Genomic DNA, 56,863 nt, shown 5'->3' with positions numbered 1-56,863 from the left:
TCGCCGCGATCCAGGCGTATTGTCTCGCACTGGATGCTCACGGGGACCATGGCATGCTCCGCAAGAAGTCTGGTGATATAGGTTTTGGAATGCGTATAGCGCAGCGATGGCTGGAGGACCGGCTCCTCGATACTTTCGTGGTTCTCGACCGAAAACACGAACAGCCCATCAGGCCTAAGGGTCCTTGCGATATTGGCAAAGGCGCGGTCGAGGCCGCCGACATAGACGAAGACATCTGCAGCGATGACGAGATCAGCGCTGCTCGGCTGCGCATCCAGTTCGTTGACATCACCTTTTGCCAGGCTGTCATAAAGGTTTTTTTCCGCGGCTTTCTGCAACATGGCTTCAGAGAGGTCCATGCCTGCAAGGTAATCCGCTGCAGCGCGGATATAGGGGCCCATTAGCCCCGTGCCGCAGCCAAGGTCCAGCACCGACTGAAACCGCTTTTCGGGGGCAAGCGCTGTGATGGCGTTCGCGAGCAATTCGGGCACGCGATAGCTCAGGCGGTCCAGAAGCGCGGCTTCGAAGGTTGGGGCATAGGCATCAAACAGGGTTTCGACATAGGCCGTCGGCGGCATCTCCGGAGCTGCTGTATGGCCGGTTGCCGCCAATTTCAAACTAGCGCCGAATCGATCGTCCGGGTCGAGCTGCAGCACGCGGCGCCAGGTCTTGGCCGCTGCGTCGCCCTGACCGGCCGCTGCCTCCATTTCACCCAGGCGAAACAAACCCGCCGTCCAATCAGGTACGATCTCCAGTGCCTGCCGCATCAGATCGGCGGCAGCTGCGTGATCGCCTGTTTCGAACAGCATGTCCGCATAGGAGGCACGGCGATCAGCAATCAGATCACCGGAAGAAAGGAATGAAGGCGTCATCAGTTCGTGATCTGGACGCGGATGGAGATGATATCGACAGATTTCCCGGCTTGGGAGACATCCGAATTAATCTTGATCACACCGCCCGCGTTCGGCTTCTTGTCCGCAGGAAACTGCTTCTGCACCAGGAATTCGGCATTGGCGTCGGAAACGTCGAAGCGCGTGCGTCCGCAATCGCCAAGACTGCCAAAGTCACAGCTGACCGCAATCTGCGTGCTGGTGCCATCCTCGCTCTTGGCAATGATGTCGAAGACCGCGTGTTTGCCTACCAGTTGATCGAGAACGCCCTCCCCCACGGCAAAGCTGATGTCGTCGGCCTCACCGGGCGATTTGATGCGCAGGAACTTCTCCGGTTGATCGCCATCGACGCTGGCCGTCGCTCGACCGGAGACAGAGACACCAGTGGAGTCGGAGGGATCGAAAATCGTGATCCAGGTGCCTTCGGACGATATCTGCCCTTCCTTCATCGGTTCATTGCTGTCGCTGGTTGCTGGATTGCCTGTACTGGGCGGGATACTGGACGGCTTCGAATTGATGATACCCGAGGCGACGAGCCACAGCAGACCGAGCGCAACCGCAAGCAAGGCAAAAAGAATGAGCAGCTTGCTCAAGCCACCCGCTTTCTTGTGTTCGGCTTTGCGGGTCAGTCGTGGCCGCAGTCGGTCCGGGCGATAATTGTCGGCAGCCACAGGTCCGTCCGATGCGGATTCGGGTACTCCGAGATCCGGTTCCGGCACAACACCGAGTGAGGGCTCAATCCTGGACGCCGGCTGGATTGTTTGAACAGTATCGCCTGAAAGAACTGGCTCGCGCCTTTCCTCGACCGGAGCAGGCGCTGGAGGAGGAATCAATGAACCTTCTGTCTGAATTTCCTTTTCGATCCGGGTAATCGATGCTTTCAGCCGCTCACGGCGATCTTCACGCTGATCATCATCCAGCGCGCCGTTGGCCGCCAATGAACGCTCGTGCGCACCCCAGGCGGATTCGTAGATTTTCTGACGAATGGCAGGGTTATTGGCATCCGATTTCGACAACGCGTTCCGGATCGCTTGCTCGATCGCTTCCAACTCGACGATATTCCCTTCAAAGCAGCTCTTATGAACGGGGTAGCCATAGCCTATTTGACTGCTTATTCAAGACTCTCGCGGCGCAATGATGGCAGTTTCGTCGATAAGAACCCGACCGAGCCATATTGTGCAATTCAGCGCCCGGCGCCATATCCGGGCGCTGAAAATCCTGTTGCTTAAATGAACCGGCTGAGAAAAGCGCGGGTGCGTGGGTGCTGCGGGTTGCCGAGCACATCATCTGGCCGCCCCTGTTCGACGATAATTCCGCCGTCCATGAATACCACCCGGTCGGCTGCTTCCCGCGCGAATCCGATCTCGTGCGTAACGACAATCATCGTCAGGCCCCGATCGGCCAGATCGCGCATTGTTGCCAGCACTTCACCCACCAGTTCCGGATCAAGTGCCGACGTCGGCTCGTCGAAGAGCATAAGCTTCGGCTTAATGGCAAGCGCTCGGGCGATTGCCACACGCTGCTGCTGGCCGCCTGATAATTGGCGGGGATAGGCATCCGCCTTGTGCGTCAGCCCGACGCGAGCGAGCAATTCCATCGCCAGTTCGGTCGCTTCCTTGCGATTTTGCTTGTGCACACCGATGGGTGCCTCGACGATATTCTGCAAAGCCGTCATATGCGGATAGAGATTGAATTGCTGGAACACCATCCCGATCTGCCGCCGTTGCACGGCGATGGCCCGGGACGGCAGTTTGTTGAGCCTGCCATTGTGCAGGGAATAGCCAATCTGTTCACCTGCAACAACGATCGATCCGCGATCAATGGCTTCGAGATGATTGATGCAGCGCAGGAACGTCGATTTGCCTGAACCAGAAGGTCCAAGCACCACGACAACTTCACCCGGCGAAACATCGAGATCGATGCCCTTGAGCACCTCCACCTCGCCAAAGGCCTTGTGCACATTGCGCGCCTGAACGAGTGGCTCGGCAGCTTCGATTGTATCCATGGACAAAGCGGCGGTCATTTGCTGCCCTCCGGGGCCATGGCGGATATCTCCGCGACGGCCACCTTTTCCTGTTTTTTCGCTGCCGTCGAGCCGATTTCACCGCGGCCGTAATAGCGCTCAATGAAGCCCTGACCGACATTGAGGATCGAGGTGATGAAAAGATACCAGATGACCGCAACCATCAACATGGGAATGACCTCGAAGGTACGGTTATAGACTGCCTGGACCGAATAAAGCAGATCGGCCATGGCAATGACGCTGACGAGCGATGTTGCCTTGATCATGCTGATCAGCTGGTTCCCGGTTGGCGGAACAATGGAACGCATGGCTTGCGGAATGATGATGCGCCAAAGCGCGCGGGCACGCGTCATGCCAAAGGCCTCAGTGGTTTCGATCTGGCCCTTGTCGACGGAAAGCAGTCCGCCGCGGATGATCTCGGCCATGTATGCGGCCTCGTTGAGTGCCAGGCCGGCGATCGCCGCTGTCATGGGTGTGATGAGATCATTGGTGTTCCAGCTGGCAAGTGTTGGCCCGAAGGGTATTGCGAGCGAGATTTCCGGAAAGAGGGTGGAAAGATTATACCAGAAAATGAGCTGTACGAGCAGCGGCGTGCCTCGGAAGAACCATATATAAAGGCCGGCCAGCGAACTGGCGAGCCGGTCATTCGACATGCGGGCGATGGCGAGAAGTAATCCGATCGCCACGCCGATAGTCATGGCAACGACGGTCAAGCCAAGCGTGACGTAGAGACCGCGCAGGATCGTTTCTTCGGTGAACCATTGCGCTACTGTTGGCCAGCCGAAATTCTCATTGTGGGCAACGATCCAGAGAAAGTTCGCGGCAACAAGAAGCGTTATGCCCCACAAGAGCCATCGATCCGTTCGAAAGGGCTTGTGCGCGTTCGCCACATCGCGGAACGCCGCCTCTGCATCGCCCTTGGGGGGCGATGCCACTGTCCGGTTGTTACTGATCATTTGGCACTCTGACCCGCAAGATTGATGCCGGGTTCCTTGATCATATTCTTCTCAAGCCCCCACTTTTTCATGATGATGGCATAGGTACCATTGTCCATGAGAACTTTCAGACCATCGCGCAATACTTCGCCCAGCGGCGAACCTTTGGGAACGACGGCACCCTGGTAGAGATTGTCGAAGCCGTTCTTCTCGCCGGTAGCCGCTAGCTCAAGCTGGCCATTGGTCTGCTGGACGAAATAGGTCAAGGGGGCCTGCGAGGAGAAGAAGGCGTCGGAACGCTTGGAACGGACCGCCAGAATGGAGCTTGGCTGGTCAGTGAACGACTGAACTTCGATGGCGGGTTTTCCATCCTTGACGCACTTTTCCGCCTGCGCCTTGATGACCTTCTCGGCCGATCCAGCCGCCATCACAGCAATGCGATTTCCACAGGCGGCGTCGAGCGAGGTAATACCCTTGGGATTGCCCTTGTGCACGGCAAACACCACGTATTCCTGCACATAGTCGACGAAATCATTGGCTTCTTCCCGGCTGGCAAAATCACCCACGGGACCAAACGCAAATTGGTAGCGGCCGGAATTGATGCCGCTGAGCAGCGCCGACAGACCACTTACCGTGGCATGCTTGATCTCGACGCCAAGAAGTTCGCCGAGTGCATTTGTCAGATCGGCACTCGCGCCGGTCATCTCCGTCGTGCCTGTGACGATCTCATAGGGTGGGAATGAGCCGTTGTTGACCGAGATCATGCTGCCGGCCTTGCGGATCTCCTCGGGCAGTTTCGCCTTGAGCGCTTCATTGATTGTCTGTTTTGGAACTGCTGTTTCCTCGGCCATGGCTGGTCCCGCCAGGACGGAAGTTGCGAGCAGCGCGACCGGTGCCAGTTTCAGAAGTTTCATGTTCATTCCCCTTTTCTTGATTCAATATGGTTGGGTTGGTCAGGCGAGTTCGGGTCGTGCGAAACGCCGGTTTGCCAGGACCGGCAGCACGGATCGGGCATGGCTGATGCGTTTGGGCTCTATCACGGCAAAGATCAACGCCGGCGCTTCACCGGCACGAACCACAGCAACGCCAAGCGGATCGACGACCATGCTGGCACCGATATTGCGTTCGCCGCATTCTCCGACAGCAACGATATAGCAGGTGTTCTCCAGCGCTCTCGCTGTGACAAGCACCTCCCAGTGCGCCTCCTTGCCTGGCCCCTTGACCCATGCAGCGGGCAGGATCAGCACATCAGCACCATCAACAGCGTGGCGGCGTGCAAGTTCCGGAAAGCGCAAATCGTAACAGGTCATCAACCCGAGCTTCAGGCCTGCCACTTCGATCAGTTCGGGAATGGTGGTTCCAGGCTGCACATTCGTCGACTCCTTGGCAGCAAAGGCATCGTAAAGGTGCAATTTCAGATACTGCGAGATGACCTCTCCGCCACGAATCGTGACGAGATTGTTGAAGACGCGCTGGCCGCCGGTCGGGACGTGAACGCACATCATGATGGTCAGATTGCTCTTGCGGCTTTCAGCCAGCAGCTGTGCCATGAATGGCCCGTCAAGTGGCTGCGCGGTCTTCAGCACGATGTCCGGATCAGTGATATCGCGCGCAAGAATACCCTCGGGCAAGACAAGCAGATCGGCGCCGCCTTCGTGTGCCTGCTTGATCAGCTTTACACAGATATCGGCATTTTCCTGCCAGTTCTTGCTAACCGCGAATTGCCCAAGAGCGACCTTCATGCCGGAACTCCCACGCGACCGGATTTGGAGGATGCTCCCATTTCATGGGGGAAGAGATCGGTTGGAGTAAGCAACATCGGTGTCAGTCCTTGCAGATGCAGTTGTTCGGCAAAATCGGCGATCATGTGTTCATTGGCGGCAAAACCGCTCTCGTTCCAGACCGCGGGAAGATCACGCGCGACACGGCCGAGCTCCTCGATGATCCACGGCGTTGTGTCGGCATATTTGCGGCGCTTGTTGAGCCAGACGCGCTGCGATTCATCGAGAAGATCGCTCAGTTCTTGGGCAAGCCATGGATGCTCGGCGGCAAACGAAGCCTTGAGGCCAAGCAGATGCATGCCCGGCACGTACCCCACGTCGCGGAAGTAGGCGAGTTCTTCAGCGCGGAAATCGGGCAGCACATGGCGGAATTTCGAATTGGCGCCGAAAAAGCTATCGGGCATGAACGGCGTGAATACAGCGTCGAGCTCGCCGGTTTCCAACAGCTCCATCATCGGCCGCTCGCCGGGCGCGGCCTCAATGCGTCCGGGCCGGCCAAATCCATCAAGCCGGTCGACAATTGGATGCGCCTCGGTCAACCTGCCCGCAAACCAGAACGCATCTTCAATACCCACACCTGCATGAGCAAGCGCAGTCCGCGTCCAAGTATTGCCGGAGTCGCGCCATCCCGTCACGCCGATTTTCTTGCCTGCCAATTGTTCGAGCCGAGTAATCGGGCTGTCCTTGGCGGTGACGATGCAGCGATGCCGAAACCCCCGCATGACGAAATTGGGGATGCCAAGCACATCCGCGTCGCCCTTTGCCCGGCCTCCGGCATAGCGGCTGAAGGAAATTTCCGCAGCATCATATTGCGGATCGGTGCCCAAATTTGAAACGAGTGTGCCAACCCGGTCTATCTTCAGATCCAACCTCTCGGAAGTGACATCGCCAAGCGCCAGCGGCGTCAAATAATCCCAATCGCGGACGGCCAATCGAACAGTGATGCGCAAGATTTTTCCTCGCTGGTATGCATTTTCCAATTGGAAGCTAAATGTTCATTCTTGACTGATCAATTGATATTACGTTACTGAACATTTAAAAATGAGGTCGAATGATGAATGAGATTGCTTCGGTTCAATGGTTTGCAGAGAAACTAAGCGACCGGACGATGCGCGGCATCGCCATCGAGACATGCGCGCTCATCCGTGCCGGCGCCATTCCTGTCGGCACGAAATTGCCGGCGATCCGCGACCTGGCCTTCACGCTCGGTATCAGCCCCGCTACCGTCTCGGAAGCATGGAGTGAGTTGCGGCGGCAGAAGATCATCACCGGCCGTGGACGCAACGGGACATGGGTGAGCGGCGACCGGATCGCGCCGCGCCCGGCCCGGCTCGCGAGTGCTGGCGACTATGGCGATGAGGTTCTCGACCTGTCCATGGCCGTTCCAGATGTGGATCTGCTGCCACCGCTTGGCGAGGCGCTAAGGCATGGCGCTTCAGCAGAAAATCTCAACAGCTACCGGCGCGTCCGGATCCTGCCGGATTTGCAAGCGACGGTCGAGCCGCGGTGGCCGTACAAGCCCGAAGCCTTTCTCGCCACCAATGGCGGATACAATGCGGTCTATGCGCTGCTGCATGCGCTCATCATGCCGGGATCCTTCATTGCCATCGAAGATCCGACTGCCATGCGGTTGCTCGATATCCTTGAAGACCTTGGCGTGCATATTCTTCCCGTTCAATGCGATGCCGACGGGCCCCTACCGGAGTCACTCGCAGCCGCGTTGCAAAAGAAGCCAGCCGCATTCCTGTTTCAACCGCGCACCCATTGCGTCACGGGAGGCAGTGTGAGCAACGCTCGCTTCAGCGAACTTGCCGCTATCCTGAAAGACAGCGATGCACTCATCATAGAGGACGATGGCGTGGGCGATGTTTCCGCCCTGGCGCCGGCGTCGCTTGGCAACTACTTCCCTGATCGGGTTATCCACATCGTTTCCTATTCCAAGAGCCTTGGTCCTGACTTGAGGCTCGCCGTATTGTCCAGCTCGGCACGTATCGTCGAACAGATTCAGTCCTACCGCAGCTTTAGTGCAGGTTGGACGAGCCGCGCCTTGCAGTCCGCAGTCGCCTGGCTGCTCAACGATGAAGAAACGACGAAGAGCATGGTACGCGCTCGAACCATCTATAAGGAGCGGCGGGACGGGCTGATGCGGGCACTCGGCGAACGGAACGTCCAACTTTCAGGCGGGGACGGCCTCGTACTGTGGGTCCCGGTCGAATCGGAACAGTTCGCGCTGGTGACACTTGCGGCGCGCCGCATTGCCGTGCTCGCCGGAGAGAAATGTTCGGTCCGGCCCATTAATCACATTCGTGTCGCCACCAGCATATTGCGCGACAGGGAAGTGGAAGTGGCGGATGCAATTGCGCTCGCTGTCCGCAATCCCGATCACCGGTTTTGAATTGAAAGTTGTAGCCTGCGATCTTGGATATTGTGAGCCAAACAGGGAACAATTCTCGAACGCATTCTTTCAAAAATGGAACACGTTTCCGCGAAACTCGTACAGGAAATGACCGAAATGGTACCGTTTTTTCCATTGGCGGTTGCGCATTATCATCAGGAGTAGATCAGCTTTAGCTTGCTCAATGCCAGAGGTCTGCTAAAAGGAGTTACGTTTACGCAAACGTCAAAATCGATCGCATTGGGAGATGCACATGGCCTTGCCGGACATTTTGAAAACCAAGCTGCGCATTCCGGTTGTCGGAGCACCGCTGTTCATCGTTTCGCATCCGCCACTGGTGCTCGCCCAGTGCAAGGCCGGTGTGGTCGGATCATTTCCGGCGTTGAATGCCCGCCCCGAGGCGCAGCTGGACGAGTGGCTGGCTGAGATCACCGAAGAATTGCGCAACCACGACGAGAAAAATCCCGGTCGTCCGGCTGCCCCCTTCGCTGTCAACCAGATCGTGCATCGCTCCAACAAGCGGCTCGAACATGACCTGATGATGTGCGTTAAGTACAAGGTTCCTATCGTTATCTCGTCTTTGGGCGCGGTTCCCGAGGTCAACGAGGCGATCCATTCCTATGGAGGCATCGTCCTTCATGACATCATCAACAACCGCCACGCGAATTCCGCGATCCGCAAAGGCGCGGATGGGTTGATAGCGGTTGCGGCAGGCGCCGGTGGTCATGCCGGACCGCTTTCGCCGTTCGCCCTTGTCCAGGAAATCCGCGAATGGTTCGATGGCCCGCTGCTGCTCTCCGGAGCGATCGCCACCGGCCGCGCTATCTTGGGGGCACAAGCCATGGGCGCGGACCTCGCCTATATCGGCTCGCCTTTCATCGCAACCAACGAGGCGCGCGCCGTCGATGGCTATAAGCAGATGATCGTCGGTTCCACTTCGTCGGACATCGTCTACTCTAACTACTTCACCGGAATCCATGGCAACTACCTGAAACCATCCATCACCAATGCAGGTATGGATCCGGATCACTTGCCGGAAGCCGATCCATCGAAGATGGATTTTGAGGCCGCGACAACGGGCGCCAAGGCCTGGAAAGACATTTGGGGATGTGGTCAGGGCATTGCAGCAATTAAGGAAGTTCTTCCTGCCGGCGATCTGGTTGCACGGCTTGAACAGGAATATCACGCGGCGAAAGCGGCTCTCTGCGCCGCTTAAATTCGCGATTGCTTAAATTCGCGAATGCAGATCGCCGCCAACTGATTTCACATCGGTCGGTTGGCGATCTCCGCCACCGCACGTTTCGCCATCACTTTTACAAGGTTGGCACGATATTCAGCGGTTGCGTGCAGATCGGATAATAGTCCATCCGGATTGACCGAGAGCGTATCCAGTGCCGAGGGGCCGAAACTGCTGGCCAAAGCCGTCTCAGCATCCTTGAGCCGGTAGACGCCGTTTTCGCCAGCGCCGGTGACCGCCACCCGGACCCGATCGCCCGATCTGGCGACAAAAACGCCTGCCATGGCATAAAGCGATGCAGGGTTCGGGAATTTCTTGTAAGCGGCTTTGTCCGGGGTGGTGAATTCCACTGCCGTGATGATCTCGTCCGGTTCGAGCGCCGTCTCAAACAGGCCGGTAAAGAACGCCGATGCAGGGACAGACCGCTGATTGGTGATGATGGTAGCGTCAAGCGCCAACATGGCAGACGGATAGTCGGCAGCTGGATCATTGTTGGCGATCGAGCCGCCGATCGTGCCCATGTTCCGTACCTGCGGGTCGCCAATGTGGCTGGCAAGATTGGTGATTGCCGGGCAGATCTTTGCGAGTTCCTCATTGACCGAAACATCATAGTGTGTCGTGACCGCCCCGATTCGTACCTTGCGGCCGTCGATCTTGATGCCTTTCAGCGCTTCAATCCGTCTCAGATCGATAAGATCACTGGGCGAGGCCAGGCGCTGCTTCATGGTCGGGATCAGGGTCATGCCACCGGCCAGATACTTGCCGTCCTCCGCCTCGCCCATCAGCCTTGCGGCTCCTTCGACGGAGGTGGCGCGATGATACTGTGTCTCATACATGGCGCTTCCCCTTACTTTACAGCCTGGATGGCGGCCCACACGATTTGCGGTGTCGCCGGCATGGTCAGATCGTTGTTGTGGATCGCATCGGTGATTGCATTGATCACCGCGGGCGGCGAGCCAATCGCTCCGGCCTCGCCACAGCCCTTGATGCCAAGCGGATTGGACGGGCATACGGTTTCCGTCGTCATGACATTGAAGGACGGCAGGTTCTGTGCCCGCGGCATCGTGTAGTCCATATAGCTTGCCGTTAGCAGTTGGCCGCTATCGTCGTAATGGGTGCCTTCGAGCAGGGCCTGGCCAATACCCTGTGCAAGGCCGCCATGCACCTGACCTTCAACGATCATCGGATTGATGATCTTGCCGAAATCATCGGCGGCGACAAACTGGACGATTTCCGTTGTCCCCGTGTCGGGATCTATCTCCACCTCGCAAATGTGGCAACCACCTGGGAAGGTGAAATTGGAGGGATCATAAAAAGCCCCCTCTTTCAGCCCCGGCTCCATCCCGGAGGGGAGGTTATGGGCGGTGTAGGCAGCGAGTGCCACCTGGAACCAAGGCAGCGATTTGTCCGTGCCCGCTACTTTGACGTCGCCATTCTTGATCTCGATGTCGGCCTCGTCCGCCTCAAGAAGGTGGGCGGCGATCTTCTTCGCTTTTGCTTCCACCTTGTCCAGAGCCTTGACGATGGCGGACATGCCCACGGCGCCTGAGCGTGAACCATACGTGCCCATTCCCATCTGCACCTTATCGGTATCACCATGGACGATCGAAACGCTGTCGATCGGAACGCCAAACCGTTCGGCTGCCAACTGGGCAAAGGTCGTCTCATGGCCTTGTCCGTGCGAGTGGGAGCCAGTGAGAATTTCTATCGTGCCGACCGCATTGACCCGAACTTCGGCGCTTTCCCACAATCCGACGCCCGCGCCCAGCGAACCAACCGCCGCCGAGGGGGCAATACCGCAGGCCTCGATGTAGCAGCTCATGCCGATACCGCGCAGCTTGCCTCGCTTGGCGGCTTCATCGCGGCGCTTTTCGAACCCCGCATAGTCCGCAGCCTTTGTCGCGGCGTCCAGCGTTGCATCGAAGTCGCCCGCATCATAGGTCATGATAACGGGTGTCTGGTGCGGGAACGATCGTATGAAATTCTTTCGGCGAAGCTCTGCTGGCGAAACCTTCAGTTCACGTGCCGCCGTCTCCATTATGCGCTCTACCACGAAGCTGGCTTCTGGGCGTCCCGCTCCACGATACGCGTCGACAGGTGCGGTATTCGTGTAGACTGCCTTCACATTGGCGTGGATTGCCGGAATGTCATACTGACCGGAAAGTAGCGTTGCATAGAGGTAGGTCGGCACCGAACTCGAGAACAGTGACATGTAGGCGCCAAAATTGGCCACGGTCTGCACTTTGAGACCAACTATTCTGTTGTCCTTATCAAAGGCAATTTCCGCATGCGTGGCATGGTCGCGGCCATGCGCATCGGCCAGGAAGCTTTCACTGCGATCCGCCGCCCATTTGACCGGCACACCCGTCTTCTTCGATGCCCAGAGGCAGATGACCTCTTCAGGATAGATGAAAATCTTCGACCCAAAGCCGCCACCCACGTCCGGAGCTATGACGCGCAGCTTGTTTTCGGGCGCCACATTGTAGAATGCACTCATCACCAGACGCGCAACGTGCGGATTCTGTGACGTTGTCCAGCAGGTAAAATGGTCCTCCGCGGCATCATAAACACCAAGCGTGGCACGCGGCTCCATGGCATTCGGAACAAGCCGGTTGTTGACGATGTCAAGTTTGGTGACATGAGCTGCCTTGGCGAAGGCATCACTCGTTGCCTTTTCGTCACCAAGGTCCCAGTCGAAAATCAGATTTCCAGAGGCTTCCGGATGGAGTTGCGGCGCGCCTTGCTTCATGGCCGCGACTGCGTTCACCACGACAGGCAGCTCTTCATACGTTACCTCCACGGCCTCGGCAGCATCGCGCGCCTGCCCCTTCGTATCGGCAACCACAATAACCACCGCGTCGCCGACGTAACGCACTGCGTCTGTGGCAAGCGGCGACCAGGCGCCCATCTTCATGGGACTGCCATCCTTCGAATGAACCATCCAGCCGCAGATCAGATTGCCGATGCCGTCGGCCTTCAGCTCTTTCCCCGTCAGAACGCCGATGACGCCCGGCATCTTCTTGGCGGCCTCAGCATCGATACTCGTTACCTTCGCGTGCGCATGCGGGCTGCGGACAAACGCCGCGTGCTTCATACCAGGCACGACCATATCGTCAGTGTAGCGGCCCTTGCCCGTGATAAACCTTTTATCTTCCTTGCGGAGGACACGTGCTCCTATACCTTCAACACCCATGGTGACTTCTCCCTGTCACAGGCGCTTTGCCTAGCTAAGTGGCCTCTCAGGCAATCGCGGCTGCAAGACTGAAAACAGATGTTCAGGCGGCCTTGACAGCGGCCTTGCTCATTTTGTCCGACGCATCAAGTACGGCTTTGACGATGTTGTGATAGCCGGTGCAGCGGCAGATGTTGCCCTCGAGCTCGGCCCGCACGGTTGCTTCATCAAGCCCATTGGGATGTCGCCTGATCATGTCGGCCGAGCTCATGATCATGCCGGGCGTACAGAATCCGCATTGAAGCGCATGATTTTCGCGGAAAGCGACCTGAAGAGGATGCAGTTCGCCGTTGGCGCTAAGCCCTTCGATTGTCATTACCGTCGAGCCGGAGGCCTGGGCAGCCAACATTGTACAGGATTTGACCGCCCTGCCATCGACATGGACCACGCAGGCACCACATTGTGACGTGTCACACCCGACATGGGTGCCCGTCAATCCAAGATTTTCACGCAGGAAATGCACAAGCAATGTGCGATCTTCGGCTTCGCCAGTGACGGCACGCCCATTCACGAACAGTTCCACTTTGGCCATAGGTTCCTCCCAGAACGTTGACGCATGCGTCTCTTCCGGACTTCATGTGGTGAGGTGAAGATTAACCGCTCCTGCGCACTTGTCTATCGCCAAATAGAAAAATTCTAGTTTGTGGAGCCAGCAAGCGTGCTAGTCCATGTGATCGCCAGAAATCGACCTTGCGGGCAAGAAAATGCAATGAAACACAAGGCTTGCAATCAGGGCACAATAAAGGTATCAGGCGCGTCATCCGTCGGCGCATTCTCATGGCCGATACAAGGATTGGGAAGCTCCTTTCCCTGCCGCTTTAGCTCAGTCGGTAGAGCACATCATTCGTAATGATGGGGTCGCGTGTTCGAGTCACGCAAGCGGCACCAGCCTCCCCCCATCGCCATTGACTATGCTAATCTTTTAGCGTTTTTAAGGGGTTAGCAGGGCCGCACTGCCACACAGGAGCGCCCCACAATGGTAATGCGAATGTCACGACCGATCAAGCGAGCAGGGACCAGCAACGATCAATTCAGGAAGAGAGTACCCGTACCACTCCTTCCCGTTCTCAAGGGTCGAACGTTCTCCGTTGACCTGCCGGTATCCACTGCACCTGACAGCGACACGTTCGAAGTCTCGACCGTTGTCTCAGGCTGGATTGCATTCTCCCTTCGGACTTCCGATAAGAGCCTCTCAAAGCTCCCGCCAGTTGCTCGGAAGCACGCCGCAGTGCCTCTTCGGCGTGCACTTGATCGTCTATGTCGTGGCAAAGGCCGAACCATTGGACGATGCGTCCGTCCTGATCGCGCAGCGGCTCGGCGCGACCCGACATCCAGCGATACACGCCATCTGCACGGCGCAGGCGATACTTCATGGAGAAGCGCTCGCCCGTGATCAGGCAACGGCCGAGAACGTTTCCCACCTCATCGGCATCGTCCGGATGAAAGATCGGGTCGGTCAGATCCAGCTGTCGCTTGTCCGACAGATCCACGCCGAGAAAGTCCGCCATGCGCTTGTTGGCGAGGGTGGTCTCCCCGTCGGGGGTCAGGCGCCAGAGATTGCTCGGAACCATGTCCACGAGCAGCGATAGCTCCTGCTCCCGATCGCGTAGCGCCTGTTGTGCGCGCATCTCATCGTCGATGTCGAGAGACACGCCGTACCATTGGACAATCGCGCCGTCTTGATCACGCCGGGGTTCCACCCTGCACTCCGCCCACCGATAGGTGTCATCTTTCTCAAGCCACCGAAACCGAATGACAGCGCCGCTGCCAGACTCGAAACAGTTCAGCAAAGTTCGCTGCACTTCGGGAGCATCTTCGGGATAAATCAGCTCTTGCAGCAATGTTTCGATCCGCGGCTCCTCGATAGCGTCGAAGTCGGCGATAACTTCGCGGAAATGGTCTTGGTATCGCTTGTTGAAGTAGACCGGCCCGTCCATAGAGGTTACGCTCCAGATGCGGACCGGCACGGCATCGATCATCTGCTGGAGCTGCTGCTGGCTCCGTCGCAACGCTTCTTCGGCGTGCATCTGGTCGTCGATGTCTTGGCAGAGGCCGTACCAATGAACGATACGGCCTGCGTGATCGCGCATCGGCTCCGCCCGGCTCGACATCCAGCGATAGATGCCGTCGGCACGGCGCAGACGATACCTCATGGTGAATCGTTCGCCGGTGACGAGGCAGCGATGGAGCGTGTCCCTGAACTCCGCTGCGTCGTCCGGATGGATGGTTTCAATGACCGCCTCCAACCGGCTCATGCCCGGCTTGTCTGTATCTGGTACGTCCAGGCCGAGAAAATCGACCATGCGCTTGTTGAAGAAAGTTGGCTCCCCGTCGGGAGTCAGGCGCCACAGGTGGCTCGGAACCATGTCGATGAGCTGCGAGAGCTCATGCTCCCGGTCGCGCAGCGCCTCCTCGACCGGCATTTGATCTTCGATTTCTATCGGCATAATCGGCTGCTCCTGCCCGACAAAGCAAACACTGGAATCGTCTAGGCTTGTTACACCACGCGTGATCGATGTCTGGGCTGGCGAAATCATACCACAGCTTAATCCAGCCATGCCTCTGCCGCACCTCATGGAAATCCATGATTGTACTTAAACGACAACGAATTCTACGCTCGTGGACATCCACGACACAGGCGCGCCGTCCCTAAACTTCGGGATGGGTCGACTAAACCCGGCGACTAGAGCGTTAGACCCCGTGCACGATAGAATGATATTGTCTCTCCAGTCATTGTCGAAAACGATCGAACAGATCCGAAATATTCACGATAATGAGGAGGCGAGAATGACTCAGCGTGTCAACTATGCAGAACAGTCGCCAGAGCTGCTGTTACAGTAGTTCATCATCATGGTCGTCAATTCCTGGAACCGTCTCAACACCAAGTTCGGACTTAATAAGGCTGAACTCAGCTAAGGCGACAAGACACGACACGACCTCGTCTCGTTCAGCCCCAAACGTCTTTCGCGGCTGATTTCGGTTTGGTCTGGTCGAAAAACTCAAATCATTTGGTCCCAAAGGCCAACAACGAGGAGATAGGTTATGAAAATTGTCATTATAGGTGGAACCGGGCTCATCGGTTCCAAGACCGCCGTGCGTCTGCGCAATAAAGGCCACGAGGTGCTTGCCGTGTCGCCAAACACCGGCGTCAACACCATCACCGGCGAAGGTCTGGCGGAAGCGCTGGTCGGTGCCGAGGTTGTGATTGACCTTGCAAACGCGCCTTCGTGGGAAGACAAGGCTGTGCTCGAATTCTTCGAAACATCGGGCCGCAATCTGCTCGCCGCCGAAGCAAAGGCTGGGGTAAAACACCACATTGCCCTATCCATCGTGGGAACTGAGCGACTGCCGGAAAATGGCTACTTCAGGGCTAAACTTGCCCAGGAGAGGCTCATCAAGGAAGCGTCCATTCCATACACGATCGTCCATTCCACCCAGTTCATGGAATTCCTGAAGGGCATTGCCGATGAAGCGACCGTCGGCACCGTCGCTCGCCTTTCTCCTGCAGCTTTCCAGCCCATCGCATCGGATGACGTTGCCGATGCGATGGCGGATGTCGCCCTCGGGGAGCCGCTCAACGGCACGATCGAGATTGCGGGTCCAGAGCGCGCTCCCATGAACGAAATCATTGCCCGGTATCTGAAAGCCGCCAACGACCTGCGGAGGGTCGAAGCGGACGTCCATGCGCGTTATTTCGGATCTGAGCTCAACGATCAGTCGATCGTGCCCGGCGAAAGTGCGCGGCTCGGCAAAATCAGCTTCGAGGATTGGTTCCGTCAGTCCCAGCAGTCGAAATAAGCCAATTATCGGACAAAACCTTGGGCGATTGTCTAAAGCCCAAGGTTTCGAACGCACATAAGTCAACAACCAAAGGATTACGACAATGAAGTCAGCTTTATTAACGCTGTTTGTTTCGGCTTCAGCTTGCGTGCTCGGCACCTTGCCAGCCGTTGCCGCTGAAGATGGTGCAAAAGTCACACCCCTCATGCAAATGGACCTGCCGAATTATCCCGGCAAGGAGGGCCTGATGATATCGGTGGTGTATGAGGGCGGAGGCTCTTCACCAATTCACAAGCACGACGCAAATGCATTCGTCTATGTCCTCGAGGGCTCGATCGTGATGCAGGTCAAGGGAGAAAAGGAAGTCACCTTGTCACCGGGAGAGACCTTCTACGAGAGTCCTTCCGACATTCACCTGGTCAGCCGCAACGCGAGCACGACTGAACCCGCGAAATTCATCGTCGTTTTGCTCAAGACCAAGGACGCTCCGGTTGTCATGCCGGTGGAATGATACTTTGCACATAGGCGAAGGTGCGGCGGTTTCATGGGGTGAATCACTGTTGATCGTCGATTTCGTGTCGGCGTGACTAGAGAACAGTTTCGAGAGGGAGCAAGTTGATGAAAGTCACGGTTATGGGAGCGACCGGGCGAATCGGGACGCACCTCGTAGAGAAACTTCGACAGATGGATATCGAGGTGGTCGCCGCGTCCACTTCTCTCGGAGTTAACAGTCTGACGCGGGAAGGCCTAAGAGGAGCCATAGCGGGTGCCGTCGTTGTGATTGACGTCACCAACGCCGCGTCGTTTGGTGACGACTCGGCCCTGGATTTTTTCAGGGCCTCCACCCGCAATCTGTTGGCCGCTTCAGCAGATGAAGGCGTCAGGCACTACATCGCCCTTTCCGTGGTAGGGACACCTCGCCTTGTTGAGAGCGATTATTTCCGCGCGAAGATGGTGCAGGAAAATCTCATCCGGGCGGCGAGAAGGCCCTACACCATTCTCCATTCCACGCAATTCTTCGAGTTTATCAGCGGCGTGGTCGAGATGGGAGCAGAGGGAGATGCCTTTCGGCTCCCGTCGGCATCGATAAGGCCAATAGCTGCCGATGACGTCGCCGAAATGCTAACCGAATTGGCGATGGGGGCGGCAAGGAACGATACCGTAGAGATCGGCGGACACGAGCAATTCGGTCTCGATGAAATTGCTCGTATCCACCTCGCAGCAAACGAAGACACGCGCCAGGTCATTACCGACAACAGCGCGCGCTACTACGGCGTCGAACTGAACGACGACACCTTGCTTCCGCTCAAGGGAGCGCGTGTGAGTTCGCTGCGCTACATCGACTGGCTGTATCGCTCTATGGCCAATTAGGCGTCAACACCCGGTAGCTGCCTGTCGGACAAACAATTAATAGGAAAAACCGAGCGATTTGGAGATCGTTCCAAGAGCTCGCTGCCGCGTTGCACGCAATGTTTCTCTCGGGCCAATCTCAATCGAGGTCACCGAGCCTTGGAGGTCAAGATACTCAAGGCGCGCGCCCTATCGAACAAAGGTCTTGTAGACCTTTGATAATTCATAACACAAACGTGTAAGAGAGGTGTTATGAAAAAAACCGCGACTGGTCCCGATGGCGTATCCGAGGAAGCGGCCGACAGCAGCAATGCCGGGCGAGTTAGTCTGTATGGAGCTACGGTCGAGTACGGCATCCACTGCATGCTCTGGCTAATCGCGCCGCGTGAAAAGCCAGTGAGCAGTCGGGACCTTGCCGAACTGCAGGGTGTGCCATCAACATGATGGCAAGGGTCATGCCGAGGCTTGAAAAGGCGGGACTCGTCGTGTCGACGAGCGGCATCAGCGGTGGCTACAGGCTTGCGAAAGCCCCGCAAGACATCACAGTGCTTGACGTTATCGATGCGATTGATGGCCGCAAGAGCGTGTTTGATTGCAAGGATGTCCGCAAGAATTGCGCTTTGTTCGGTGGCAATGCCCCCGCCTGGATCACAAATGGAGTGTGCGGCGTCCATGCCGTCATGCTGCGTGCCGAGAAAAGCATGCGCAACGAGATGAGCCGCACCACCCTCCAAGACTTGGCGATCGGTTTCAGCACTCTCGCCCCTGCGGATTTTGGAGATAATGTCGGTCGGTGGCTGGATGACCGGGCAACCAACCGGGAACTTGCCCGCATTTCAGCAGTCAAAGACAGCTCGAGGAACCGTAGGCGCGGATCGGACGACTGATGGGGCGGCAAGTTGAAGCCGTGTAACGCATTGGATGGATGAAATGAACATTTCGACGGGAACTGTTGTGACTGCCAAAGAAACACTTTTCGAGCAAAATCCGATCGTGTTGGTCGTCGACGACGACGAATCGCTGAGGCTCTCCATTTGTGAGCTGTTGGAATCTGTTGGTATTCAAGCCGCCGGGTTCGCCACGACCCAAGCACTCATGGATGCCGAGGTACTGGACAGGCCGGGCTGTATGATACTTGATGTTCGCATGCCGGGCGTGAGCGGTCTCGAATTTCAATCTCGCTTGGCTGCGAGCGGCATTTCCGCGTCCATTATTTTCCTCACCGGCTACGGCGACATACCAATGACGGTGCACGCGATGAAGGCCGGCGCGATCGAGTTCCTCACCAAGCCCGTTCGCGATCAGACGCTGCTCGACGCTGTCAGCAAAGCGATAGAAATTGATAAGGAAAAGCGAGCCGAACAACTTACAACCGACGCCAACGTTGCACTCTATGCCACCCTCACACCTCGCGAGCGCCAAGTCATGGAGGCGGTCGTGCGCGGCGCCTTAAGCAAACAGATAGCGTTCGAACTGAACATATCGGAAATCACCGTCAAACTCCATCGAAGCAGTGTGATGAAAAAGATGAAACCCCCCTTCCTCACGCACCTCGTTCGAGCCTGGCAGTCGATACCTGCGGACATACGTGATGGTTACCCGGTCTAGACTTTCGTATGGCTTTGATGAAAGCCCGACTCGGCAGATATTGAAACCGTGTGACGACAGTGCGTTGTGCGAAAGTTTTTATCTTGGCCCTTGTTCCCACGATTGCAGTCGTCGACGACGACAAGAGTATCCGCGACGCCTTGGCAGAACTGCTCGAGGTGTTCGACTTCAAGTGCCGAGTGTTCGAGCGCCCAGAATCATTTCTCGCAGCACACGCCCAAGGTCGGTTCGATTGCCTGATCACCGACCTCAATATGAAAAGCATAACTGGGCTCCAGCTGCAACAGACGCTGGCCGCTCTCGATCCCGGGTTACCCATGATCTTTATTTCGGCACAGTCAGACTCCGAAGCAAGATCGAAGGCACTTCGTTCGGGGGCGGTCGCCTTTCTCAGCAAGCCGATCGACGACGATGTTCTCTACAGGCACATCATTTCCGCCCTCAATCGGTGTTGAAAACAGCCCGACCGACGATTGATCCAGGTTTCGCACTGTTGCCACACTTCATGGATTCGAAACGCAATTGACCATCGCTTCTGAACGGAGGTCGCAGGTGGAACTAGCAGATTACGAGACCAACAGTGTGATTCGCTACAATCTCGAAGGTACGATTCAATACTGCAATGCCGCGACCGAAACCCACTACGGATGGAAGACGGCGGCTATGCCGGGCCGGCATTTCCGCGACCTCATGCTGGAACATTCCGAAGGCTCAATACTTTGGGCAAATCTCTTCAGGATTGGGCACTGGGATGGACCCGTGCGGCGGCGTTCGCATTCCGGAGATGAGATCATCGCCAACATTCGCTTGGTAGTCAGACATGACAGCCTCGGCAATCCCTTCGACGTCGTGGAGTATTCCGCATCATCCATCAACTTGCAGGTCAACTCCATTGCCTCCCCGCCCCTAAACGCTGCTCTGGGGGGCCCCGTTGCCTGCTGGCAGTTCAATCTCAAACGTGCCCGACCCTTGCTGGGGTCCCTCGATGCAGAGGCGGGCAGCGATGCCAACGTTCGCGAATGGCACCCCGATCGATTGGACACACTGCTTACTGCTGTTCAGATTACAGACGTCAGCGACGAGGCGATACGCTTGTTCGGCCTGCCGACCGATCGGGAAAGGGTGGTAGATCGACCCGTTGCCAGCCTTTGGCCAGAGCAGAGCCGCGCCGCGCTCGGCGATTTGCTTACCGCCATAGCTGCGAAAGACGATACAGAGCCCGAAACTCGAGAAATACCAGTGGTCGGCCGGTTGCAACATGTGGTCCTGACGGGCTGGAGGGCTGCTGACCCACGATGCCCTGACACAGTCTTCGTCCGTGTCAGCGCCATATTGAATGCTCCGAACGCCGTCATCGAGCTCGAAGCCAGCCAGCATCGTTATCGGAATCTGATTTCCTGTTTGCCGGTCGCTGTCTGGCAGATCGATGAGATCAGCTGACGTCTCGTATCGTCGAGAGCGCTCAGCGAGCCAGCGATATAATTGGCCGGATCCAGGATATGGCCGGCAAGCGCGCTCCGGCCTACGCTTTGCTCGGTTTGAACGACATCGTCCGTGAATGCCTGGTTTTTCTTCGCCACGAAAGCGAAGACAAAAATGTTGTGTTCAAGACCAGGCTGGAACCGAACCTACCATTCATCCGGGGTGATCAAATTCAGTTGCAGCAGATTATTGTCAACCTGATCGTCAATAGCATCCAGGCAATGAAGGCGGCACCTCAAACGCAGCATGAGATCTATCTCGAAACCAGTCTGGATGCGAACGATCATGTTGCCTTCTCGATCAGGGATACGGGCACTGGCATCCCAATCGAATACATGGAGCAGCTCTTCGACGGATTCTTCACGACGAAGGACGGTGGGCTGGGCATAGGATTGGCAATCTGCCAATCAATCGTCAAAGCTCATGGAGGGACGATTGCCGCCGCCAATCACGCAGACGGCGGCGCCCTGTTTCACTTCTCGATCCCGACGGAAAGCGCTGCTACAGCCGCGAACGATTCGGCATCGTCCAGGTATCTGGCATCGGGGATCACACTTGATACCACGCGGCAGACGTCACTCTCAACTTCTGATGAATGCTAGAAGATCGGCGTTGATGACGTCGGCATGGGTCGTGCACATGCCATGTGGATACGTCTCATAGACCTTCAGTGTCCCATTCTTCAAAAGCTTCACCGACAGGAGCGCGGAGTCCGCGATAGGAACAATCTGGTCGTCATCGCCGTGCATCACAAGCGTTGGGATGTCGATTGCTTTTAGGTCTTCGGTGAAATCCGTTTCCGAAAAGGCCTTGATGCAATCGTAATGCGCTTTTGCACCTCCCATCATGCCCTGCCTCCACCAATTCGTGCGGATTGGATCGGATACGGTCATTCCTTCGCGGTTGAAACCGTAGAACGGGATGGGGAAATTCCAATAAAACGCCGAGCGGTTGGCAGCGAGTTCAACACGCAAACCATCCAAGACCTCGATCGGCAAGCCGCCGGGGTTTGCGGCGGTTTTCACCATGATCGGCGGAACGGCACCTATCAGGACCAGTTTGGCCACGCGATCCTTGCCATGGCGTGCGACGTAGCGGGCCGCTTCGCCGCCGCCTGTCGAATGTCCGACATGAATGGCATCGCGCAGGTCGAGGAACGCTGCCAGTTCGGCAAAATCGGCGGCATAGGTGTCCATGTCGTTGCCGGTCGCTGTTTGGGTCGAACGTCCGTGTCCGCGGCGGTCATGGGCGATGACGCGGTAGCCCTTGTCCAGGAAGAAGAGCATCTGCGTATCCCAATCGTCGCCGGAGAGCGGCCAGCCGTGATGAAAGACGATCGGCTGCCCCGTTCCCCAGTCCTTGTAGTAGATGTCTGTACCGTCCTTGGTTTTGAGTACGCCCATGTCGTGAGTCCTTTCGCTTTGATTACTGGAATCGGTTGATGAAACGCGTTGGGCGCCGGACGCCATTGACGGCATCGCAGCGAAGACCGTCGCGCTAACCCCAAGCAGAAGCAAATCACGACGAGACGTGTCGATCGTTTCAAACGGTGTACGCTCATTCATGCGGCAATCTCCTTGAGGTACGGAGCCGGACAGGTGGGATGCTCGCCTGCCAATTCGTTGGCTGCTGGAAGAAACCGGAAAACTCCCCCATTCATCATCTCTGTCGCGTCCGGTTGACACGGCTCGCACATGAAATTTAGTGGCTATGCGAGGCCCAGACATCCCATCCATTGGTTTGGACGGCTCATACGGAAGGTCACAGCACGCAAGGCGAAATGGAGGTTCGTTAGTAGCTTGGTAGGGGCAGCGCCGCAAAGCCCTTGTCGGCCGGCAAGACGAGCCCCATTTAATGGCTGCAAGTGCGATTGCGTCTGATCAATCAGGCTGAGGTTAATGCTACCTGGCCAATTGTATCCCAACGTATCTCAACGTCCGCTTCCTGCGACAGGACGCAAGTACGCATGGAAGACGACACACGAGAGACACACGTACAACGTCTTTGCGGCCAGCAACGGGCCAGTGAACACGACTGGTCGTGAAAATCAGGAGGCGTAAATGGACAGCACACTGACGGAACGCTCGCGCTCGTACAGCGACTTTTCCAGCATCCTCGACTACTCGGCCTACGATCCCCTCCCAGACGACTGGCTGATAGGTATTACAGACGTGGTGGACTCGGGATCAGCGATCAGGCGGGGCGCTTATGAGGATGTCAACTTTGCCGGCGTATCGGTCATAGCCGCCGTCGGTAACTCATGGGGCACCTACGACTTCCCCTTCACCTTTGGCGGGGATGGGGCAGCATTTGCGTTGCCAGCCGGCGGCTTGGAACATGCGACCTCCGCGTTGAGGCAAGTAGCGGCTTTGGCAAAAACGGACTTCGGTTTGACGCTCCGAGCGGGCTTGCTTCCGGTGAGTGAGATTCGCGCCAACGGCCACGATGTGCGAGTTGCAAGAGACGCGGCCTCCAGCCGTGCAAGCTTTTCGATGTTTGCAGGTGGCGGACTGAGGTGGGCAGAACGCGAACTGAAGAAAGGCCGATATTCGGTCGAGCTCGCAAAGACATCCTCGAAGCCCGACCTGAAAGGCCTTTCCTGTGACTGGCTTCCCATTCCTAACCAGCACGGCATGATCTTGTCGCTACTGGTCGAACCACGCGAAACCACAAGCAGCGGGACTTTCGCAGCTCTGGCAAGGCGTGTCCTTGCCGTTTTCGACGCCAGTGATCGCCAGGGTCACCCCTTGCCGGAGAGACCGCCCACACCGCGAAAACCGGAGACGTGCGTCGATCCTGAGAGCTGGTTAGAAATCGCGTCGCATTCCGATTTCAAAAAGTACGATGATGTCCTGCGTCTGACGTTGGACTGTTCAGAGGAGCATGCAGACAAAGCGGAAGCCATTCTGCAGGAGGCCGCCGTGCGTGGAGATATCTTCTACGGCATGCATCGCCAGTCTCATGCCGTCATGACATGTCTGGTCCCGGCAGCGAGCCCGCAATCTCATTTGCATTTTTTGGACGGGCGAGACGGTGGATACTCAAAGGCGGCGGAAATGTTGAACCGGATGCGCGTAAACCCCAGCCTCGCGTAAAAAAGGCCGATGAAAACATCGGCCCTTCACTTATTTCTCGGCGGCATTGGCAATCAGGCAGACTTTGCCCGGACGGGAAGCTTCCAGTTCGGACGAACGAAGTGGCAGGTATAGCCGTCCGGAATACGCTCCAGATAATCCTGATGCTCGGGCTCTGCTTCCCAGAAATCGGAGGCAGCCGCGACTTCAGTCACAACCTTGCCCGGCCACAATCCTGACGCATCGACATCGGCGATCGTGTCTAGCGCGATCCGCCTCTGGTCCTCGCTCGTATAGAAGATGGCTGAGCGATAGCTCATGCCTACGTCATTGCCCTGACGGTTGCGCGTGCTCGGATCGTGGATCTGAAAAAAGAACTCAAGTAACTCCCGGTAGCTGATCCGGGCGGGATCAAAGATAATCTCGATGGCCTCTGCATGGGTTCCGTGGTTGCGATAGGTCGCATTTGGCACATCGCCGCCTGTGTATCCGACGCGTGTCGAAACCACGCCATCGTAGCGGCGAATGAGGTCTTGCATGCCCCAAAAACAACCACCGGCAAGGACTGCTCGTTCTTCGGTCATTTGATGTTCTCCACCTGGTTCAGATAGGCACCGTATCCCTCGGCCTCCATGTTGTCTCGATGAACAAATCGAAGCGAAGCAGAATTGATGCAATAGCGCAGTCCGCCGCGCTCGGCGGGTCCGTCGGGAAAGACGTGCCCAAGATGACTGTCACCACCCGCAGAGCGCACCTCCGTGCTGATCGTGCCGTGCCTTGCATCAAGCAATTCCTTGACGTTCGCATGCTCGATCGGCTTGGTGAAACTCGGCCAGCCTGAGCCAGAGTCGAATTTGTCGGAGGAGGCAAACAGCGGCTCCCCGGAGACCACATCGACGTAGATCCCTGGCTCCTTGTTGTTGAGATATTCGCCTGTCCCCGGGTATTCGGTGCCACTTTCCTGCGTCACACGATATTGCTCGGGCGACAGGCTCGAAATTGCTTCCATCTTTTTTTGATATTTCGACATTTTTCTTCTTCCTCATTTCGTTCGGCGCTTGAACAGTTTCAAGCCCTACGGAGCTGTGGTGGATACATGATTGGCGGAATGGACGTTCACGGCCGCCAATTCCAGCGAGCTCGGCGAAGACATACTTGCGATCATTGCCACGACCGCAGATGGTTCGCGCGGGTCGCTGTCGTAGACGCATGGTGATGCAACGACCGCAATGCCGATCAGGGACATGATGACAAATCGCATGGTCAACCTCTCTTCTACTTGATAGTTGACCTGTCCGGCAGACAGGCCCGCCACCGCCCTGAAAACTGGATCAAACCAGGTTGATCACGACATCGATGTTGCCGCGTGTTGCCTTTGAGTACGGGCACGTCCGGTGTGCTGCGTCCGTCAGGGCACGGGCGACATCGTGCTCCAGGCCAGGAAGGCTCACATTGAGCCGGGCCTGGAGGCGGTAGGCGCCGTCTTCCGCCACTAGATCCACTTCGGCATCAATGGCCGCGTCTTCGGGCAGTGTTATCTTCATCTGCCGCGCGGCAATTCCCATCGCGCCCTCGAAACACGCTGACCAGCCTGCCGCAAACAGCTGCTCGGGGTTCGTGCCGCTGCCCGCGGTGCCAGGCGACGAAAGCTTGACATCGAGGCGGCCATCAGAGCTGCGGGACGAGCCGTCCCGCCCGCCAGTGGTGTGAGTCTTGCCGGTGTACAGTACTTTTGCAACTTGGGTCATGGTGTGTTTCCTTTGAAGCGGTTGAGTGGCTGGGTTCGGCCAATGACTGCATAAGGCACTTGAGACGTATCCCGCATGTGTCGGGATTGAACAGAAATGTAACGAATTGTGGGGCGGCGGCTGACCGGTACATTGCGATACAATTGGCGGCGATCGGCAGTCGTTTCCATTGAGTATTGCTGGTCGCGATTGCCTTTTCACCCAAAGGTGAAAGCAAATGCTTCGACGCCCGGGTCAAGAAACCGAACTTCGAAGGTACGTTCTTTTACGTCACCCGCCTGACGCACCATCTGATAGAGGCGCGTCTGGGTGACGGTTCCGTTGCCGTCGGCATCGATATCGCTACCATGGCTTTCGGCTGGTGCCCTGCCATCGACCGTTACCTGGAACCGCACGGGCTTGCCATCAGCACTAGGTCCGAGCACGAGGTGCAGATCGCGTGCCCTAAATCTGTAGGTGATAGCGCCACCCGACCGATTGAGCGTTGCCTGTTCGGGTCCGATCGTCCAGTTGCCGGAGAGGCCCCATTCATTGAGCCCCGGCTCCGCTGCCGTATAGTTCAGGGGGGCATCACTTTTCACAGCCTCTGGGGATGCAAAGTTCGATGCCCGCTGATAGCCGATATAAGTCTCGGACGATCCGATATTGCCAAGATCGGGTGCCGCCTGCGCACCGGAGAGGTCCGGCGTTATGGCCTTGTTCTCCGCCTTCAGGCTTCCGGCTTCCGCCAGCAGATCCTGGATGACTTTTTCGGACTTGTCATGGTCCCCCTCACCGAAATGCTGGTATCTGATCTGACCTTTTGCATCGATGAAGTAGTGGGCTGGCCAGTAACTGTTCCGGAATGCACGCCATATTTTGAAGTTGTTGTCGATCGCCACCGGATAGGTGATCTGGAAGTCGCTGATCGCCTTCTTGACGTTGTCGATCTTCTTTTCGAAAGCAAATTCCGGGGCATGGACACCGATCACGACCAGGCCCTGATCCTTGTACTTTTCCGACCAAGCCCGAACATAAGGGACAGTGCGAATGCAATTGATGCAGGAATAAGTCCAGAAATCGATCAACACGACCTTGCCGCGCAACTGCTCGTTGGTCAGGGGCGGAGAGTTGAGCCACTCGACCGCTCCATCAAGCGACGGGAACTTGCCCTCAACCGGCAGATCGCTTCGCGAGGCCATACCGCTGCTTCCAGCCAGCACCATGCTGCTGTCTCTGCTCATGTCAGGCGCAGCCGTCGGCTTGACCGCATTTAGTAGCGCCTGCTCGATCCTGTTCGTACCAGAACTGGAGAGGCGTGTGAGAATGCCCGTATCGGCACCCAAGCCGATAGCCGCAACACCGCAAAGTACGGCAATACCGAGAGCGCGACGCACCCACTCACCAGCGCCAAGAGAGCCCTTCATGACCGCAAAGGCCTGCCCGCCGATAAGAAGAGCCAGTGCAAGCGATGTCGCGGCACCAGCCGAATAGGCCAAGAGAAGCAACGTGGTCTGAACGTTCGCCCCCTGAAGAGCGGCTCCTGTTAACACCAATCCGAGTATCGGTCCGGCACAGGGTGCCCAGAGCAGACCGGTTGCGATGCCGAGAATGATCGCACCGCCCGCCGTCGGAAACGAGGTCGGTCCGCCGGTTGAATTCAATAACCTGTTTGCGAAAGCAACGACTGGCCGCGTCAGGACTGTTGCCAGCTGGGGCGAAACAAGTGTCACACCGAAAACAGCGAGCAATATGATCGCGGTATATCGGCCGTATTCATTGGCATGAACCGCCCAACTGCCCCCCACAGCGGCAAGCGTAGCAACGCCTGCAAAGGTGAGCGCCATACCGGCGAGCATCGGCAGCATGCTGCTGACGAAAGGTCGCCCGGCACGGGCGAAGACGAAGGGAAGAACCGGCAGGATGCATGGACTGAGGATCGTCAACACACCTGCGAGATAGGAAATAACCAAGAGAGCCATCATCGTTTCCTTTGCAATGATCATCAGCGCGCCACGGCGCAGGGGCTGGAGATCAGCATCAGACGGCGCCGACGTATCCCGCATGTGTCGGAATTGGACCCGATGTGTAACGAAGTGTGAGAGGCGTAGCGGTCGTTACAGTGCGACACAAGGCGGGCGCTAATTTAACGTATCGCCACGTTCTTAATCAGCCGATGGAGATTTCAGCCGAGAGCCCACCGCCCTCGCGGTTGGACAATTTGAGCGAGGCACCTATCGCGAGCGTCAACTGTTGTGCGATTGCCAATCCCAATCCCGTACCGCCAGTGCCGCGGTTTCGGGACTGTTCGAGCCGGAAGAATGGTTGGAGCACTGCTTCAAGCTGCTCTTCCGGAATGCCGGGACCGCGATCCAGCACGCTTATGACAACGGCGCCCTTGGCATCCTTTTCCAAATGAACGTCGGCGCTTCCGCCGAATTTGAGGGCGTTGTCGATGAGATTGGTGAAAATGCGGCGCAGCGCGTGCGGCCGTGTCTCGATCACGGCTTTGATGTCGCCTGTTATGGTTACGGCCTTGCCTGTATCCTGGTAATCATAGACGAGGCTTTCCATGAACGACCCGATGTCGACCCGGGTGGATTTCTCTGCATTTCCATGGGCGCTGCGAGCATAGGCGATGCCCTCATGGACGAGACGCTCGATTTCGGTCAGATCCTGCAGCAGTTTGTCCTTCTCGACCGAATCTTCTGCAAATTCGGCGCGAAGCTTCATGCGCGTAATGGGCGTTTGAAGGTCATGCGAGATTGCTGCAAGTATCTGCACCCTTTCTTCGAGATAATGAGCGATGCGATCCCGCATCGCGTTGAATGCCGTTGCAGCATAGGCAACTTCGCTCGGTCCGGTTTCGCTCAGGCGAGGGGCGTTCTTGTTCGGGTCAAGGGCATCAGCGGCATGGGCGAGGTCCTCGAGGGGACGGATTGCCTGACGGACAGCAAACCAGCTGCAAAGAACGAGCAGAATGAGCTGCGCGACAAGAACATAGGGCAACCACTGTGCGACGGGCATGATTGGACGAGGACTCACGTCGATCGTCAGCGGATTGCCGTCGCTCAATGTCAGATGGGCCTGAAGTCGCTCGCCATCACTCGGTATGGCATCGAATGTCAAAGGAAAACGCGGATCGATGGCTTGTCTTATCTTCGCCGCGATTTCGGCACCGCGCTCGCTCGTGTCGGGAACGCCGGGCAGTCCTGGTCCCAATACAAATCGGTACGCCCCGCGGTCGAGCCGCGCCAGCCAATCCGCCCGTTCATCGGCCGGAAGGCGATCCAGAATAGCGATCGAGGTCGCCACTTCATTTTCGAGCGTATTATACATCACGCCCTTGGCCGCCGTGTAGCGTTCAAAAAACAGCAGACTGAGGGAAAGCCCCTGGGCAATAACCAAGCCAGTCAAGAGGATGAGGAACAACCTCGCCCCCATGGTGCGCGGCCAGGGTCCAGAACGCCGCATGATTGCCATGGTGGTCACTGGCGAACCTCGGAAATCTCGACAGGCACAGCGAAGACATAACCTTCACTACGAACAGTCTTGATGTAGGCGGGCTCGCGGGCATCGTCGGACAGGCGCTGGCGCAGGCGGCTGACGAGAAGATCGATGGACCGGTCGAACAATTCCGCTTCGCGTCCTTGCGTGAGATTCAACAGTTGATCCCGGTTGAGGACACGTTGCGGATGGTCGACGAAGACGCGAAGCAATCGATATTCGGCTCCGCTGAGCGCAACCACTGTGCCGTTCCGGTCAATCAGATGACGGCCGGTCGTGTCGAGTTGCCAATCGCCAAATGTCAGCAATTGCCCGACCTCCGTAATCTGCAGATTGGGTGGCAGCATGCGCGTTCGGCGTAGTACCGCCTTGATGCGCGCCAGCAGTTCGCGCGCTGCGAAGGGTTTTGCAAGATAATCATCTGCCCCCATCTCCAAACCAACAATGCGATCTGTTTCATCGTTGCGCGCCGTCAGCATGAGGACAGGAGTTGCTTTATGCTTCCCCGCCCGCAACTCGCGACACAGGACCAGACCATCATCGCCCGGCATCATCAGATCGAGCACGATGAGATCGACAGAGTTAGCCTCGAGAAATGCCCGCATGTGCCGTCCGTCCGCCGCGACATCAACGCGCAGACCGTTTTTCTTGAGGTAGCTTGCAACCAGCTCCCGAATTTCGCGATCATCGTCAACGATCAGGATGTGGTCAATGTGATCCATCGTAGGGCACCCCTCAATTTTTAAAAACAGCTCGTTTTACTTATCACAATAATCAATATTGCACAATCTAACGCCGAATGCCTCGTGTCTCCCCTTTAATAGCCGTCGACGTCGATGACAGCCTGCGCAAATGCCTGCGGAGCCTCCTGAGGCAGATTGTGGCCGATGCCTCCTTCGATCATCCGGTGACTATATTTGCCCGAGAACTTCTTGGCGTACGACGCGGGATCCGGATGCGGGGCGCCATTGGCATCACTTTCAAGGGTGATCGTCGGCACGGAGATGACCGGGCCCTTGGCAAGCTGCTTTTCCAGATCGTCATATTGCGGCTCGCCATCTGCCAGGCTCAGCCGCCACCGGTAATTATGGATCACGATCGCGACATGGTCCGGGTTATTGAAGGCCTCGGCAGATCGGTCAAACGTCGCATCGTCAAAGTTCCACTTCGGCGACGCGAGTTGCCAGATGAGCTTTGCAAATTCGTTCCGATTGCTTTCGTACCCCTGCCGGCCACGTTCTGTGGCAAAGTAGAACTGGTACCACCAAGCAAGTTCCGCCTTGGGTGGCAGTGGTTTCTTGTTGGTCTCCTGGCTACCGATCAGATAACCACTCACCGAGACCATGGCCTTGCAGCGCTCGGGCCAGAGCGCCGCCATGATGTTCGCTGTGCGTGCTCCCCAGTCGAAGCCGGCGACGATCGCGGTGCGGATCTTGAGCGCATCCATTAATGCGATGATATCGGTAGCAATCACGGATTGCTGGCCATTCCGGACCGTATCGCTTGAGAGGAACCGAGTGGTGCCGTAGCCGCGCAGGTACGGCGTGATGACGCGATAACCTGCGGATGCGAGCAGCGGAACAACGTCGACGAAGCTGTATATATCGTAGGGCCAACCGTGCAGGAGGATGACTGCAGGGCCATCGGCAGGTCCGGCTTCGGCATATCCAATGTTGAGAACGCCTGCATCGATCTGCGTCAGCGGTCCCATGGATGTGTTCGTACCTGGCTTGATCGCGGGCAGGACAGCTGTCTTGCCAGCCTGTGCGTTTGCAGTACCGATTATTCCGAACTCACCCGCAGCGAGGGTCATGGCTGCGAACCCAAGGAAACGGCGACGGCGATGATTAATTTCTCCGGACATTTTGATCTCTCTCCAACGGATATGGACCCAGCGCAAAGTGATATTCCTCGTGTATCCGCCATGTGTCGCCGACTCCTCAAATTTGCATGCAGAGGTAGCATTCGTCGCTCCAGATACATTTGCTTACAATCCTATCAGAGACCGGGCACCTGCACCGGGCGTTTTCTCTTGCGGTCCCGTTTGAATTGACTACTATGTTGTCAGTGACAACATAGAGGAACGGACTATGGGTGCGGCAGAGGAATTTCGCAGTTTCAATCGTTTTTTCACGAAGGAAATCGGGCTCCTCGACAAGCATCTCCTCGCCAGCGACTACACGCTGGCAGAGGGACGCGTGTTGTATGAACTTGCAAAGAACAGCGAGCAGACAGCAGCCGAAATCGGACGAAGTCTGGGAATGGACAAGGCCCATCTCAGTCGCATTCTGGCGCGGTTTGCCAAGCGCAATCTCGTGCGCGGTCGCACCAGCCCCGATCATGGAAAGCAACGCCTCATGTCCCTGACGGATGCCGGGCGTCAAGCTTTCGCCTTTCTAGATCAGGGCTCGCAGTCGCAAATTGAAGGACTGCTGGCACCCATGGATAATGACACGCGCCAGCAACTGGTCTCATCCATGCGCAAGATCCAGGCGATCCTCGACCGCGGGAAACACGATCGCGATGGAGTCGCATATCGCGACCTTCGACCCGGAGACCTCGGTTGGATCGCCCACCGGCAAGCTGTGCTCTATCATGAGGAGTATGGCTGGGACTGGACCTATGAGGGGCTCGCCTGTGAGATCCTTGGAAAATTTGCCGCCAATTTCAATCCTGAGCGTGAGGCGGGTTGGATCGCCGAACGCGGTGGTGTCGTCGTCGGTTCCATTTTCCTCATGCAGAGCGAAGATCCTGACGTCGCAAAATTGCGACTACTCTATGTCGAGCCAAGCGCGCGGGGGCTCGGCATCGGCCGTGCATTGGTTGCGAAATGTGTCGATCGCGCCCGAGAACTAGGTTACCGGCAGATCAAACTCTGGACGAACGATGTCCTGATCTCGGCCCGGCGTATTTATCAGGCGATGGGCTTTCAGCTCGTCGACGAGGAAAACCATCATTCCTTCGGGTATGATTTGGTGGGGCAGACCTGGGTGCTTGATCTTCAGGCACAGTAGCGATCACCATATCTTGATTGCACGCCACACTTTTTGCCGAATGAGGCAAGCTGACGCCTTTTTCTTGTCAAGCATGACTGCTATGTGTATGCATGTCATAAGCATCCTTACGAATTTTAACTCTCCTCATCATGAACAATGCACCGACCCTTGGCTTCCTGCTGCATGACGTTGCCCGGCTGCTGCGCAAGCGATTCGAGCAACGGGCCAAATGCCTTGGACTGACCAGGTCACAATGGCAGACGCTGGCATACCTCGCCAACAACGAGGGTATACACCAGGCAGGTCTCGCGGAGATCCTCGAGATCGAGCCAATCACGCTGGTGCGTATTCTCGACAAGCTGGAGGAACGCGGCCTGGTCGAGCGCCGCCGCCGCCCCACGGACCGCCGCATCTGGCTCTTGTTCCTGCGCGAGGAGACGCGGCCGCTGCTCGCATCGATGCGTGTCATTGGAGACGCGACGCGCGCTGACGCTCTTGCCGGCGTCCCGCCGGAAGACCGCGAACACCTAATACGTACCCTTACCCTCATGAAGACCAATTTGATCGACGCATGCCAGACGCCGGTCGAGGACAAAGAGAAAAATCATGGCTGACGGTTCATCTTCCTTACGTATCCCCGCCAATCCAGACGCGGCCAACGACTTGGTCATGGAAAAGCGCGATACCACAATCGAAGCAGCTCCCACGGAACCTGCACCCAGGGAATCCACTCCGACGCCTTCCGTTTCTCCGGCACGACCGCGTCGCAGCTTTAAACGGCCCCTGCTCTTTGCATTGCTGCCCGTGGTCCTGATCGGGGGCGGATATGCCTATGCGACCGGCGGTCAGGTCATGTCCACGGACAACGCCTATGTTCAGGCGGACATCGTCGGCGTTTCAACGGACGCATCCGGTATCGTCCAGTCGATCGAGGTGCACGACAACGAACAGGTCAAGCAGGGTCAGATGCTGTTCCGGCTTGATCCCGCTGTCTACAGCATCGCCCTTTCCGGAGCGAAAGCGCAACTCGGCGTCGTTCGCAACCAGATCCTCAATCTCGAGGCAAGTTACAAACAGTCTCTCGCCGAGATCACGCAGGCCAAAGCGGACATTCCCTTCTTCGAGAAGACGCTCCAGCGCCAACAGGACCTGACTGCCAGTGCAGCTGCCTCCAAGGCAACATATGATCAGGCCAAGCATGACCTCGACGCAGCCCAGCAAAAGGTGGACGTTGCCAAGGCTGAAGCCGCCGCAACACGTGCGCAACTCGGCAATGATCCGGACCAGCCTGTCGAACAGAACCCCTCCTATCTGCAGGCGCAGTCGGCCGTAGACAATGCCCAGCGCAACCTTGATCGCACCATTGTGCGGGCGCCGTTCGACGGTATCGTCACCAATGTGAGCTCGCTCCAGGTCGGCGCCTATCTTCAAGCTTCCCAATCGGGCTTCAGCCTTGTGTCCACGACCCACATGTGGATCGCCGCTAGCCCGAAAGAAACAGAACTCACATATGTTCGCGAGGGTCAGCCGGTAACCATCAGCGTCGACACCTATCCGGGCGCCGAATGGAAAGGCACGGTATCCAGCATCAGTCCGGCCTCCGGCTCCAGCTTCTCACTGCTTCCCGCGCAGAACACCACGGGCAACTGGGTCAAAGTAGTCCAGCGCATTCCCATGCTCGTCAGCATTGACGATATGGCGGGCAAACCTCCCCTGCGTGTCGGCATGAGCGTGACTGTCGGCGTTGATACCGGCCATGCCCGAGGCCTGCCGAATTTTGCCGATGACATCCTGGGGCTTTTCGGTCGCAAGGATCATGTCTGATACAATCGCAGTTCCAAGCTCCGCGTCGGCTGTCGCCAATCGCGGAGCAATAACGGCCTGTGTCATCCTTGCGGTGATCATGCAGGCGCTTGATACGACGATCGCCAATGTGGCGCTGCCCTATATCCAGGGCAGTGTCTCGGCGAGCGCCGACCAGATCAACTGGGTGCTGACCTCCTACATTGTCGCCGCGGCGATCATGACGCCGCCGTCTGGCTTCCTCGCCGCTCGGTTCGGCCGCAAAAATGTCCTCCTGACCGCCATTGTCGGTTTCGTCGTTGCGTCGGTTCTATGTGGCCTTGCCCAGTCGCTGCCGCAGATCGTCGTCTTCCGCCTGCTGCAGGGCTTGTTCGGCGCTTCGCTCGTTCCCCTTTCGCAGGGCATCCTGCTCGATATCTATGCGGTTGAAGAGCGCGGCAAGGCGATGGCGCTTTTCGGCGTCTCGGTCATGGTCGGACCGGTCCTGGGGCCGGTCATCGGCGGCTGGCTTACCGACAATATCAGCTGGCGCTGGGTGTTCTATATCAACGTGCCAATCGGCATGCTGGCGTTTTTCGGCATTGTGGCCTTTGTCTCCGAAACGACGCGTCAGGCGAGCGCCAGGCTCGATTGGTTCGGCTTCGGCACTTTGAGCCTCGCCATCGCAGCGCTGCAGCTTTTTCTCGACCGCGGCGAGCAACTCGACTGGTTTTCGTCAGCCGAGATACAGATCGAGGCGTTGATCTGTGCCAGTGCGTTCTACCTGTTCCTGGTCCATACGTTCACGGCGAACAATTCCTTCGTCAATCCGCGGCTCTTTCTGGACCGCAACTTCTCCGTCAGCATGTTCTTCATCTTCGTCATCGGGGTGACCTATCTGGCTTCGCTTGCCCTGATGACACCCTATCTGCAAACGCTGATGGATTATCCGGTGATGACAGCCGGCATCGTCATGGGACCGCGCGGCGTTGGCACGATGGTCTGCATGTTCATCGTCGGACGCATGATCGGCAAGGTCGATACGCGCCTGCTGCTGGTCCTCGGTTTCAGCCTGACCGCCTGGGCCATGTACGACATGACTGGCTGGACGCCTGATGTTTCGCAGTGGACGATTGTCTCGGTTGGCTTTGTCCAGGGCGCAGGCCTCGGCTTCCTGTTCGTGCCGCTGACGACCATCGCCTTCGCCACCCTCCCGGCCCATATGCGCGGTGAGGGCACCGGCCTATATAATCTTTCGCGCAATATCGGTTCGAGCGTCGGCATTGCCGTTGTCACCGCTTTGATCACCGAGAATGTCCAGAGCAATCACGCGTCGATCGCGGCCTACGTGACGCCCTTCAATCACGCATTCGACAATCCTGTGATTGTGCAACACCTCGATCCGCTCAAGGCTGCAGGTCGAGCAGCCCTGGACGGCATGATCACGACACAGGCAACGATCATTGCCTATATGGACGATTTCAAGCTGTTGATGATCATGTCGATCGTGTCCATCCCGCTGGTCATGCTTCTGCGCAAGCCTGCTTCGAGCGCCGCGCCTGCCGAGCACAATGCCGTTATGGAGTGACGGCTTACTGCGCGGGTTTAAGGTCGCTGAGCAACGTCGGGATCAGCTCAGAGACGGTCGGGTGAATGGGCACGGCCCATTGGAGTGTCGGGTAGGGCACATCGGCATTCATGATATCGAGAATGCCGTGGATCGCCTCATCGCCGCCGGTCCCCAGTATGGCAGCTCCAAGAATCTTGCGGGTGTCAGCATCCGCGACAACCTTCATGAAGCCCTGTGTCTCATCCTTTTCCACGGCACGACCTACGCGGGTCATCGGTCGCTTGGAAACCAAAAGCGTCTGGCCTGCCTTGCGCGCGTCCGTCTCGGTCATTCCAACGCGTCCGAGTGGCGGGTCGATAAAGAGGGCATAGCCAGGGATGCGGTCACTGACCTTGCGGCTTTCGCCATCTAGAAGGTTCGCAGCGACGATCTCGAAGTCATTGTAGGACGTGTGGGTGAAGGCGCCGCGCCCGTTGCAGTCTCCAAGCGCCCAGACTCCTTCGACGTTCGTCGAGAGTTCGTCGTCCACCTTGATATAGCCGCGCTCGTCGGTATCGATACCCGCCTTGTCGAGGCCGAGATCATCGGTGTTGGGCCGCCTGCCGATCGCAAGAAGCACATGCGAACCAATGGCCTTGCGATCACCCGAACTGCAATCCAGGCCGACTTCCGTGCCCTCGGTGTGTGGCTTGAAGGAAATGCATTCCGCATTAAGGCGGCATGCGATCCCCTCACCTTCCAGGATTTCCTTGACCGCCTCGGAAACGTCCGGGTCTTCACGGGCTATCAAACGCGGCCCCTTTTCGACGATGGTCACCTCTGCGCCAAAACGCCTGTACATCTGTCCAAACTCGAGACCGATGTAACTGCCGCCGATGACCACCAGATGCTTCGGCAGCGTATCGAGGTCAAGAATGGAGGTATTGGTCAAATAGTCGATCTGATCGATACCGGGCATATCCGGGACGTTGGCTCGCCCTCCAGCATTGATGAAGATGCGCGGTGCGGTGAAGACCTCACCGTCTATTTCAATTTCATGGGCTCCTATGAAACGGGCATGCCCCTGGATAACGGTACAGCCGTTCATGCCTCGCAGCCATTTCTCGATGCCGGTGCGCGAATTATAGGAGACTGTGGCCGCCCTCTCCCTTACGCGTTTCATGTCGACAGTGATGGGCGCGGCGATCGTGACACCGTAATTGGCGCAGCGCCGTGCGAGATGCGCCGCGTAAGCGCTTGCCACCAGCGTCTTTGTCGGCATGCAACCGGTATTGACACAGGTGCCGCCGAACAGCTTGCGCTCCACCATCAGCACTTTCATACCGGCATCTGTCAGACGCTCTGCGAGTGATGGACCAGCCTGTCCTGCTCCGATGATGATCGCGTCGAAGGCCTTGCTCATGGTGTCCTCCCCTGGTTGCGGGCAACCAGAATAGAGGAGTACCGCGGCTGCGTCACGCACACCCGCTCAGCAAGGAGTTGGTAATCAATCGAAATAATCAGTGAATGATCAGTTCAGGCAGCGTTCAGGTCGCGGCGAATATCCTCACACCACATTTCAAAAGAGGTATGAGTCATGCTTGTGCAGCGTCTTGGCATTGTGTTTTTCATCTTCCTCGCCTTCGCGTTGTCCTTCGGCAACTATGTGAACCATGCGAAGTCGGGACGGTTTGCCAATGCTGATTTTCAGGGTGATTTGATGCACCGCGGCAATTGAAAGCCTGGCGCCTCAGCTGCCCTTTTTCTTACGCCCTTCCGCCTGGTCCAGCCGATCGAGCAGATCGAGAAATCGTTTTGGAATGCCCTTCCCGGCAGGAACTGGATTTGCAGTCTTCATCGCATATTGAAATTCCGGTCGCAGGACCTGATCGCGGACGACGCTCGCCATAGGGTGGCGTGAAGCCACGTATTTTGCTGCCATGGTCCTTCCAATCGCATTTGAGCGAGGTACGAAGCTCGCCTGATTTCGCGTCGGGCACCTCCCGGATCAGCCCGCTTACCGCTCAAACAGGGCGAAAAGAGCTTTTGTTTCAAATTCTATGGGGCTATGGTCAACAAATACTAAAGATCACGACGTGGCCCGCGACTGAACCGCATTTGCGCATCAGCGATGCTTCCCTATTTCTACTTGCCGGTTCGGAACCCCAGGCTATGCGCGGCGTTCTCCTCTAAAGTTCAGAAGGATATGCCAATGTTGATCCGCGTCGGTTACGAGATTGCAATCAGGTGCAATGAGCCAACACCCACGACCACTTATCTCAATCTCGAATCGGCACGGATATCCGATATACAGTGCGAAAGAGGCCCAACTGCCACGCCAGACGTTCGGATAGAGACATTTCGCGATCTGTTCGGCAATAATTGCCTGCGCCTCGTCGCGCCGGCCGGCAACCTGTCATTGACGTACGATGCTGTTGTCAAGGACAGTGGCCTGCCCGACCCGGTCGACCAGGATGCAAAGGAGATCGGCGTCGACAAATTACCGGTCGAATGTCTGACCTATCTGTCCGCCAGCCGCTATTGCGAGACTGATGAATTGAGCAATCTGGCGTGGGACCTGTTTGGCCAGGTCCAACCCGGTTGGGGCCGCGTCCAGGCGATCTGCGATTACGTCAATCAACGCCTCACATTCAGCTACGGCTTTGCCAGGGCAACCCGCACCGCGGCCCAGGCGCATGAGGAACGCGCCGGCGTGTGCCGGGACTTTGCGCATCTTGCGGTTGCATTCTGCCGGTGCATGAACATCCCTGCGCGTTACGTAAATGGCTATCTCGGAGACATCGGCGTGCCGGCAGATCCTGCTCCTATGGATTTCAACGCCTGGTTTGAGGTATTCCTCGGTGGCAAATGGCATACTTTCGATGCCCGGCACAATCAGCGGCGCATCGGGAGAATAGTTGTGGCTCGCGGCCGGGATGCCGCCGATATTCCGTTGATTCACACGTTCGGGCCGCATGAACTGACGAATTTCAAGGTCTGGACATTCGAGGAGCAAGATCCGTCTTTCGCCCGCCAGCGTTTCGAGAAAGTATCGCTGATCACCCCATGGTTCAGCCCGCGCTGGTCACGACTGTCCCGGCACATCCGGGAGAGAAACGAGCCGGAATCGACCTTGTGATGACGCGAAAAACATAACTTGTTTGCTGTCGAACATGCTGACTGAAAGCTGGCTTATCCGGGGCAATTGTCCGTTTGCCATATTTGAAACGCGGCGCCTCGCTGCTGCGCTGCGGTAAGCCGTTTCAAAACCGCAATAATCCGTTTCAAATTGCCATGCCACAATTGAGGGACTATTTTTTTCCGGTCGCCGGAGTTTGCCTCATTCAAGAAAGGAACAGTTCCATGCCTTTCGATAATCCTCCTAATCCGATGTATTCCCAGGATGACTGGACTGTGATGCAGGCCGCCTATGACAAGGCCGCAGCAACACTCCTGGTGCAATCGAGTTCGGAAGACGAAGCGAAAATCATCTCCGAAACCGTCATGATGGCGTTCAACCGAGGCAACAGGGATGTCAATTCGCTTGCGGCACTTGCGGTGATCACAGCGATCAATTCCCATCCGGCCGTGACCGGACAGGAAAAACGCTACGCGTAACGCGCATTGCCTCTACAGCTTTGACTTTCATCGGCCTTTCCGGCAAACCAGCTGCAGAAACTGTTGCTGCAGCTGAGGCCCGAGAATGAAATTCGCCACTTTCGCAACCCTGTTGAGCACCCTCTTGCTGACCGCCTGTGGGTCAACCTACGGCACCTGGTCGCCGCGCAGGACAGAGATTACGAATCCGAGCCCTGCAAGCTGCCAGAGCGGTTATGGGGTTTGCCCCGGCCAGTACGGCCGCGGCGGGCAGATGCGCCACTCGTCCTAGGGCGAGTGGCGATTCAGGCGGAAAAGCTCTGCCGGAACAGCCTGTTCAGATCATCAACGACATTTCTGGCTTCGTGTCTTTCGAGAAATCCTGCATTCAGGCGGTCTGAAGCGGCCTGCTGAAAGGCCATGTAGCCGTTGTGGCGCGGACGGACCCAAGCACCTTCCAGAGTCGTACGCGTGGCGAAATAGAAGTCCGCCGTACCGGCATTGACCATTTCATCGTCCCAGGCAACCGCATGCCCGGGTTGACCGCCAGCCGAGGCATAGGGTCCCCGCTGCACTTCTCCGCTGGCAATCCAGTAGGCGAAATCTATTGCCGCCTCGCGGTTGGCAGAGAACGCGGAAACCGCTATGCCCGTGCCCCCGAGCGCCGAGCCAACCGGACCGTTGCCGCCCGCAGCGGGAATATCGGCAAAGGCTATAACATTGGGCCTGAAACCCCGTATCGCGTAATTGACATAGCCATAGATCAAGGGCGAATACGCGATCGCAGAATTGGCCGCAGCCATTTGTTCCAGCACCGCAATCGGATCCATCCCAAAACATGCCGGGTCGATCAGCGAAACGATCTCCCGCATTATCCTGAATGTTCTTGCGCCGTGCTCCGGACAAATGAGGTCGCCGAGTTTGGCGGCAGCGCAGGGCGAACCCAGATTGGCGCTGAGGGTATAGAAGGTCATGAGCGAATGCGGCGGCCGGAGTGGCAGGAGCAATTTGCCCTCCCGTGCCAGCACCAGAACATCGTCCCACGCGGCAGGTGATTGATCGAGCAGGTCCGGTCGCCATGCCGCGACCTGAGCCGCCGTGTCAATCGGGAACGCCCACTGCCGGCCCTGCCAACGGTAGCTCGTATAGGATTGGCCAACGCTGCCCTTCACAAGCGCGTCCCGCTCGATCTGCCTGCCAGCGACATCGAGTGCTGCAAGGCAATTCTCCGCGGTGATCTGACCAACATGCGGGTGATCGATGACGATCAGATCGTATTCCCGCGCCAGGTCCTCCACGGGAAAGGTTTCAAAATCCTGGAGCGAGCGTTTCTCCCATTCGATGCTGACGCCCGTCTGCTCCTTCCAGAGTTTCGAGCAGGCAACCATCGGGTCATAGCCGCGCGGATGGCTCCACGTCATGCCCTTCAGCTTGACTTCACTCACAGGCCAAACTCCTTGCGGATTGCCTTGCTGTGTTCGCCGATGCGCGGCGCGGCGCGGTCGAACTTTGCCCGCTTGCCATTGACGCGAATGGGTGAGCGGGTGGTCAGGATAGAGACGCCGTCTTCGCGGTTCACTGTCTGCAGCATATCGAGAACCTTGAAGCCGTCGCTCTGCAGGAGTTCCTCCCAGTTCAGTACCTTGGCGCACCAGATATCGGCGGGCTCGAGTATGGAAAGCCAATGATCCGTTGTTTCAGTTGCGAGTTTGGCCGCTATGATGCGCTTGATCGCATCGCGTGCCGTAAACCATGTGGCCGGCATATCGCGATACGGTGCAAGTTCATCCAACTCGAGAAGATCAGCCAACTTCGGCAGTGGCGTCATCGCTAGTGCGAGATAGCTGTCTTTCGTCTGGTAGACACCATAGGGCGCGGACAGATAGGCGTGAGCGCTGCGGAAATCCGAGCGCTTCGGCAGGCGCCCGCCATCGTTCAAATGGGTGGTCAAGACCTCAAACTGGAAGTCGATGAGCGATTCCATGAGGCTGGTCTCGATATGGCTACCCTCGCCGCTAATACCGCGCCGCACGAGCGCCGCCAGAATCCCTTGCACCGTCGCAGCTCCTGCAAGCATATCGCCGACGGCCAGACCGAAGGGAACGGGCCCCTGGCTCTCGTCTCCGTTGAGCCACATCAGGCCCGACCGCGATTGTGCCAGAAGGTCTTGACCTGGACGCGTCACCCATGGCCCCTCTTCGCCATAACCACTGATGCTGGCATAGACGAGGCGTGGATTGATCGCCTTCACCGCCTCGTAGTCGAGGCCCAGCCGATTGATGACTCCGGGGCGGAAATTCTGGATCAGCACGTCGGCCCGGGTAAGCAATCCCTTCAGCGTCGCAAGGTCGGCCGCGTCCTTCAGATCAATGGCGAGGCTTTCTTTGGCTCGATTAATGGCGTGGAAAATCGTCGAATCCCCACCGATTTCGGTGTCGCTGAGATAGAGACGCCTTGAGAGATCGCCGCCATCGGGACGTTCGACCTTGATCACGCGGGCGCCAAGATCCATCAGCCGCAGCGATGCATAGGGTCCTGACAGGAATTGGCTCATATCAACGACGAGCAGGCCCGTCAGCGGTAAATCGATCGCGGCAGTCATTATTTTTCGGTCTTTCCAATGAAATCGTCGGGGTTCTGGTACTTCACGGTCTGCAGATGTTCGCAGTAGAGAACGAGTTCTCCCTCATTCTTGAACACTTCGTAGCTGGCGCGGATCAGGCCCAATTCCTTGTAGCGCGGGCGTTTTTCGAGGTTCGTTCGGATCGTGTAGATTGTATCGTTGAGAAATACCGGCTTGATGAAACGCAACTTGTCATAGCCGTAGGAAAAGGCATTGACGCAATTGGTGGCGACAAGGCCAAGCCCAGCTGAAAATACGAACGCACCGGCGACGAGCCGCTTGCCAAAGACGCCCTCGCTTTCGGCAAACATCTGGTCCTGTACGTATGGGTGGATGTCGGTGACGAGCGTGTTGAAGAGATGGCTGTCGCTTTCCGCGATCGTCCGGCGCAGCGATCGGATTTTCTGGCCGGCCGGCCAATCCTCGTAGAACCAGTTTTCGGCATTCCAAACAGGCAGCGCGGCATGATCCGCCGGCATGTTCCTGGGTCGAGTGGAAGAGACGCCAACTGTGGGCGCGAAATCGCTCATCGCATCATACCTCGATGAACGTGCATTGCAGATCGCATAACGCTCCTCCTACATCTTCTCTTGTGAATATTATTTTCACATATGGGTATAAATGACAAGTCCGTGCAAACAAGCAGCAAAGAAAAGCCCGGACCAATTCACTGATCCGGGCACCACATCGCAGGCGTTACTCAGGCGATAAATCTCAAGACAAGGGTTTAACCCGTCACTGCGCCCTCGCTTGCCGATTTTGCCAGCTTGGCAAACTTCGCCAGCACCCCGCGCGTGTATCGCGGCGCCGGCTGCTGCCAATTCTTGCGCCGCTTTTCCAGCTCTGCCTCGTCCACATCAAGCTGCAGCAATTGCTGGTGCGCGTCGATGGTGATCATGTCGCCTTCCCGGACCAGGGCGATGGTGCCGCCTTCAAAGGCTTCCGGCGTGACGTGGCCAACGACCATGCCCCAGGTCCCACCCGAGAAGCGCCCATCTGTGATCAGGCCGACACTCTCGCCAAGCCCGCGGCCAATAATAGCGGACGTCGGCGCTAGCATCTCCGGCATGCCGGGCCCGCCTTTCGGGCCAAGATAGCGCAGGACCAACACGTCGCCCGGCCTTATCTTGTCAGAGAGGATTGCATCCATGGCCGACTGCTCGTCGTCAAAAACACGCGCAGGTCCCTTGATGACCGGATTCTTGAGGCCCGTGATCTTTGCAACCGCCCCACCCGTAGCGAGGTTGCCTTTGAGGATCGCCAGATGGCCTTCCTTGTAGAGCGCCTTGTCGATAGGCCGGATGATGTTCTGGTCCGCCGGCGGTGAATCGGGGATATGCGCCAGCTCATCGGCAAGCGTGCGCCCGGTAATCGTCAGGCAATCGCCATGCAGAAGGCCCGCATTCAACAGGATCTTCAGTACCTGCGGTATACCCCCGACCTTATGCAGGTCCACAGCCATATACTGCCCCGACGGACGCAGGTTGCAGAGCACCGGAACCTTCCGGCGCACCCGTTCGAAATCGTCCAGTGTCCATTCCACCTCCGCAGCATGGGCGATGGCCAGGAAATGCAGTACCCCATTGGTAGAGCCGCCGGTCGCCATGATCAGCGCCACGGCATTCTCGATCGATTTGCGGGTGATGATGTCGCGCGGCCGGATATTCCTGCGCACGGCCTCAACCAGCACGCGTGCCGATTCAGCGGTGCTGTCGACTTTTTCCGCATCGGGATTGGCCATGGTTGACGAAGACATCAGCGACATGCCTAGCGCTTCGAAGGCCGAACTCATCGTGTTGGCGGTATACATACCGCCGCAAGAGCCGGTCGAGGGACAGGCGTGGCGTTCGATGCCCTCAAAATCCTCCTCGCTCATCTTCCCTGCCATGAAAGAGCCGACAGCTTCGAAAGAGGACACGATAGAAAGGTCCTTGCCCTTCCACTTGCCAGGCTTGATGGTGCCGCCATAGACATAGATGGCAGGGACATTGGTGCGGGCAATGGCTATCATGCCGCCGGGCATGTTCTTGTCGCAGCCCCCGATCACGAGAACCCCGTCCATCCACTGGCCATTGACGCAGGTCTCGATGCAGTCGGCAATGACCTCACGCGATATCAGCGAATACTTCATCCCTTCCGTGCCCATCGCCATGCCATCGGAAATGGTTGGGGTGCCGAAGATTTGCGGATTGCCGCCAGCCGCCTTGACCGCAGCGACAGCCGCATCGGCCAATGGCTGGAGGCCAGCATTGCAGGGCGTGATTGTCGAGTGCCCATTGGCGATGCCGATCATCGGCTTGTCGAAATCCCCTTTCTCATAACCAAGTGCATAGTACATGGCCCGATTGGGCGAACGTGCGACGCCTTCGGTGATGTGTTTTGATCGCTCGTTGGCTGGCATGATGCGGCTCCCACTCTCAATCCTCTACCAATCTAGAGCGTTTCGATATGAGAACGAAGTGAATCTTCAGCCAATTGCCTTGATCAGATCCTTGTCGGGAAAGCAGGTTGGCGCCATGCCTTGTTTGGCCTGCCAGTCGCCTATGGATCGGCGTGTCTTGAAGCCAGGGAATCCATCCGCGCCGCCCGCATCGTAGCCCTTCTTTTCCAGCGTCTTTTGCAGACCGGCGATGTCGGAGCGATAGAGGCCGCCTACATCACCCCAGCCTGCCGAGAATTCTGCCGCGCCATGTGCGATACGATCCCCGGCATGGCCGATAAACAGCGCATAGAGATCGCTCATATTGTATTCCTTGAGCACGTAGAAATTCTTGGTGACGATGAAAGCTGGACCATGCCGGCCCGCCGGCATCAACAGAAAGCCCTCGCGTTTGGTTTCGCCGGACGGAAATGGCTTGCCGTTAACACGGGCAATGCCGAGCTTGGCCCATGCCGCGAAAGGCTTGCCTTGATCCGGTCCTTCGAGCGCACAACTGACGCTCTCTGGCACATTGACCTCATAGCCCCAGTCGCGGCCACGCTGCCAGCCATACTGCGCAAGATAATGTGCAATCGAACCAAGCGTATCCGGCACCGAGTTCCAGATGTCACGCTTCCCGTCACCGTCAAAATCGACAGCATGTTCAAGATAGGAGGTCGGCATGAATTGCGGCTGGCCGAGTGCCCCCGCCCATGAGCTTTTCATGCTGCCTGCGCCAATGTAGCCCTTCTCGATGATCTCCAGCGCTGCGACAAGCTCGCCGCGGAACATGTCCTTGCGCGTCGCCATGAACGCCTTGGTGCCAAGCACCGTAAAGGCGTTGTAGGGAATCTTGACGCTGCCAAACCCGCTCTCGCGGCCCCAGATCGCAAGGGCGATCTCTCCGGGCACGCCATACTTGCTTTCAACCGCCTTCAGGATCCGCCCATATTGGCCGGCGCGCGCAGTCCCCCCGGACGTGACGGCGTTAACAGTCTTGGTGTTGAAATATTTACCGGGGGAGCCGAACTCGGATTGGGCCTGCTTTTGCGGCGTCTTCGGCTCTTCTCCCGGCATGACGAGGTCCGGCAGATCGAAGTTGAGCGTGACACCGGCAAAAGCCTGGTCGAAAGTTGCTTTGGAAATGCCCTTCGCCTTGGCCTCGGGCCAAAGATCATTGGCAAGCCAAATTTGAAACTGTGCTTCAATTTCGGATTTTGAAGCCGCGAAGCCCTGGTTCGAACAGAAAGCAAAGGCCATTGCAATCCCTGCAGCGAGGCCAAGTCTCCAATTGCTCTTGCTCAAGCCCTGTTCTCCCTAAAATGACGTGCGGGCACGCAATGCCGCTGCCAATGTTCCTTCGTCGAGATAATCCAGTTCGCCGCCCACCGGCACGCCGTGAGCCAATCGGGTAATGCGTACATCGAGGCCCGCAAGCTGATCGGTGATGTAATGCGCGGTAGTCTGGCCCTCGACCGTCGCGTTTACGGCAAGGATGACTTCTTTGATGTCTCCCTCCGTCACCCGGCTAACGAGCGTCGCTATGTTGAGATCATCGGGTCCAATGCCATCGAGCGGAGACAGGCGTCCACCCAGCACATGGTAACGCACATTCATGGAACCAGCGCGCTCCAATGCCCAGAGATCCGAGACATCTTCCACGACGATCAGCGTCGCACGCTCACGACGCGAATCCGTGCAGATCATGCAGGGGTCGGAGGTGTCGACATTGCCACAGGTCGAGCAGACGCGCACCTTGTCGGCCGCTTCCTGCATGGCCGAGCCAAGCGGGATCAGCAGGGCCTCTTTCTTCTTGATGAGATGCAGCGCGGCCCGGCGCGCCGAGCGCGGCCCGAGCCCCGGCACTTTGGCCAGGAGCTGGATCAGACGCTCAATTTCGGGACCGGCGATTCGTTTCGACATAGCGACGGTTTAGATCAATTTGCAACTTTAGGGAATCAAAGAGCGCGCTGCGGACGACAACCGCCGCAAATGGCTCGCTCGAAAAGTACAACCCTGCATGCGTTGCGGCACATCAATGGTCAGGCAATGATCAAACCGTGCGTGAGTACGGTTCGAGGTAAAGCAGCAGCATCGTACCAGCCGATGCATCGGGAAGATGGGCTACCCGACTGCGGTAACAGGCCTTGCCATCGAACTTGGAGATGAAGTTATGCGGATTTTTCCGTTTAGCATCACTCTCATCGTAAAAAGAACCCGGACCAGCTGGACACTGACATTCCGGTTCATTTTACAAAATTAGAAAGGGGGACGGGCGAGAGCTCGTTCCCCACTCCAAGAGCAATATAGTCAATATCAATGCTCTTTCCAACAAACTTGTGGTTGTTTGCTGACCGTTAGAACGGCAGCTTGAAACCTGGCGGTATCGGCAGACCGGCAGTCAGGGCCTGCGTCTTTTCCGCCATAATCGCCTCGACCTTCGCCTTGGCTTCGTTATGGGCAGCGATGATCAAGTCTTCGATGACCTCGATGTCGTCTTCCTTGAACAGCGACGGATCGATGGTCAGCCCGGTCAGGGCACCCTTGCCGGACAGCTTGACGGTGACGAGGCCGCCGCCCGCATGTCCCTCGGCTTCGAGTGCAGCGATCTCTTCCTGCATGGCCGCCATCTTGGCCTGCATTTCCTTCGCCTGTTTCATCATGCCCATAATGTCACGCATGGGGAGCTCCTGTTCGTCAGTCGTCTTCTTCGGCCGGTGCCAGTGTATCATCACCGGGCATCGAACCACTTGTCATTTCGCCATCGGCCTGTCCGGCAGGCGTCGAGATGCGCACATTGATGATCTTGGCGCCGGGGAATTTCGCCAGGATCGCCGCGACATCAGGATCAGCGCGCGCATCACTCAACAAAGAGTCGCGTTTCGCCGTTTCGGTTTCGCTGATCGTTGCTGCGCCCTGCTCGCGCGACAGCGATACCATCCAGCGGATACCGGTCCAGTCGCTCAGCTTCTGCGACAGGTCGGTCAGAAGCGTCTTCGGCGCATTGTCGGTCAGGTTGATCTCAAGCCGGCCAGGCTTGAGGCTGACAAGCCGCACGCAGTTCTTGACCATGATCTTGAACTGCATGTTGCGCTGCTTGTCTGCGAGCGCGATAATATCATCGATGCTGTTAACCGGCACCGTTGGCGCCGTTTCCTCAACGACCGATTGCGGTGGAACGATCGGCTCAGGCCTTGCCGCAGGTTCGACGAGACGCATTGTGGCGCCGCCATTGGAATTGACCGAACCACGTGACGAAGCGACCACATCCGCTGGTGCAGGACGCGCCATGGTTGCACCACCATTGCCCGGACGGGGGCTGTCGGCGCGCGGCGTTTGAGTGGAGAGCGTTCCGCCTTCCTCAAGCGATTTCAAAGCCTCATCGAGTGTGGGAAGGTCAGCGGCGTGAGCCAGGCGGATCAGCAGCATTTCTGCTGACTGCACCGGACGGCTCGAACTGTCGACCTCGGCAATGCCCTTCAGCAGCATTTGCCAGGTACGGGACAGAACGCGGATGGATAGCTTCTCGGCAAAATCCCGGCCGCGTGTCCTCTCGTCTTCCGACAGCGAAATGTCATCGGCCACATCCGGAGTGAAACGGATACGCGTCACCAGGTGATTGAAATCGGCAAGGTCGGTAAGCACAACGCTCGGATCGGCGCCGACATCATACTGCGCACGAAACTCGCGCAATGCCGAAGCAACATCGCCGGCCATCAGCATCTCGAACAGGTCGATGATGCGGGCACGATCGGCAAGGCCCAGCATGGAACGGACAGCCTCCGCCTCGACAGCGCCCGCACCATGGGCGATTGCCTGATCGAATATGGACAAGGAGTCACGCACGGATCCCTCGCCCGCGCGGGCAATCATCGCAAGCGACGCATCATCCACGGCAATCGCTTCGAGATCGGCGATCTTCTTGAGATGACGGGTAAGCACGCTGGTGTCGATGCGGCGCAAGTCGAAGCGCTGGCAGCGCGACAGCACCGTGATCGGAACCTTGCGGATTTCCGTCGTTGCGAAGATGAATTTCACATGGGGTGGTGGTTCTTCCAGTGTTTTCAACAGACCGTTGAAGGCCTGGTTGGAGAGCATGTGCACTTCGTCGATGATATAGACCTTGTAGCGTGCCGACACCGGGCGGTAGCGCACCTGCTCGATGATCTCACGAATATCATCGATACCCGTATGCGAGGCGGCATCCATCTCGATCACGTCGACATGGCGGCCTTCCATGATCGCCTGGCAATGTTCGCCCGGCACTGTCAGATCGATGGTCGGCTTTTCGATATCAGCGGTCTTGTAGTTGAGCGCTCGCGCCAGAATTCGGGCCGTCGTGGTCTTGCCGACACCGCGCACCCCGGTCAGCATCCACGCCTGGGCGATGCGTCCGGTCTCGAACGCATTGGTCAACGTGCGGACCATCGGCTCCTGACCGATCAGGTCGTCAAAATTCTGCGGGCGATATTTGCGGGCGAGCACGCGATAGGCGCTGTCTGGCGTTTTCGTGTCCATCGCGTTCAATTCCGCTCCTGCATTGACTTCTCGCGTGCGGTGCAAGTTTGGACCGCCGTGCACCGCAGCGTCAATGCCGCTTGATGGCTTTGACACAGGCAAGGTTGCAAGAAGAAAGGGTGGGAGGCTGGCACGGCGACCCGTGCCTGGCTCGTTGGGGCTGCTTCCTTCCGGACCTGACCCGGTTGGCGAGTGGCTCGTCCACCACCAACCTCCCGAGGCTCATATCGTCAATTCACACGCAAAAAGCAAGCGGAACGGCGAAAAAACTGTTATCTAGGATGAATCATGGTTTTTACGCTCGACAGCAAACTTGCAGCAGACACATTTTCCATTGCAAGGCTGGGCCTCTGCGATCTGCGCCTGATGAATGACCGCCGCTGGCCGTGGCTCATCCTCGTGCCGCAACGTCCTGGCATCTGCGAAATTCACGAGCTTACGCCGCTTGATCAGACGATGCTGACCTTTGAAACCGGGATCGCAGCACAGGCGTTGAAAGCTGTCGTCAACTGCGAAAAGATCAATACCGGAGCGCTCGGCAATATCGTCCGCCAGTTGCACCTGCATGTGATCGCCCGCAATACCGGCGATCCCGCTTGGCCCGGCCCAGTCTGGGGACACGGCACGCGCGAACCCTACGGCGAAAAAGACGCAAGGGACTTTGCGAACGCCATACTCAAGGCTATCTAATAATTATCATTGCACGCAGTCCCCCGTCCGGACCGGTTTCCTGGAGTTCCAGCCATGTCGTTTCGCCTTTTCGATGTCCCGGAAACGGAGGCGAGCCATTTTGTCGGCTTTGCCGGCAACAGGATCAATCGTCATTCGGAAAAGCGCAGCGACGATGTGGTGACCCTCGCGCTGGCTAATGCCAATGCTCGCATGCTGCTTATCGGGCAGGGCCAGGTACTCGTCAGCGTGAGCGATTCGGGCGATGCCCTTTTCACCCTGAACGAAGCAACCGCCCTGCTGCCTGCTCCAAACAAGACGATCTATCTTGGTATCCAGGACGATACGCCAATTCTCGCATCGCCGAGCGGCCTGGATTTTGCTGCCTTGCCCGAGCCCATCAGGGCCATTGACTATCGTTCGGTCTACACGCAAGGCCTTATTCCGCCGGACCAGCTCGGTGCAATGGCACAGGCTGTCTCGCTTCTGAGCTGGCACGACAATCATAAGTTCTGCGGACGCTGCGGCTCGGAAACGGTGATGCGCGACGGAGGCTACCGTCGCACCTGCCCCAATTGTGAGGCCCAGCACTTTCCCCGCACCGATCCGGTCGCGATCATGATGGTGGTGCGCGGCGACAAATGTCTGCTGGCGCGTGGCCCGCATTTCGGGCCTGGCATGTATTCATGCCTGGCAGGGTTTATCGAGCCCGGTGAAACAATCGAGAATGCTGTCCGGCGCGAAACCCTTGAAGAGACCAATCTTCCGGTCGGCCGTGTGCTTTACCACGCCAGCCAGCCGTGGCCGTTCCCCTACTCCCTGATGATCGGCTGCCACGCCGAAGCGCTGTCTGACGACTTCACCCTCGACAAATCCGAACTTGAAGACGGCCGCTGGTTCTCGCGTGAGGAAGCCATCACGATGCTTGATCGTACGCATCCCGATGGGCTAATGACGCCGCCGCCCGGCGCCATTGCCGCCCACCTCATCCGCAGCTGGGTCGAAAGTGGGGCTTAAACCCTACTCTTCTTCGTCCTGCGTACTGCGGAATGTCGTATCTGCAGGATAAACACCCAAAATCCGCACTTCCTTGGAGAAAAATTCGAGCTCGTCGAGCGCGTGAGCAACGTTTTTGTCGTCCGGATGGCCTTCGATGTCGGCATAGAACTGGGTTGCCGTGAACTTCCCGTCGATTTGATAGCTTTCAAGCTTCGTCATGTTGACGCCATTGGTCGCGAAACCGCCCATGGCTTTGTACAGCGCTGCCGGAACGTTCCTGACGCGGAAAACGAACGTCGTCATCATCAGTTCGTCCGAGGTGCGAGGCGCCCACTTCTTCGTCTTGTTGAGCACCACAAAGCGCGTGACATTGTTTTCGGTGTCTTCGACATCCTCTTCCAGAATGTCGAGACCATAGAGATCCGACGCAAGGCGCGGAGCCAGCGCCGCCATCGACTTGTCCCTGACGTCAGCAACCAGCCGTGCCGCTCCCGCGGTGTCGCCGGCGATGACCGGCTTCCAGCCATTCTTGCGGATATATTTGCGGCATTGGCCGAGTGCGTGGATGTGGCTGTGGACCGACGTGATGTCACTGCGCTTGGTACCGGGCAAAACCATCAGTTGAAAATGGATCGGCAGGAAATACTCGCCTACGATGTGCAAGCGCGATTCCGGCAAAAGATGATGAATATCCGCAACGCGCCCGGCGATCGTGTTCTCGATCGGGATCATGGCGAGGTCGGCCGCACCGCTCTCAACGGCATTGAACGCATCCTCGAACGTCGGACATGGCATGGGTTCCATCTCGGGAAACATGTTGCGGCATGCGGTATCGGAGTTCGCGCCAGGTTCGCCCTGAAAGGAGATGCGGGTGGATTTCGCCATTATCAATTGCCTTTTGAGGTAAGGATGTCACGCGCCCGTTGAAGATCTTCGGGCGTATCGACGCCGAGCGGCACCGAATCAACAATTTCAACATCGATGCGCATACCTGCTTCCAGCGCGCGCAACTGTTCCAGACGTTCGCGCCGTTCGAGCGGCGACGGGCCGAGCCCGACGAAGCGCTCGAGTGCCGCGCGCCGATACGCGTAAAGTCCGATGTGGTGATAGAGAGGGCCATCGCCCGATGGTGCAGTTGCCCGGGTAAAATACAGCGCGCGCATCTGGTCTTTGCCGATCGTGGAACCGATGATCTTCACCACGTTCGGATTGGTCTTCTCGTCTTCGCGGCGAATTTCAACGCCAAGCGTCCCGATGTCGGCGGGCCCATTCTGCAAAGGCAGGAGCGCACGTTTGATGATTTCCGGATCGATGGTCGGCAAGTCCCCCTGCACATTGACAACAGCATCGACCGTACCGTCAGGATCAAGGGCGAGAAGCGCCTCATAGATGCGGTCTGAGCCGGACTCATGATCGTTGCGGGTCATCACCGCCTCGAGGCCATGTGATTCCACCGCTGACTTGACATCGATGCTATCGGTCGCAACGACGGTGCGGCCAAGGCCCGCAGCCTTGGCCCGTTCTGCCACATGCACGATCATCGGCTTGCCGGCAATATCAGCCAACGGCTTGTCTGGAAGCCGCGTTGAAGCCATTCGAGCGGGTATGAGTGTCAATATTTTCATCATCGTGAACGCGCCTACGGTGTCAAAAAGTCTCAGGCAGAACCGCCCTTATATGTGTTGCAAGTCGCGAGCAAAAGACCTAGTTTCCGCGCGATCACGAGGGGACTCTCATTACAAAATGCAGCGATCTGCATTGACCAGATATTGAGAACCTCCGCAAGTGTGCTGAACACAAAGCTCCTGCATTGCCCTGGCAATCGCGAACAGGAACTCTGCGTCCGGCACATTTGCACAGGACACAAATGGAGCAATGATCGACGATGGAATCGACACCATTCAACAAATACGCCATGGCGTTTCTGGCAACCGTCTTCGTTGTCATGACGGCAGGCATCCTGTCCGATTCTATATTCGACTCCCACGCACCCGAGAAACCCGGCTTCATCATTCAGGCGGCTGAAGCTGGCGGAGAGGCAGAGGCTGGCGGCGCTCCTGCTGCTGCAGCCGTGCCGATCGCAACGTTGCTGGCTTCAGCTGACGCAACGCGCGGCGAAGCTATCTTCAAGCGTTGTGCTGCGTGCCATACGGGCGACAAGGGCGGAGCAAACAAGGTTGGCCCGAACCTTTGGGACATCGTCGACCGTCCGATCGCAACACATGCAGGTTTTAGCTATTCCGGCCCCATGAAGGATTTCTCCAAAGGCGGCCAGGAGAAGTGGACCTATGATCATCTCAACCACTTCCTGACCTCGCCGAAGGGCTACATCAAAGGCACGGCGATGGGCTTTGCCGGCGACAAGAAGGATAATGAACGTGCCGACCTGATTGCCTATCTGCGCACGCTGTCCGACAGCCCCAAGCCGCTTCCGGCTGCGGACGCTGCCCCAGCTGGCGATGCAGCTCCCGCCGGCGATGCGGCCAAGCCCGCCGAAGGTGCACCTGCTCCAGCCGAAGGCGCGGCACCGGCCGCTCCCGCAGGCGAGAAGCCAGCCCACTGAGATAAATCTTCACGATCATGGAAAGCCGGGCCAAATGCCCGGCTTTTTTGTATCAATACCCCGTGTTTTTTCCGTGAAGGCCTGTTCTCCGCCGCATTTTCTCTTAGACTGGTCACCAAAGAGAACCTGTGGAGACCGATTTGCGATTTCGTCCTTTCGTTGCCAGCCTCGTCATCCTTGCCCTCGCATCGATAGGCACTTTTCAGAATGTACAAGCGGCTGAGCCAGAATGGCGAAATGGGACAAGCCTCCTCGGCGAGCCGAAATACGGGGCGGACTTCAAACAATATGATTATGTGAATCCTGACGCGCCCAAGGGTGGAACTCTGAACCAGACTGCGGAAGGAAGCTTTGACAGCCTCAATCCCTACGTTGTTCAAGGAGCACCGGCTGCGGGTCTTGTCGGATTTGGTGGCGGCCTCCTCTACGACACGCTCATGAATCAATCGCTCGATCAGGCCTCGACCACCTACAGCCTGATCGCTGAACAGATGGCTTATCCGGAGGACTTTGCCTGGGTCAAATTTCGCCTCAACCCGGCAGCGAAATGGCATGACGGCCAGCCGATCACGGTTGACGATGTCATTTGGACCTTTGGCATCCTGAAGGCGCAAAGCCCCCTGTACAACAAGTACTATCATGACGTCGTCAAGGCCGAGAAAACTGGCGACCGCGAAGTGACCTTCACTTTCACGAGCGGCGGCAACCGCGAGCTGCCGAACATCATGGGCGACATGGTTGTATTGCCGAAGCACTGGTGGGAAGGCACAGATCCCAGCGGCAAGAAACGCGATGTCAGCAAGTCGACAATGGAGATCCCGCTTGGATCGTCCGCCTACAAGATCCAGAGCGTTGCTCCCGGCAAGTCGATCACGTGGGCCCGTGTGCCCGATTATTGGGCCAAGGATCTCGCCGTCAATGTCGGGCGCAACAATTTCGATCACGTTCGCTACGAGTATTTCCGCGACGTGAATGCCAGCTGGGAGGCGTTCAAAAAAGGTGGATTCGAGGACTACCGCCAGGAGAACCGGATCGGGCGATGGACACGCGAATATGACTTCCCGGCAGTGTCTAAGGGCGATGTGATCAAGAAGACCTTTCCCCAACGCTCGATAGGCCGCATGCAGGGCTACATTCTCAACGCCCGCCGCGACAAGTTCAAGGATCCCAAGGTCCGCGAGGCGCTTACGTTGGCCTATGACTTCGAGAGCATGAACAAGAACATGTTTTTCGGTCAATACAAGCGGATCAACAGCTATTTCGCCGGAATCGATCTCGCCTCAAGCGGCCTGCCGACGGGCAAGGAACTGGAGATCCTTGAAACCGTGCGCGGCCAGGTGCCAGACGAGGTTTTCAGCAAAGAATTCAAGCTGCCCGTCTACGACACACCGCAGGCTGCGCGCGAGAACCTGCGCCGTGCCGTGACCCTGCTCCGCGAGGCGGGGTATGACCAGAAAAACGGCAAGCTCGTCAATACGCAGACCGGCCAGCCACTGACCATCGAATTCCTTGCCAACGACCCGAGCGATGAGCGGATATATGGGCCTTTCATCGAAAATCTGCGCCGTATCGGCATCCAGGGAACAATCCGGGTGGTCGACAGCAGCCAGTACGTCGCCCGCGTGAACGATTTCGATTACGATGTGATCATGATTGTGATGGCTCAGACCCAGTCGCCCGGCAACGAACAACGCGATTTCTGGAGTTCTTTGGCGGCAGACACGCCCGGCAGCCGCAACTACATGGGCATCAAGAACCCGGCCATCGACAAGCTGATCGACAGGGTGGTCTTTGCCAAGGATCGCGACGAACTCGTTGCCGCTACCCACGCCCTCGACCGGGTTCTTTTGTGGAATTTCTATGCGGTGCCACAATGGTATGACGACAAGATCAACACCGCCTACTGGAACAAGTTCGGCATGCCGGAGAAGCAGCCGGAGTATGTCGGTATCGACCCGTTTTCCTGGTGGATCGATACCGCCAAGGAACAGGCTCTGAAGGCGCGCGCCGAATGACGCTTCTCAACCGCCGCGATGTCCTCAAAATTTCCAGCGCGACGATACTTACTGCAATCGCCCCGCGCGTCGCGCTGGCAGACATCGCCACCGGAGTACCGCTGCACGGTCTCTCGGCCTTCGGCGAGCTAAAATATCGACAAGACTTTACACATTTCGATTACGCCAATCCGGAGGCACCTAAGGGCGGCTCATTCATCTTCTCGCCGCCGAACTGGCTTTACAACCAGTCGCCGCAAACCTTCAACACACTGAACACTTACTCGCCCAAGGGCGATGCCCCGCCACGCATGGATCTTTGCTATGACACGTTGATGGCTCCGGCGCTGGACGAGCCCGATTCCATTTATGGGCTGGTCGCGGAAACCGTGACGGTTTCTGCTGACCGCAACACATTCACGTTCAAGCTGCGGCCGGAAGCAAGGTTTCACGACGGTTCACCCCTGACAGCTCATGACGTGGTCTTCAGCTTCCAGACGCTGCAAAAAAAAGGCCATCCCGAGCTTCTGCTTCTCCTGACACAGATGAAGGAAATCGCCGCCGAAGATGATCATACGCTTCGCCTGACCTTCACTGGCAAACACTCCGACAGGGCGATCCTCGATATTGCGGGCTATATGCCAATTCTCTCGAAAGCCTGGTATGCGACCCGCGATTTCGAAGCATCGACGCTTCAGCCGCCACTCGGGTCGGGAGCCTGGCGCGCCGACAAGATCTTTGTCGGCCAGGGAATCGAGTATGAACGCGTTGCCGATTACTGGGCAAAAGACCTACCGGTCCGGCGCGGATTGAACCATTTCGACCGCATCAAGATCGATTTCTACCGTGATCGCCAGCCGCAGTTCGAAGCCTTCAAGAAAGGCGATATCTTCTGGCGCATGGAGCATACGGCCAAGACCTGGATGACCGAGTATAATTTCCCTGCCATCCAGCAAAAACGTGTCGTCAAGCGCGAGTTCCCGGGCGAAAAACGCCCGCAACTTCAGGCGTGGGCAATCAATCAGCGCCGCGAGCATTTCCGCGATCCGCGTGTCCGCGAGGCAATCGCACTTTGCTTCGACTTCGAGTGGACACAGAAGAACCTGTTCTACGGGATGTATGAAAGATCGCAATCGCTGTTCGAGATGTCGGATTTCCTGGCGACGGGGAAACCCTCACCCGAAGAACTCGCCACCATGGAGCCGTTTCGTGAACAGTTGCCGGAGGCAATCTTCGGCGAGGCCGTTGTGCAGGCGCCATCGGACGGATCGGGACGCGACCGCAAGAACCTGCGCCGTGCCGTGGAACTCCTGACCGAAGCCGGTTTCAAGCGCGAGGCCAACCGCTTTGTCGATAAAGCAGGCAAACCGCTCAATCTGGAAATGCTGATCCAGGCGGAAGTGTTCGTCCGTGTCTACACGCCATTCATCAATAATCTCCAGGCGATCGGCATTAACGCCTCGTTGCGGCTCGTCGATCCGGCGCAATACCAGCTCAGATTGCAGGATTTCGATTTTGATATGATGGGTATGGCCGTCCTCCTCAGTCCGACACCGACTAGAGAATCGCTTGAGGCGATCTTCGGTTCGGTATCGGCCACGGCGCCCAGTTCCTACAATTTCCCCGGCATTGCCGATCCCGTGATCGATGCGCTGATCGCTAAGGTCAGCGAGGCTGGTTCGCGTGCCGAACTGGTTACAATCATGCGTGTTCTTGATCGACTCTTGCGTATAAGACGCGACTGGATTCCAAATTGGTACTCAGCGAATCACCTGGTCGCCTATTGGGACGTGTTCGGCTTCAAGGAGCCAAAACCCGATTATGGTTTTCCGGTTGAAACGCTCTGGTGGTTTGACGAAGCAAAGGCAAAAGCTATTGGTAAGGTTTGATTTAACTGCGGCAATGAGTGGGAGCTCTTGATGGGAGCTTATATTCTCCGTCGCCTGGTCCTGATGGTCCCGACCCTGTTCGGGGTGTTGCTCGTCTGTTTCGTCATTGTGCAATTCGTTCCCGGCGGCCCCGTACAGCGGATTATCGGCCAGCTCACCGGCCAGGGCGGCAACACCATGGACCGCATCGGCGGCGGCAGCGCTGATTTCGGCCAAGGCCAGGACCAGCTCGGCACCGGGACAA

The 56,863-nt window shown here is 57.4% G+C and carries 56 protein-coding genes, 1 tRNA gene, 1 other RNA gene and 1 pseudogene (2 of these 59 running past the window's edge); 26 read left to right on the top strand and 33 right to left on the bottom strand.

Going from position 1 to position 56,863, the window contains the following annotated elements; all coding sequences use genetic code 11:
• From CU102_RS14100 to CU102_RS14065, 7 genes are all read right to left on the bottom strand, one after another.
• A protein-coding gene (locus tag CU102_RS14100) for a class I SAM-dependent methyltransferase (RefSeq protein ID WP_106711724.1) crosses the window boundary here: on the bottom strand, positions 1-872 show its 5' portion. Its footprint begins 46 nt before the window's first position; only the first 872 of its 918 coding nucleotides appear in the window; its start codon is at positions 870-872; its stop codon lies beyond the left edge, outside the window.
• Complete coding sequence (locus tag CU102_RS14095; RefSeq protein ID WP_106711723.1) at positions 872-1,939, bottom strand: hypothetical protein; 1,068 nt, start codon at positions 1,937-1,939, stop codon at positions 872-874. The genes CU102_RS14100 and CU102_RS14095 overlap by 1 nt, the downstream gene beginning before the upstream one ends.
• A 176-nt stretch (positions 1,940-2,115) precedes the next feature.
• The gene (locus tag CU102_RS14085; protein ID WP_425351550.1) at positions 2,116-2,913 is read right to left on the bottom strand and encodes an amino acid ABC transporter ATP-binding protein; all 798 of its coding nucleotides are present in this window, start codon (positions 2,911-2,913) and stop codon (positions 2,116-2,118) included.
• Positions 2,910-3,866: an amino acid ABC transporter permease gene (locus CU102_RS14080; RefSeq protein ID WP_208113822.1), complete on the bottom strand. Its 957-nt coding sequence runs from the start codon at positions 3,864-3,866 to the stop codon at positions 2,910-2,912. Before CU102_RS14080 ends, CU102_RS14085 begins: the two co-directional genes overlap by 4 nt.
• Entirely contained in the window at positions 3,866-4,768 is a 903-nt protein-coding gene (locus CU102_RS14075) for an ABC transporter substrate-binding protein (protein ID WP_425351549.1), read from the bottom strand. Before CU102_RS14075 ends, CU102_RS14080 begins: the two co-directional genes overlap by 1 nt.
• 33 nt (positions 4,769-4,801) lie before the next feature.
• Complete coding sequence (locus CU102_RS14070) at positions 4,802-5,590, bottom strand: deaminated glutathione amidase (protein WP_106711720.1); 789 nt, start codon at positions 5,588-5,590, stop codon at positions 4,802-4,804.
• Entirely contained in the window at positions 5,587-6,579 is a 993-nt protein-coding gene (locus tag CU102_RS14065) for a substrate-binding domain-containing protein (RefSeq protein WP_106711786.1), read from the bottom strand. The genes CU102_RS14070 and CU102_RS14065 overlap by 4 nt, the downstream gene beginning before the upstream one ends.
• 104 nt (positions 6,580-6,683) lie before the next feature.
• Between CU102_RS14065 and CU102_RS14060 the strand changes: the two genes are divergently transcribed.
• A complete protein-coding gene (locus CU102_RS14060; protein ID WP_106711785.1) occupies positions 6,684-8,024 on the top strand; it encodes an aminotransferase-like domain-containing protein in 1,341 nt (446 codons plus the stop codon).
• 253 nt (positions 8,025-8,277) lie between these two features.
• Positions 8,278-9,240, top strand: coding sequence for an NAD(P)H-dependent flavin oxidoreductase (locus CU102_RS14055; protein WP_106711719.1), 963 nt, complete (start codon positions 8,278-8,280; stop codon positions 9,238-9,240).
• Between the two features lie 47 nt (positions 9,241-9,287).
• Here the strand turns inward: CU102_RS14055 and CU102_RS14050 are convergent, their stop codons facing one another.
• From CU102_RS14050 to CU102_RS14040, 3 genes are all read right to left on the bottom strand, one after another.
• Positions 9,288-10,097 (bottom strand): FAD binding domain-containing protein, encoded by an 810-nt coding sequence (locus tag CU102_RS14050; protein ID WP_106711718.1) that lies wholly within the window; start codon positions 10,095-10,097, stop codon positions 9,288-9,290.
• Between the two features lie 11 nt (positions 10,098-10,108).
• Entirely contained in the window at positions 10,109-12,454 is a 2,346-nt protein-coding gene (locus CU102_RS14045) for a xanthine dehydrogenase family protein molybdopterin-binding subunit (protein ID WP_106711717.1), read from the bottom strand.
• Between the two features lie 82 nt (positions 12,455-12,536).
• Positions 12,537-13,025: a (2Fe-2S)-binding protein gene (locus tag CU102_RS14040; RefSeq protein WP_106711716.1), complete on the bottom strand. Its 489-nt coding sequence runs from the start codon at positions 13,023-13,025 to the stop codon at positions 12,537-12,539.
• A gap of 280 nt (positions 13,026-13,305) precedes the next feature.
• On the opposite strand from CU102_RS14040, the gene CU102_RS14035 reads away from it, so the two are divergent.
• Positions 13,306-13,381: transfer RNA gene (locus tag CU102_RS14035), tRNA-Thr, on the top strand.
• A gap of 314 nt (positions 13,382-13,695) precedes the next feature.
• Here CU102_RS14035 and CU102_RS14030 read toward each other — a convergent pair.
• Positions 13,696-14,904: pseudogene (locus CU102_RS14030) on the bottom strand (PAS domain-containing protein); the annotation flags it as partial.
• A 631-nt stretch (positions 14,905-15,535) separates the two neighbouring features.
• Here CU102_RS14030 and CU102_RS14020 point away from each other — a divergent pair.
• The 9 genes from CU102_RS14020 to CU102_RS13985 all read left to right on the top strand — a co-directional run bounded on the left by CU102_RS14020 (position 15,536) and on the right by CU102_RS13985 (position 21,315).
• On the top strand, positions 15,536-16,291 hold the full coding sequence (locus tag CU102_RS14020) for an SDR family oxidoreductase (RefSeq protein WP_106711713.1): 756 nt from the start codon (positions 15,536-15,538) through the stop codon (positions 16,289-16,291).
• 85 nt (positions 16,292-16,376) lie between these two features.
• Positions 16,377-16,784, top strand: a complete 408-nt coding sequence (locus CU102_RS14015) for a cupin domain-containing protein (protein WP_106711712.1) — start codon at positions 16,377-16,379, stop codon at positions 16,782-16,784.
• A 107-nt stretch (positions 16,785-16,891) separates the two neighbouring features.
• On the top strand, positions 16,892-17,644 hold the full coding sequence (locus tag CU102_RS14010; RefSeq protein WP_106711711.1) for an SDR family oxidoreductase: 753 nt from the start codon (positions 16,892-16,894) through the stop codon (positions 17,642-17,644).
• A 231-nt stretch (positions 17,645-17,875) separates the two neighbouring features.
• A complete protein-coding gene (locus tag CU102_RS30380) occupies positions 17,876-18,067 on the top strand; it encodes a hypothetical protein (protein WP_245425331.1) in 192 nt (63 codons plus the stop codon).
• Positions 18,064-18,510, top strand: a complete 447-nt coding sequence (locus tag CU102_RS14005; protein ID WP_245425330.1) for an RrF2 family transcriptional regulator — start codon at positions 18,064-18,066, stop codon at positions 18,508-18,510. The genes CU102_RS30380 and CU102_RS14005 overlap by 4 nt, the downstream gene beginning before the upstream one ends.
• 43 nt (positions 18,511-18,553) lie before the next feature.
• Entirely contained in the window at positions 18,554-19,231 is a 678-nt protein-coding gene (locus CU102_RS14000; RefSeq protein WP_106711784.1) for a response regulator transcription factor, read from the top strand.
• Between the two features lie 83 nt (positions 19,232-19,314).
• The gene (locus tag CU102_RS13995; RefSeq protein ID WP_166648404.1) at positions 19,315-19,686 is read left to right on the top strand and encodes a response regulator transcription factor; all 372 of its coding nucleotides are present in this window, start codon (positions 19,315-19,317) and stop codon (positions 19,684-19,686) included.
• 97 nt (positions 19,687-19,783) lie between these two features.
• A complete protein-coding gene (locus tag CU102_RS13990; RefSeq protein ID WP_106711709.1) occupies positions 19,784-20,671 on the top strand; it encodes a PAS domain-containing protein in 888 nt (295 codons plus the stop codon).
• Between the two features lie 59 nt (positions 20,672-20,730).
• Complete coding sequence (locus CU102_RS13985; protein WP_106711708.1) at positions 20,731-21,315, top strand: sensor histidine kinase; 585 nt, start codon at positions 20,731-20,733, stop codon at positions 21,313-21,315.
• Here the strand turns inward: CU102_RS13985 and CU102_RS13980 are convergent.
• The gene (locus tag CU102_RS13980) at positions 21,295-22,116 is read right to left on the bottom strand and encodes an alpha/beta fold hydrolase (RefSeq protein WP_245425343.1); all 822 of its coding nucleotides are present in this window, start codon (positions 22,114-22,116) and stop codon (positions 21,295-21,297) included. The two genes, CU102_RS13985 and CU102_RS13980, sit on opposite strands and share 21 nt — an antisense overlap.
• Before the next feature lie 657 nt (positions 22,117-22,773).
• Here CU102_RS13980 and CU102_RS13975 point away from each other — a divergent pair.
• On the top strand, positions 22,774-23,808 hold the full coding sequence (locus CU102_RS13975) for a DUF3095 family protein (RefSeq protein WP_106711707.1): 1,035 nt from the start codon (positions 22,774-22,776) through the stop codon (positions 23,806-23,808).
• 53 nt (positions 23,809-23,861) lie between these two features.
• On the opposite strand, the gene msrA is transcribed toward CU102_RS13975, so the two are convergent.
• From msrA to CU102_RS13935, 8 genes are all read right to left on the bottom strand, one after another.
• The gene (gene msrA, locus CU102_RS13970) at positions 23,862-24,371 is read right to left on the bottom strand and encodes a peptide-methionine (S)-S-oxide reductase MsrA (RefSeq protein ID WP_106711706.1); all 510 of its coding nucleotides are present in this window, start codon (positions 24,369-24,371) and stop codon (positions 23,862-23,864) included.
• The gene (gene msrB, locus CU102_RS13965) at positions 24,368-24,817 is read right to left on the bottom strand and encodes a peptide-methionine (R)-S-oxide reductase MsrB (protein WP_106711705.1); all 450 of its coding nucleotides are present in this window, start codon (positions 24,815-24,817) and stop codon (positions 24,368-24,370) included. The genes msrA and msrB overlap by 4 nt, the downstream gene beginning before the upstream one ends.
• A gap of 45 nt (positions 24,818-24,862) precedes the next feature.
• Complete coding sequence (locus tag CU102_RS13960; protein ID WP_133624517.1) at positions 24,863-25,048, bottom strand: hypothetical protein; 186 nt, start codon at positions 25,046-25,048, stop codon at positions 24,863-24,865.
• Positions 25,049-25,118: 70 nt separating this feature from the next.
• Positions 25,119-25,535, bottom strand: a complete 417-nt coding sequence (locus tag CU102_RS13955; RefSeq protein ID WP_106711703.1) for an organic hydroperoxide resistance protein — start codon at positions 25,533-25,535, stop codon at positions 25,119-25,121.
• A gap of 197 nt (positions 25,536-25,732) precedes the next feature.
• A complete protein-coding gene (locus CU102_RS13950; protein ID WP_106711782.1) occupies positions 25,733-27,496 on the bottom strand; it encodes a cytochrome c biogenesis protein DipZ in 1,764 nt (587 codons plus the stop codon).
• 187 nt (positions 27,497-27,683) lie between these two features.
• Positions 27,684-28,997, bottom strand: a complete 1,314-nt coding sequence (locus CU102_RS13945) for an ATP-binding protein (protein WP_106711702.1) — start codon at positions 28,995-28,997, stop codon at positions 27,684-27,686.
• A 5-nt stretch (positions 28,998-29,002) separates the two neighbouring features.
• Entirely contained in the window at positions 29,003-29,743 is a 741-nt protein-coding gene (locus CU102_RS13940; RefSeq protein ID WP_106711701.1) for a response regulator, read from the bottom strand.
• 95 nt (positions 29,744-29,838) lie between these two features.
• Complete coding sequence (locus tag CU102_RS13935; protein WP_106711700.1) at positions 29,839-30,885, bottom strand: alpha/beta fold hydrolase; 1,047 nt, start codon at positions 30,883-30,885, stop codon at positions 29,839-29,841.
• Between the two features lie 226 nt (positions 30,886-31,111).
• Between CU102_RS13935 and CU102_RS13930 the strand changes: the two genes are divergently transcribed.
• The 4 genes from CU102_RS13930 (at position 31,112) to CU102_RS13915 (ending at position 35,387) form a co-directional block, all read left to right on the top strand.
• Positions 31,112-32,035, top strand: coding sequence for a bifunctional helix-turn-helix transcriptional regulator/GNAT family N-acetyltransferase (locus CU102_RS13930; RefSeq protein WP_106711699.1), 924 nt, complete (start codon positions 31,112-31,114; stop codon positions 32,033-32,035).
• A gap of 131 nt (positions 32,036-32,166) precedes the next feature.
• Positions 32,167-32,631 carry a MarR family winged helix-turn-helix transcriptional regulator gene (locus CU102_RS13925; protein ID WP_106711698.1) on the top strand — a complete coding sequence of 155 codons (465 nt, stop codon included), beginning with the start codon at positions 32,167-32,169 and terminating at the stop codon, positions 32,629-32,631.
• Positions 32,624-33,841, top strand: coding sequence for an HlyD family secretion protein (locus CU102_RS13920; RefSeq protein WP_106711697.1), 1,218 nt, complete (start codon positions 32,624-32,626; stop codon positions 33,839-33,841). Before CU102_RS13925 ends, CU102_RS13920 begins: the two co-directional genes overlap by 8 nt.
• Positions 33,834-35,387 (top strand): DHA2 family efflux MFS transporter permease subunit, encoded by a 1,554-nt coding sequence (locus CU102_RS13915; protein ID WP_106711696.1) that lies wholly within the window; start codon positions 33,834-33,836, stop codon positions 35,385-35,387. The genes CU102_RS13920 and CU102_RS13915 overlap by 8 nt, the downstream gene beginning before the upstream one ends.
• Positions 35,388-35,391: 4 nt before the next feature.
• Here CU102_RS13915 and CU102_RS13910 read toward each other — a convergent pair whose 3' ends face one another.
• Entirely contained in the window at positions 35,392-36,771 is a 1,380-nt protein-coding gene (locus CU102_RS13910) for an FAD-containing oxidoreductase (RefSeq protein ID WP_106711695.1), read from the bottom strand.
• 174 nt (positions 36,772-36,945) lie between these two features.
• On the opposite strand from CU102_RS13910, the gene CU102_RS29870 reads away from it, so the two are divergent.
• The gene (locus tag CU102_RS29870) at positions 36,946-37,086 is read left to right on the top strand and encodes a hypothetical protein (protein WP_166648406.1); all 141 of its coding nucleotides are present in this window, start codon (positions 36,946-36,948) and stop codon (positions 37,084-37,086) included.
• 12 nt (positions 37,087-37,098) lie between these two features.
• Here CU102_RS29870 and CU102_RS29420 read toward each other — a convergent pair whose 3' ends face one another.
• Entirely contained in the window at positions 37,099-37,290 is a 192-nt protein-coding gene (locus tag CU102_RS29420) for a hypothetical protein (RefSeq protein ID WP_133624519.1), read from the bottom strand.
• A gap of 270 nt (positions 37,291-37,560) precedes the next feature.
• On the opposite strand from CU102_RS29420, the gene CU102_RS13905 reads away from it, so the two are divergent.
• Positions 37,561-38,487: a transglutaminase-like domain-containing protein gene (locus CU102_RS13905; protein ID WP_106711694.1), complete on the top strand. Its 927-nt coding sequence runs from the start codon at positions 37,561-37,563 to the stop codon at positions 38,485-38,487.
• Positions 38,488-38,711: 224 nt separating this feature from the next.
• On the top strand, positions 38,712-38,966 hold the full coding sequence (locus CU102_RS13900; RefSeq protein ID WP_133624521.1) for a hypothetical protein: 255 nt from the start codon (positions 38,712-38,714) through the stop codon (positions 38,964-38,966).
• Between the two features lie 284 nt (positions 38,967-39,250).
• Here the strand turns inward: CU102_RS13900 and CU102_RS13895 are convergent, their stop codons facing one another.
• The 9 genes from CU102_RS13895 to ffs form a co-directional block, all read right to left on the bottom strand.
• Positions 39,251-40,366 (bottom strand): extracellular solute-binding protein, encoded by a 1,116-nt coding sequence (locus CU102_RS13895; protein ID WP_106711781.1) that lies wholly within the window; start codon positions 40,364-40,366, stop codon positions 39,251-39,253.
• A 20-nt stretch (positions 40,367-40,386) separates the two neighbouring features.
• The gene (locus CU102_RS13890; protein WP_106711692.1) at positions 40,387-41,547 is read right to left on the bottom strand and encodes a CaiB/BaiF CoA transferase family protein; all 1,161 of its coding nucleotides are present in this window, start codon (positions 41,545-41,547) and stop codon (positions 40,387-40,389) included.
• Positions 41,547-42,098, bottom strand: coding sequence for a MaoC family dehydratase (locus tag CU102_RS13885; RefSeq protein WP_106711691.1), 552 nt, complete (start codon positions 42,096-42,098; stop codon positions 41,547-41,549). The genes CU102_RS13890 and CU102_RS13885 overlap by 1 nt, the downstream gene beginning before the upstream one ends.
• 197 nt (positions 42,099-42,295) lie before the next feature.
• Positions 42,296-43,969, bottom strand: a complete 1,674-nt coding sequence (gene ilvD / locus CU102_RS13880; protein WP_106711690.1) for a dihydroxy-acid dehydratase — start codon at positions 43,967-43,969, stop codon at positions 42,296-42,298.
• A 66-nt stretch (positions 43,970-44,035) separates the two neighbouring features.
• Positions 44,036-45,247, bottom strand: a complete 1,212-nt coding sequence (locus tag CU102_RS13875) for a lytic murein transglycosylase (RefSeq protein ID WP_208113823.1) — start codon at positions 45,245-45,247, stop codon at positions 44,036-44,038.
• A gap of 57 nt (positions 45,248-45,304) precedes the next feature.
• Entirely contained in the window at positions 45,305-45,910 is a 606-nt protein-coding gene (recR, locus tag CU102_RS13870; RefSeq protein ID WP_106711688.1) for a recombination mediator RecR, read from the bottom strand.
• A 434-nt stretch (positions 45,911-46,344) separates the two neighbouring features.
• Positions 46,345-46,668 carry a YbaB/EbfC family nucleoid-associated protein gene (locus CU102_RS13865; protein ID WP_106711780.1) on the bottom strand — a complete coding sequence of 108 codons (324 nt, stop codon included), beginning with the start codon at positions 46,666-46,668 and terminating at the stop codon, positions 46,345-46,347.
• A gap of 16 nt (positions 46,669-46,684) precedes the next feature.
• Positions 46,685-48,550 carry a DNA polymerase III subunit gamma/tau gene (locus CU102_RS13860; protein ID WP_280951900.1) on the bottom strand — a complete coding sequence of 622 codons (1,866 nt, stop codon included), beginning with the start codon at positions 48,548-48,550 and terminating at the stop codon, positions 46,685-46,687.
• Between the two features lie 74 nt (positions 48,551-48,624).
• Positions 48,625-48,721, bottom strand: an RNA gene (gene ffs, locus CU102_RS13855) — signal recognition particle sRNA small type.
• A gap of 69 nt (positions 48,722-48,790) precedes the next feature.
• Here ffs and CU102_RS13850 point away from each other — a divergent pair.
• Together CU102_RS13850 and nudC are read left to right on the top strand one after the other, a co-directional pair.
• Positions 48,791-49,195, top strand: a complete 405-nt coding sequence (locus tag CU102_RS13850; protein WP_106711686.1) for an HIT domain-containing protein — start codon at positions 48,791-48,793, stop codon at positions 49,193-49,195.
• Between the two features lie 54 nt (positions 49,196-49,249).
• Positions 49,250-50,191: an NAD(+) diphosphatase gene (nudC, locus tag CU102_RS13845; protein ID WP_106711685.1), complete on the top strand. Its 942-nt coding sequence runs from the start codon at positions 49,250-49,252 to the stop codon at positions 50,189-50,191.
• A gap of 3 nt (positions 50,192-50,194) precedes the next feature.
• Here nudC and CU102_RS13840 read toward each other — a convergent pair whose 3' ends face one another.
• Positions 50,195-51,058 (bottom strand): prephenate dehydratase, encoded by an 864-nt coding sequence (locus CU102_RS13840; RefSeq protein ID WP_208113821.1) that lies wholly within the window; start codon positions 51,056-51,058, stop codon positions 50,195-50,197.
• Positions 51,059-51,060: 2 nt separating this feature from the next.
• Positions 51,061-51,798 carry a 3-deoxy-manno-octulosonate cytidylyltransferase gene (locus CU102_RS13835; RefSeq protein WP_106711778.1) on the bottom strand — a complete coding sequence of 246 codons (738 nt, stop codon included), beginning with the start codon at positions 51,796-51,798 and terminating at the stop codon, positions 51,061-51,063.
• Positions 51,799-52,058: 260 nt separating this feature from the next.
• Here CU102_RS13835 and CU102_RS13830 point away from each other — a divergent pair, with 260 nt between their 5' ends.
• The 4 genes from CU102_RS13830 to CU102_RS13815 all read left to right on the top strand — a co-directional run.
• On the top strand, positions 52,059-52,736 hold the full coding sequence (locus tag CU102_RS13830) for a c-type cytochrome (protein ID WP_106711684.1): 678 nt from the start codon (positions 52,059-52,061) through the stop codon (positions 52,734-52,736).
• Positions 52,737-52,876: 140 nt separating this feature from the next.
• Complete coding sequence (locus CU102_RS13825) at positions 52,877-54,751, top strand: extracellular solute-binding protein (protein WP_106711777.1); 1,875 nt, start codon at positions 52,877-52,879, stop codon at positions 54,749-54,751.
• Positions 54,748-56,619, top strand: a complete 1,872-nt coding sequence (locus CU102_RS13820; protein ID WP_106711683.1) for an extracellular solute-binding protein — start codon at positions 54,748-54,750, stop codon at positions 56,617-56,619. The genes CU102_RS13825 and CU102_RS13820 overlap by 4 nt, the downstream gene beginning before the upstream one ends.
• 30 nt (positions 56,620-56,649) lie before the next feature.
• Positions 56,650-56,863, top strand: the beginning of a protein-coding gene (locus tag CU102_RS13815; RefSeq protein WP_106711682.1) for a microcin C ABC transporter permease YejB. It continues 890 nt past the right edge of the window; only the first 214 of its 1,104 coding nucleotides appear in the window; its start codon is at positions 56,650-56,652; the stop codon falls past the right edge of the window.

The organism is Phyllobacterium brassicacearum, from assembly GCF_003010955.1.
GTDB classification, from domain to species: domain Bacteria; phylum Pseudomonadota; class Alphaproteobacteria; order Rhizobiales; family Rhizobiaceae; genus Phyllobacterium; species Phyllobacterium brassicacearum.
Note: the sequence above shows the minus strand (reverse complement) of the source record. Positions and strands in the feature narration are given on the sequence as shown.

Excerpts from the sequence above, each read along its gene's own strand:
- CU102_RS14040 (WP_106711716.1), bottom strand. The coding sequence starts at position 13,025 with ATGGCCAAAGTGGAACTGTTCGTGAATGGGCGTGCCGTCACTGGCGAA.
- CU102_RS13895 (WP_106711781.1), bottom strand. The coding sequence starts at position 40,366 with ATGACGTGGAGCCATCCGCGCGGCTATGACCCGATGGTTGCCTGCTCG.
- CU102_RS13865 (WP_106711780.1), bottom strand. The coding sequence starts at position 46,668 with ATGCGTGACATTATGGGCATGATGAAACAGGCGAAGGAAATGCAGGCC.
- CU102_RS14010 (WP_106711711.1), top strand. The coding sequence starts at position 16,892 with ATGAAAGTCACGGTTATGGGAGCGACCGGGCGAATCGGGACGCACCTC.
- CU102_RS14085 (WP_425351550.1), bottom strand. The coding sequence starts at position 2,913 with ATGACCGCCGCTTTGTCCATGGATACAATCGAAGCTGCCGAGCCACTC.
- CU102_RS14050 (WP_106711718.1), bottom strand. The coding sequence starts at position 10,097 with ATGTATGAGACACAGTATCATCGCGCCACCTCCGTCGAAGGAGCCGCA.
- CU102_RS13890 (WP_106711692.1), bottom strand. The coding sequence starts at position 41,547 with ATGACTGCCGCGATCGATTTACCGCTGACGGGCCTGCTCGTCGTTGAT.
- CU102_RS13985 (WP_106711708.1), top strand. The coding sequence starts at position 20,731 with ATGGCCGGCAAGCGCGCTCCGGCCTACGCTTTGCTCGGTTTGAACGAC.
- CU102_RS13955 (WP_106711703.1), bottom strand. The coding sequence starts at position 25,535 with ATGACCCAAGTTGCAAAAGTACTGTACACCGGCAAGACTCACACCACT.
- msrB (WP_106711705.1), bottom strand. The coding sequence starts at position 24,817 with ATGTCGAAATATCAAAAAAAGATGGAAGCAATTTCGAGCCTGTCGCCC.
- CU102_RS13950 (WP_106711782.1), bottom strand. The coding sequence starts at position 27,496 with ATGGCTCTCTTGGTTATTTCCTATCTCGCAGGTGTGTTGACGATCCTC.
- nudC (WP_106711685.1), top strand. The coding sequence starts at position 49,250 with ATGTCGTTTCGCCTTTTCGATGTCCCGGAAACGGAGGCGAGCCATTTT.
- CU102_RS14000 (WP_106711784.1), top strand. The coding sequence starts at position 18,554 with ATGAACATTTCGACGGGAACTGTTGTGACTGCCAAAGAAACACTTTTC.
- CU102_RS13930 (WP_106711699.1), top strand. The coding sequence starts at position 31,112 with ATGGGTGCGGCAGAGGAATTTCGCAGTTTCAATCGTTTTTTCACGAAG.
- msrA (WP_106711706.1), bottom strand. The coding sequence starts at position 24,371 with ATGACCGAAGAACGAGCAGTCCTTGCCGGTGGTTGTTTTTGGGGCATG.
- CU102_RS13980 (WP_245425343.1), bottom strand. The coding sequence starts at position 22,116 with ATGGGCGTACTCAAAACCAAGGACGGTACAGACATCTACTACAAGGAC.
- CU102_RS14020 (WP_106711713.1), top strand. The coding sequence starts at position 15,536 with ATGAAAATTGTCATTATAGGTGGAACCGGGCTCATCGGTTCCAAGACC.
- CU102_RS13975 (WP_106711707.1), top strand. The coding sequence starts at position 22,774 with ATGGACAGCACACTGACGGAACGCTCGCGCTCGTACAGCGACTTTTCC.
- CU102_RS13835 (WP_106711778.1), bottom strand. The coding sequence starts at position 51,798 with ATGAAAATATTGACACTCATACCCGCTCGAATGGCTTCAACGCGGCTT.
- CU102_RS13925 (WP_106711698.1), top strand. The coding sequence starts at position 32,167 with ATGAACAATGCACCGACCCTTGGCTTCCTGCTGCATGACGTTGCCCGG.
- CU102_RS13875 (WP_208113823.1), bottom strand. The coding sequence starts at position 45,247 with ATGGCCTTTGCTTTCTGTTCGAACCAGGGCTTCGCGGCTTCAAAATCC.
- CU102_RS13840 (WP_208113821.1), bottom strand. The coding sequence starts at position 51,058 with ATGGCGAAATCCACCCGCATCTCCTTTCAGGGCGAACCTGGCGCGAAC.
- CU102_RS13920 (WP_106711697.1), top strand. The coding sequence starts at position 32,624 with ATGGCTGACGGTTCATCTTCCTTACGTATCCCCGCCAATCCAGACGCG.
- CU102_RS14060 (WP_106711785.1), top strand. The coding sequence starts at position 6,684 with ATGAATGAGATTGCTTCGGTTCAATGGTTTGCAGAGAAACTAAGCGAC.
- CU102_RS13910 (WP_106711695.1), bottom strand. The coding sequence starts at position 36,771 with ATGAGCAAGGCCTTCGACGCGATCATCATCGGAGCAGGACAGGCTGGT.
- CU102_RS14075 (WP_425351549.1), bottom strand. The coding sequence starts at position 4,768 with ATGAACATGAAACTTCTGAAACTGGCACCGGTCGCGCTGCTCGCAACT.
- CU102_RS13960 (WP_133624517.1), bottom strand. The coding sequence starts at position 25,048 with ATGCGATTTGTCATCATGTCCCTGATCGGCATTGCGGTCGTTGCATCA.
- CU102_RS30380 (WP_245425331.1), top strand. The coding sequence starts at position 17,876 with ATGAAAAAAACCGCGACTGGTCCCGATGGCGTATCCGAGGAAGCGGCC.
- CU102_RS14045 (WP_106711717.1), bottom strand. The coding sequence starts at position 12,454 with ATGGGTGTTGAAGGTATAGGAGCACGTGTCCTCCGCAAGGAAGATAAA.
- CU102_RS13905 (WP_106711694.1), top strand. The coding sequence starts at position 37,561 with ATGTTGATCCGCGTCGGTTACGAGATTGCAATCAGGTGCAATGAGCCA.
- CU102_RS29870 (WP_166648406.1), top strand. The coding sequence starts at position 36,946 with ATGCTTGTGCAGCGTCTTGGCATTGTGTTTTTCATCTTCCTCGCCTTC.
- recR (WP_106711688.1), bottom strand. The coding sequence starts at position 45,910 with ATGTCGAAACGAATCGCCGGTCCCGAAATTGAGCGTCTGATCCAGCTC.
- ilvD (WP_106711690.1), bottom strand. The coding sequence starts at position 43,969 with ATGCCAGCCAACGAGCGATCAAAACACATCACCGAAGGCGTCGCACGT.
- CU102_RS14005 (WP_245425330.1), top strand. The coding sequence starts at position 18,064 with ATGATGGCAAGGGTCATGCCGAGGCTTGAAAAGGCGGGACTCGTCGTG.
- CU102_RS13830 (WP_106711684.1), top strand. The coding sequence starts at position 52,059 with ATGGAATCGACACCATTCAACAAATACGCCATGGCGTTTCTGGCAACC.
- CU102_RS13940 (WP_106711701.1), bottom strand. The coding sequence starts at position 29,743 with ATGGATCACATTGACCACATCCTGATCGTTGACGATGATCGCGAAATT.
- CU102_RS29420 (WP_133624519.1), bottom strand. The coding sequence starts at position 37,290 with ATGGCAGCAAAATACGTGGCTTCACGCCACCCTATGGCGAGCGTCGTC.
- CU102_RS13820 (WP_106711683.1), top strand. The coding sequence starts at position 54,748 with ATGACGCTTCTCAACCGCCGCGATGTCCTCAAAATTTCCAGCGCGACG.
- CU102_RS13885 (WP_106711691.1), bottom strand. The coding sequence starts at position 42,098 with ATGAGCGATTTCGCGCCCACAGTTGGCGTCTCTTCCACTCGACCCAGG.
- CU102_RS13935 (WP_106711700.1), bottom strand. The coding sequence starts at position 30,885 with ATGTCCGGAGAAATTAATCATCGCCGTCGCCGTTTCCTTGGGTTCGCA.
- CU102_RS13900 (WP_133624521.1), top strand. The coding sequence starts at position 38,712 with ATGCCTTTCGATAATCCTCCTAATCCGATGTATTCCCAGGATGACTGG.
- CU102_RS14070 (WP_106711720.1), bottom strand. The coding sequence starts at position 5,590 with ATGAAGGTCGCTCTTGGGCAATTCGCGGTTAGCAAGAACTGGCAGGAA.
- CU102_RS14015 (WP_106711712.1), top strand. The coding sequence starts at position 16,377 with ATGAAGTCAGCTTTATTAACGCTGTTTGTTTCGGCTTCAGCTTGCGTG.
- CU102_RS14055 (WP_106711719.1), top strand. The coding sequence starts at position 8,278 with ATGGCCTTGCCGGACATTTTGAAAACCAAGCTGCGCATTCCGGTTGTC.
- CU102_RS13915 (WP_106711696.1), top strand. The coding sequence starts at position 33,834 with ATGTCTGATACAATCGCAGTTCCAAGCTCCGCGTCGGCTGTCGCCAAT.
- CU102_RS13945 (WP_106711702.1), bottom strand. The coding sequence starts at position 28,997 with ATGGCAATCATGCGGCGTTCTGGACCCTGGCCGCGCACCATGGGGGCG.